The organism is Ancylobacter sp. VNQ12 (assembly GCF_049445835.1).
GTDB lineage: Bacteria > Pseudomonadota > Alphaproteobacteria > Rhizobiales > Xanthobacteraceae > Ancylobacter.
In genome coordinates this window covers 226144-276181 of the sequence record NZ_JBMSDU010000004.1, presented here as the reverse complement: position 1 = coordinate 276181, position 50038 = coordinate 226144, and the positions used below count along the sequence as shown (strand labels likewise).

At 66.6% G+C, this 50038-nt stretch carries 52 protein-coding genes and 3 pseudogenes (1 of these 55 cut by a window edge); 39 read left to right on the top strand and 16 right to left on the bottom strand.

What is annotated here, in order from left to right; translation table 11 throughout:
* Both ACO2RV_RS09150 and ybaK read left to right on the top strand, forming a co-directional pair.
* Nucleotides 1–123, top strand: a pseudogene (locus ACO2RV_RS09150) (electron transfer flavoprotein subunit alpha/FixB family protein); the annotation flags it as partial.
* A gap of 73 nt (nucleotides 124–196) precedes the next feature.
* On the top strand, nucleotides 197–670 hold the full coding sequence (gene ybaK / locus ACO2RV_RS09145) for a Cys-tRNA(Pro) deacylase (RefSeq protein WP_423292049.1): 474 nt from the start codon (nucleotides 197–199) through the stop codon (nucleotides 668–670).
* A 140-nt stretch (nucleotides 671–810) separates the two neighbouring features.
* Here the strand turns inward: ybaK and ACO2RV_RS09140 are convergent, their stop codons facing one another.
* From ACO2RV_RS09140 to ACO2RV_RS09125, 4 genes are read right to left on the bottom strand one after another with little or no spacing between them, the layout of a single operon-like run.
* Nucleotides 811–1587, bottom strand: coding sequence for a MetQ/NlpA family ABC transporter substrate-binding protein (locus tag ACO2RV_RS09140; RefSeq protein WP_423292047.1), 777 nt, complete (start codon nucleotides 1585–1587; stop codon nucleotides 811–813).
* Between the two features lie 26 nt (nucleotides 1588–1613).
* Entirely contained in the window at nucleotides 1614–2279 is a 666-nt protein-coding gene (locus ACO2RV_RS09135; protein ID WP_423292077.1) for a methionine ABC transporter permease, read from the bottom strand.
* A 4-nt stretch (nucleotides 2280–2283) separates the two neighbouring features.
* Nucleotides 2284–3465: a methionine ABC transporter ATP-binding protein gene (locus tag ACO2RV_RS09130; protein WP_423292075.1), complete on the bottom strand. Its 1182-nt coding sequence runs from the start codon at nucleotides 3463–3465 to the stop codon at nucleotides 2284–2286.
* 25 nt (nucleotides 3466–3490) lie between these two features.
* Complete coding sequence (locus tag ACO2RV_RS09125; RefSeq protein WP_423292045.1) at nucleotides 3491–3709, bottom strand: hypothetical protein; 219 nt, start codon at nucleotides 3707–3709, stop codon at nucleotides 3491–3493.
* Nucleotides 3710–4160: 451 nt separating this feature from the next.
* On the opposite strand from ACO2RV_RS09125, the gene ACO2RV_RS09120 reads away from it, so the two are divergent.
* Nucleotides 4161–4961: a MetQ/NlpA family ABC transporter substrate-binding protein gene (locus ACO2RV_RS09120; protein ID WP_423292043.1), complete on the top strand. Its 801-nt coding sequence runs from the start codon at nucleotides 4161–4163 to the stop codon at nucleotides 4959–4961.
* Between the two features lie 118 nt (nucleotides 4962–5079).
* Here the strand turns inward: ACO2RV_RS09120 and ACO2RV_RS09115 are convergent, their stop codons facing one another.
* Entirely contained in the window at nucleotides 5080–5826 is a 747-nt protein-coding gene (locus tag ACO2RV_RS09115; RefSeq protein ID WP_423292041.1) for a carbonic anhydrase, read from the bottom strand.
* Nucleotides 5827–6018: 192 nt separating this feature from the next.
* On the opposite strand from ACO2RV_RS09115, the gene ACO2RV_RS09110 reads away from it, so the two are divergent.
* From ACO2RV_RS09110 to ACO2RV_RS09070, 9 genes and pseudogenes are all read left to right on the top strand, one after another.
* A complete protein-coding gene (locus ACO2RV_RS09110) occupies nucleotides 6019–6921 on the top strand; it encodes a hypothetical protein (protein WP_423292039.1) in 903 nt (300 codons plus the stop codon).
* Between the two features lie 275 nt (nucleotides 6922–7196).
* Nucleotides 7197–7601 carry a c-type cytochrome gene (locus tag ACO2RV_RS09105; RefSeq protein WP_423292037.1) on the top strand — a complete coding sequence of 135 codons (405 nt, stop codon included), beginning with the start codon at nucleotides 7197–7199 and terminating at the stop codon, nucleotides 7599–7601.
* Between the two features lie 35 nt (nucleotides 7602–7636).
* On the top strand, nucleotides 7637–8593 hold the full coding sequence (locus tag ACO2RV_RS09100) for a quinoprotein relay system zinc metallohydrolase 2 (RefSeq protein WP_423292035.1): 957 nt from the start codon (nucleotides 7637–7639) through the stop codon (nucleotides 8591–8593).
* 378 nt (nucleotides 8594–8971) lie between these two features.
* A complete protein-coding gene (xoxF5, locus tag ACO2RV_RS09095; protein WP_423292033.1) occupies nucleotides 8972–10777 on the top strand; it encodes a lanthanide-dependent methanol dehydrogenase XoxF5 in 1806 nt (601 codons plus the stop codon).
* A gap of 213 nt (nucleotides 10778–10990) precedes the next feature.
* The gene (locus ACO2RV_RS09090) at nucleotides 10991–11587 is read left to right on the top strand and encodes a c-type cytochrome, methanol metabolism-related (RefSeq protein ID WP_423292031.1); all 597 of its coding nucleotides are present in this window, start codon (nucleotides 10991–10993) and stop codon (nucleotides 11585–11587) included.
* Nucleotides 11556–12452, top strand: a complete 897-nt coding sequence (locus tag ACO2RV_RS09085; protein WP_423292029.1) for a substrate-binding domain-containing protein — start codon at nucleotides 11556–11558, stop codon at nucleotides 12450–12452. The genes ACO2RV_RS09090 and ACO2RV_RS09085 overlap by 32 nt, the downstream gene beginning before the upstream one ends.
* A 78-nt stretch (nucleotides 12453–12530) precedes the next feature.
* Entirely contained in the window at nucleotides 12531–13067 is a 537-nt protein-coding gene (locus ACO2RV_RS09080) for a PQQ-dependent catabolism-associated CXXCW motif protein (protein WP_423292073.1), read from the top strand.
* A gap of 138 nt (nucleotides 13068–13205) precedes the next feature.
* Entirely contained in the window at nucleotides 13206–13484 is a 279-nt protein-coding gene (locus tag ACO2RV_RS09075) for a hypothetical protein (protein WP_423292027.1), read from the top strand.
* A gap of 39 nt (nucleotides 13485–13523) precedes the next feature.
* Nucleotides 13524–13793, top strand: a pseudogene (locus tag ACO2RV_RS09070) (HXXEE domain-containing protein); the annotation flags it as partial.
* 3 nt (nucleotides 13794–13796) lie between these two features.
* Here the strand turns inward: ACO2RV_RS09070 and ACO2RV_RS09065 are convergent.
* The 6 genes from ACO2RV_RS09065 to ACO2RV_RS09040 all read right to left on the bottom strand — a co-directional run bounded on the left by ACO2RV_RS09065 (nucleotide 13797) and on the right by ACO2RV_RS09040 (nucleotide 19262).
* A complete protein-coding gene (locus ACO2RV_RS09065) occupies nucleotides 13797–14417 on the bottom strand; it encodes a hypothetical protein (RefSeq protein ID WP_423292025.1) in 621 nt (206 codons plus the stop codon).
* Nucleotides 14418–14470: 53 nt separating this feature from the next.
* Nucleotides 14471–15259 carry an ABC transporter permease gene (locus ACO2RV_RS09060; protein WP_423292071.1) on the bottom strand — a complete coding sequence of 263 codons (789 nt, stop codon included), beginning with the start codon at nucleotides 15257–15259 and terminating at the stop codon, nucleotides 14471–14473.
* A gap of 328 nt (nucleotides 15260–15587) precedes the next feature.
* Nucleotides 15588–16352 (bottom strand): ABC transporter ATP-binding protein, encoded by a 765-nt coding sequence (locus tag ACO2RV_RS09055; protein WP_423292023.1) that lies wholly within the window; start codon nucleotides 16350–16352, stop codon nucleotides 15588–15590.
* 159 nt (nucleotides 16353–16511) lie between these two features.
* Nucleotides 16512–16937 carry a copper-binding protein gene (locus ACO2RV_RS09050; RefSeq protein WP_423292021.1) on the bottom strand — a complete coding sequence of 142 codons (426 nt, stop codon included), beginning with the start codon at nucleotides 16935–16937 and terminating at the stop codon, nucleotides 16512–16514.
* 43 nt (nucleotides 16938–16980) lie between these two features.
* Nucleotides 16981–17967, bottom strand: coding sequence for a PQQ-dependent catabolism-associated beta-propeller protein (locus ACO2RV_RS09045; RefSeq protein ID WP_423292019.1), 987 nt, complete (start codon nucleotides 17965–17967; stop codon nucleotides 16981–16983).
* 41 nt (nucleotides 17968–18008) lie between these two features.
* Nucleotides 18009–19262 carry an ABC transporter substrate-binding protein gene (locus ACO2RV_RS09040; RefSeq protein ID WP_423292017.1) on the bottom strand — a complete coding sequence of 418 codons (1254 nt, stop codon included), beginning with the start codon at nucleotides 19260–19262 and terminating at the stop codon, nucleotides 18009–18011.
* Nucleotides 19263–19519: 257 nt separating this feature from the next.
* On the opposite strand from ACO2RV_RS09040, the gene ACO2RV_RS09035 reads away from it, so the two are divergent.
* From ACO2RV_RS09035 to ACO2RV_RS09020, 4 genes are read left to right on the top strand one after another with little or no spacing between them, the layout of a single operon-like run.
* A complete protein-coding gene (locus ACO2RV_RS09035; RefSeq protein WP_423292015.1) occupies nucleotides 19520–20041 on the top strand; it encodes a DUF3280 domain-containing protein in 522 nt (173 codons plus the stop codon).
* Complete coding sequence (locus ACO2RV_RS09030) at nucleotides 20038–21021, top strand: ABC transporter substrate-binding protein (RefSeq protein ID WP_423292014.1); 984 nt, start codon at nucleotides 20038–20040, stop codon at nucleotides 21019–21021. Before ACO2RV_RS09035 ends, ACO2RV_RS09030 begins: the two co-directional genes overlap by 4 nt.
* A 7-nt stretch (nucleotides 21022–21028) precedes the next feature.
* Entirely contained in the window at nucleotides 21029–21778 is a 750-nt protein-coding gene (locus ACO2RV_RS09025) for an ABC transporter permease (protein WP_423292012.1), read from the top strand.
* Nucleotides 21775–22431, top strand: coding sequence for an ABC transporter ATP-binding protein (locus ACO2RV_RS09020; RefSeq protein WP_423292010.1), 657 nt, complete (start codon nucleotides 21775–21777; stop codon nucleotides 22429–22431). The genes ACO2RV_RS09025 and ACO2RV_RS09020 overlap by 4 nt, the downstream gene beginning before the upstream one ends.
* Before the next feature lie 246 nt (nucleotides 22432–22677).
* Here ACO2RV_RS09020 and fae read toward each other — a convergent pair whose 3' ends face one another.
* On the bottom strand, nucleotides 22678–23184 hold the full coding sequence (gene fae, locus ACO2RV_RS09015; protein ID WP_423292008.1) for a formaldehyde-activating enzyme: 507 nt from the start codon (nucleotides 23182–23184) through the stop codon (nucleotides 22678–22680).
* Nucleotides 23185–23678: 494 nt separating this feature from the next.
* On the opposite strand from fae, the gene ACO2RV_RS09010 reads away from it, so the two are divergent.
* The 9 genes and pseudogenes from ACO2RV_RS09010 to ACO2RV_RS08970 all read left to right on the top strand — a co-directional run bounded on the left by ACO2RV_RS09010 (nucleotide 23679) and on the right by ACO2RV_RS08970 (nucleotide 30930).
* Nucleotides 23679–23888, top strand: coding sequence for a hypothetical protein (locus ACO2RV_RS09010; protein WP_423292006.1), 210 nt, complete (start codon nucleotides 23679–23681; stop codon nucleotides 23886–23888).
* A 115-nt stretch (nucleotides 23889–24003) separates the two neighbouring features.
* The gene (locus ACO2RV_RS09005; protein ID WP_423292004.1) at nucleotides 24004–25626 is read left to right on the top strand and encodes a sensor histidine kinase; all 1623 of its coding nucleotides are present in this window, start codon (nucleotides 24004–24006) and stop codon (nucleotides 25624–25626) included.
* Complete coding sequence (locus ACO2RV_RS09000) at nucleotides 25623–26312, top strand: response regulator transcription factor (RefSeq protein ID WP_423292002.1); 690 nt, start codon at nucleotides 25623–25625, stop codon at nucleotides 26310–26312. Before ACO2RV_RS09005 ends, ACO2RV_RS09000 begins: the two co-directional genes overlap by 4 nt.
* Before the next feature lie 188 nt (nucleotides 26313–26500).
* Nucleotides 26501–26578 (top strand): pyrroloquinoline quinone precursor peptide PqqA, encoded by a 78-nt coding sequence (gene pqqA, locus ACO2RV_RS08995; RefSeq protein WP_144343266.1) that lies wholly within the window; start codon nucleotides 26501–26503, stop codon nucleotides 26576–26578.
* Nucleotides 26579–26637: 59 nt separating this feature from the next.
* The gene (pqqB, locus tag ACO2RV_RS08990) at nucleotides 26638–27555 is read left to right on the top strand and encodes a pyrroloquinoline quinone biosynthesis protein PqqB (protein ID WP_423292069.1); all 918 of its coding nucleotides are present in this window, start codon (nucleotides 26638–26640) and stop codon (nucleotides 27553–27555) included.
* Nucleotides 27552–28594, top strand: a pseudogene (pqqC, locus tag ACO2RV_RS08985) (pyrroloquinoline-quinone synthase PqqC). Before pqqB ends, pqqC begins: the two are co-directional and overlap by 4 nt.
* Before the next feature lie 17 nt (nucleotides 28595–28611).
* Nucleotides 28612–29733: a pyrroloquinoline quinone biosynthesis protein PqqE gene (pqqE, locus tag ACO2RV_RS08980; protein WP_423292067.1), complete on the top strand. Its 1122-nt coding sequence runs from the start codon at nucleotides 28612–28614 to the stop codon at nucleotides 29731–29733.
* Between the two features lie 23 nt (nucleotides 29734–29756).
* A complete protein-coding gene (locus tag ACO2RV_RS08975; RefSeq protein WP_423292000.1) occupies nucleotides 29757–30428 on the top strand; it encodes a hypothetical protein in 672 nt (223 codons plus the stop codon).
* 163 nt (nucleotides 30429–30591) lie between these two features.
* A complete protein-coding gene (locus ACO2RV_RS08970; protein WP_423292065.1) occupies nucleotides 30592–30930 on the top strand; it encodes a hypothetical protein in 339 nt (112 codons plus the stop codon).
* A 134-nt stretch (nucleotides 30931–31064) separates the two neighbouring features.
* On the opposite strand, the gene ACO2RV_RS08965 is transcribed toward ACO2RV_RS08970, so the two are convergent.
* On the bottom strand, nucleotides 31065–31886 hold the full coding sequence (locus tag ACO2RV_RS08965) for a quinoprotein dehydrogenase-associated SoxYZ-like carrier (RefSeq protein WP_423291998.1): 822 nt from the start codon (nucleotides 31884–31886) through the stop codon (nucleotides 31065–31067).
* 190 nt (nucleotides 31887–32076) lie between these two features.
* Here ACO2RV_RS08965 and ACO2RV_RS08960 point away from each other — a divergent pair, with 190 nt between their 5' ends.
* Genes ACO2RV_RS08960 through ACO2RV_RS08945 form a run of 4 tightly spaced genes read left to right on the top strand, consistent with a single transcriptional unit; the run spans nucleotide 32077 to nucleotide 36321 of the window.
* On the top strand, nucleotides 32077–33234 hold the full coding sequence (locus ACO2RV_RS08960; RefSeq protein ID WP_423291996.1) for a patatin-like phospholipase family protein: 1158 nt from the start codon (nucleotides 32077–32079) through the stop codon (nucleotides 33232–33234).
* A gap of 20 nt (nucleotides 33235–33254) precedes the next feature.
* Nucleotides 33255–34712 carry a GntP family permease gene (locus tag ACO2RV_RS08955; RefSeq protein WP_423291994.1) on the top strand — a complete coding sequence of 486 codons (1458 nt, stop codon included), beginning with the start codon at nucleotides 33255–33257 and terminating at the stop codon, nucleotides 34710–34712.
* Between the two features lie 33 nt (nucleotides 34713–34745).
* Nucleotides 34746–35951, top strand: coding sequence for a sodium/glutamate symporter (gltS, locus tag ACO2RV_RS08950; RefSeq protein WP_423291992.1), 1206 nt, complete (start codon nucleotides 34746–34748; stop codon nucleotides 35949–35951).
* 25 nt (nucleotides 35952–35976) lie between these two features.
* Nucleotides 35977–36321, top strand: a complete 345-nt coding sequence (locus ACO2RV_RS08945; protein WP_423291990.1) for a hypothetical protein — start codon at nucleotides 35977–35979, stop codon at nucleotides 36319–36321.
* A 24-nt stretch (nucleotides 36322–36345) separates the two neighbouring features.
* On the opposite strand, the gene ACO2RV_RS08940 is transcribed toward ACO2RV_RS08945, so the two are convergent.
* The 3 genes from ACO2RV_RS08940 to ACO2RV_RS08930 all read right to left on the bottom strand — a co-directional run bounded on the left by ACO2RV_RS08940 (nucleotide 36346) and on the right by ACO2RV_RS08930 (nucleotide 40351).
* Nucleotides 36346–37578 (bottom strand): alpha/beta hydrolase, encoded by a 1233-nt coding sequence (locus ACO2RV_RS08940; protein WP_423292063.1) that lies wholly within the window; start codon nucleotides 37576–37578, stop codon nucleotides 36346–36348.
* 196 nt (nucleotides 37579–37774) lie between these two features.
* On the bottom strand, nucleotides 37775–39292 hold the full coding sequence (locus tag ACO2RV_RS08935) for an alpha/beta fold hydrolase (protein ID WP_423291988.1): 1518 nt from the start codon (nucleotides 39290–39292) through the stop codon (nucleotides 37775–37777).
* 15 nt (nucleotides 39293–39307) lie between these two features.
* The gene (locus ACO2RV_RS08930; RefSeq protein ID WP_423291986.1) at nucleotides 39308–40351 is read right to left on the bottom strand and encodes an AI-2E family transporter; all 1044 of its coding nucleotides are present in this window, start codon (nucleotides 40349–40351) and stop codon (nucleotides 39308–39310) included.
* A 207-nt stretch (nucleotides 40352–40558) separates the two neighbouring features.
* Here ACO2RV_RS08930 and fgd point away from each other — a divergent pair, with 207 nt between their 5' ends.
* The 10 genes from fgd to ACO2RV_RS08880 all read left to right on the top strand — a co-directional run.
* On the top strand, nucleotides 40559–41566 hold the full coding sequence (gene fgd / locus ACO2RV_RS08925; protein WP_423291984.1) for a glucose-6-phosphate dehydrogenase (coenzyme-F420): 1008 nt from the start codon (nucleotides 40559–40561) through the stop codon (nucleotides 41564–41566).
* Nucleotides 41567–41577: 11 nt separating this feature from the next.
* On the top strand, nucleotides 41578–42330 hold the full coding sequence (cofE, locus tag ACO2RV_RS08920) for a coenzyme F420-0:L-glutamate ligase (protein ID WP_423291982.1): 753 nt from the start codon (nucleotides 41578–41580) through the stop codon (nucleotides 42328–42330).
* A complete protein-coding gene (gene cofD / locus ACO2RV_RS08915; RefSeq protein WP_423291980.1) occupies nucleotides 42327–43265 on the top strand; it encodes a 2-phospho-L-lactate transferase in 939 nt (312 codons plus the stop codon). The genes cofE and cofD overlap by 4 nt, the downstream gene beginning before the upstream one ends.
* Entirely contained in the window at nucleotides 43262–43960 is a 699-nt protein-coding gene (gene cofC / locus ACO2RV_RS08910) for a 2-phospho-L-lactate guanylyltransferase (protein ID WP_423291978.1), read from the top strand. The genes cofD and cofC overlap by 4 nt, the downstream gene beginning before the upstream one ends.
* A gap of 219 nt (nucleotides 43961–44179) precedes the next feature.
* On the top strand, nucleotides 44180–45280 hold the full coding sequence (locus tag ACO2RV_RS08905; protein WP_423291976.1) for an ABC transporter ATP-binding protein: 1101 nt from the start codon (nucleotides 44180–44182) through the stop codon (nucleotides 45278–45280).
* The gene (locus ACO2RV_RS08900) at nucleotides 45277–46431 is read left to right on the top strand and encodes an ABC transporter ATP-binding protein (protein WP_423291974.1); all 1155 of its coding nucleotides are present in this window, start codon (nucleotides 45277–45279) and stop codon (nucleotides 46429–46431) included. Before ACO2RV_RS08905 ends, ACO2RV_RS08900 begins: the two co-directional genes overlap by 4 nt.
* Nucleotides 46432–46467: 36 nt before the next feature.
* Nucleotides 46468–47868 (top strand): ABC transporter substrate-binding protein, encoded by a 1401-nt coding sequence (locus ACO2RV_RS08895; protein WP_423291972.1) that lies wholly within the window; start codon nucleotides 46468–46470, stop codon nucleotides 47866–47868.
* 176 nt (nucleotides 47869–48044) lie between these two features.
* On the top strand, nucleotides 48045–48968 hold the full coding sequence (locus ACO2RV_RS08890) for a carbohydrate ABC transporter permease (protein WP_423291970.1): 924 nt from the start codon (nucleotides 48045–48047) through the stop codon (nucleotides 48966–48968).
* Between the two features lie 164 nt (nucleotides 48969–49132).
* Entirely contained in the window at nucleotides 49133–49969 is an 837-nt protein-coding gene (locus ACO2RV_RS08885) for a carbohydrate ABC transporter permease (RefSeq protein WP_423291968.1), read from the top strand.
* A gap of 10 nt (nucleotides 49970–49979) precedes the next feature.
* Nucleotides 49980–50038: the start of an acetamidase/formamidase family protein gene (locus tag ACO2RV_RS08880; protein ID WP_423291966.1), read on the top strand. 913 nt of this gene lie beyond the right edge of the window; only the first 59 of its 972 coding nucleotides appear in the window; it begins with the start codon at nucleotides 49980–49982; its stop codon lies off the right edge, out of view.

The window sequence follows — 50038 nt, the reverse complement described above, 5'->3', positions numbered from 1 at the left end:
ATCGTGGCGGTGAACAAGGACGAGGAAGCGCCGATCTTCGCCGTCGCCGATTTCGGCCTGGTCGGCGACCTCTTCGCCCTCGCCCCCGAGATCACCACCGAAATTCAGAAGCAAAAACCCTGACGGGCCTCTCCTTGCGTTCCGCCTCCTGCCTCTCTTAGGAAGGGGGGCGGCGGAACGAGGCGAGGGGAGCGAGATGTCGAAGGTCACGCGGGCGACAAAGGCGCTGTCGGATGCCGGCATCGCCTTCACCGTCCACACCTATGACTACGATCCCAATGCCGACCGCATCGGCCTGCAGGCCGCCGAGGCGATCGGCGAGAGCCCGGCGCGCGTGCTGAAGACGCTGATGGCGCTGGTGGACGGCAAGCCGGTCTGCGTCATCGTGCCGTCCGACCACGAAGTGTCGATGAAGAAGCTCGCCAGTGCCTTCGGCGGCAAGTCGGCACAGATGATGAAGCCCACTGAGGCCGAGCGCATCACCGGCTACAAGGTCGGCGGCATCAGTCCGTTCGGGCAGATGCGCAAGGTGCCGTCCGCCATCGAGGCGCAGGCGGTCGAGCACGACCTCGTCTACATCAATGGCGGCCAGCGCGGCCTTCAGGTGCGGCTCAGCCCGCGCGAGGCGGCGGCGCTGCTGGGCGCGGCGGTCGCACCGCTGGTAGCGTGACATCCGAACTCCCTCTCCCCAGTGGGGGAGAGGGTTGGGGTGAGGGGGCTCGCCGCTCCGCAATCGCTAGAGCCCTCACCGGCCCGCTGCGCGGTCCACCTCTCCCCGGTGGGGAGGGGGAAGGCTTCAGGGAACCCTCTTCACCACGACGGCAGCACCGAGCCCTTGAACGTCTCCGCGATGAACGCCTTCACCTCCGGCGAGTGATAGGATTCCACCAGCGTCTTCACCCAGGGCTTGTTGGTGTCTCCGGCGCGCACGGCGATGAGGTTCACGTAAGGGCCCTTGGCGTTCTCACGCAGGATCGGGTCCTTCACCGGATCGAGACCGGCGGAGACGGCGTAATTGGTGTTGATCGCCGCCGCGTCGACATCGTCCAGCGCGCGCGGCGTCTGTGCGGCTTCCAGCTCAATGAATTTGAGTTTCTTCGGGTTCTCGACGATGTCGAGCGGGGTGGGTTTGAAGCCCACGCCCTCCTTCAGCTTGATCACCCCCTTGTCCTGCAGCAGCAGCGACCGCCCGCCATTGGTCGGGTCGTTCTGGATGGCGATGGTGGCGCCGTTCGGCAGCTGATCCCAGCTCTTCCACTTCTTCGAATAGACGCCGAGCGGGAAGTTCACGGTGAGCGCGACCGGCTCGATCCTGTAGCCGCGATCCTTCTTCTGGTTGTCGAGATAAGGCAGGTTCTGGAACGAATTCGCCTCGATCTCGCCGGCGTCGAGCGCCTGGTTCGGCACCACGTAATCGGAGAATTCGAGGATCTTGATATCGAGACCCTTGGCGGCGGCGACAGGCTTCACCGCCTCCAGGATCTGCGCATGCGGACCGGGCGTGGCCGCGATGCGAATGGTTTCGGCCGAGGCCGCGCCGGTCGCTGCGAGCAGTGCGAGGGCGCCAAGGAGAGTGCGGCTGAACATCGGAAATCTCCGGAGCTTCAGGGAAATCAGTGGCGGCGCAGGCGGCGGTTCACCCGCCGCGCCAGCGTTTCGCCCAGGGACTGGACGGCTTGAACGAGGACGATGAGGACGATGACGACGAGCAGCATCACCTCGGGCATGAAGCGCTGGTAACCGTAGCGGATGCCGAGATCGCCCAGCCCGCCGCCGCCGACCGCGCCGACCATGGCGGAGTTGGACAGCAGGCTGACGATGGCCAGCGTGACGCCGAGCACGAGGCCGGGCAGCGCTTCGGGGATCAGCACCTTGCGCACGATCTGCAACGGCGTCGCGCCCATGGCGAGCGAGGCTTCCACCAGCCCCTGGTCGACCTCGCGTATCGCGCCTTCGACGATGCGGGCGATGAAGGGCGTGGCGGCGAGCGACAGGGGCACGATGGCCGCCGTGGTGCCGATGGAGGTGCCGGCGATGAGGCGGGTGAAGGGGATGATGGCGACGACGAGGATGATGAACGGCGTCGAGCGCGTGGCATTCACCACCACGCCGAGCACACGGTTCACCGTCACCGCCTCGAACAGCTCCCCCTTGCCGCTGGTGGCGAGGAAAATGCCGAGCGGCAGGCCGGCGAGCGTGCCGATCAGCGCCGCCACGGCGACCATGTAGAGCGTTTCGAGCGTCGAATCGACGATCAGGTTCAGGATCGCGGGGGAGATGAGATCAGACAACATGGCCGACGACCTCCACGGTGACATCCTCTGTGGCGAGGGCAGCGGAGACGCCGCCGCTGCGCCACGCGCCGGTCGGCACGCCGACATAGAGCAGCGCGAAGGGGTGGGCGCCGATGCTGTCGATCTGGCCGCCCAGCAGCACGACGTCGATGCCGAGTTCGCGCCCCAGCCGGGTGACGACGGGCTGGTTCGCCGCCACGCCGGTGAGCGTGAGGCGCAGCACCGTCTGGCTGGCGCCGGCGGGGTCCTCGCGCAGGCGGCCGGCGAGCGAAGCGGGTACCTCGCGGCCGGGCAGGCTGCCGATGAAGGACTTCGCCGTCGCCGTGCGCGGATGGGCGAACACCTCGTGCACCGGGCCTTCCTCGATGATGCTGCCGGCCTCGATGACGCCGACGCGGTGACAGATCTCCTTGATCACTCCCATTTCGTGGGTGATCAGCATGATGGTGACGCCGAGCTGGGCGTTCACCTGCGCCAGCAGATCGAGGATGGAGCGGGTGGTCTCGGGATCGAGCGCGCTGGTCGCCTCGTCCGAGAGCAGCACTTTCGGATCGGTCGCCAGCGCCCGCGCGATGCCGACGCGCTGTTTCTGCCCGCCGGACAGTTCGATGGGATAGCGGTCCTTCTTGTCGGACAGGCCGACGAGATCGAGCAGGCCCAGCACCTTCTCGCGCAGCGCGGCGCGCGGCACGCCGATCAGCTCCAGCGGCAGCGCCACATTGGCGAAGGCGGTGCGCGAGGAGAGCAGGTTGAAGTGCTGGAAGATCATGCCGATCTTGCGCCGCTCCGCGCGCAGCGCAGCGTCGTCGAGCTGGTTGATGGTGATCCCGTCGACGATCACCCGGCCCTCGGTCGGCGGCTCCAGCCCGTTGATGGTGCGGATGAGCGTGGACTTGCCCGCGCCCGAACGGCCGATGATGCCGTAGATTTCGCCGCCCGGAATGCTGAGCGAGATCGATTTCAGCGCCGCGACCGCCGCATCGCTGCCGCGCGACGGGAAGGTCTTCGAGACGCTGTCGAGCACGATGGACGCGCCACCGCTGCCCGCCGCGCGATAGGATGCCGCGTCCCCTGCCGGAGCGTGGGCTCCGGTCGGGAACGCGCCGCCGGTTGAGGCCTGGCGGAGGAGGGGCGTGGAGACGCCCGAGGTGAGAATGTCCTGAAGCATGATGTCCAGCGTCGATGAGGCGAGGGGATCAGGCGGCGCGCCGCAGGGCCGGCGCACCGGCGCGCCCGGCGAGGCGATGGCGCTCGCGGTCGAGCTGGGCCCGCACCGTGCCGGGCGTCAACCGGTCGCGCCGCAGGATCAGGCCGACCAGCGGATCGGCGAAGATCTCGTCCAGCGTCGGCTCATTGGTGAATATCTCGTCGGAAAAGCGCGGCGCCTCAGCGCCCGCGAACAACACGGAGCTCATCTTGATGGTCCCAAATAGCCGGTACTCGCGCGAGAGCGCGGCCGGCAGTCTCAGCGATAAGGCGGAGAGATACGGCTCAGGGCCGTTTGGGGCATCGACAACACATGGTCATGGCTCAGCTCCTAAAGCTCATTGCCCGACCACGACGTCGCTCGTGGCGCTTTAGCATTGATGACGCGGTGCAAGCTGCCGGGTGTCAAATTCCGCGATCGGGGCGATGGGTACCGTCCGATAAGACTGACATTTATCAGCGGGACGTTAATTGTCAAGTGGGCTGGTAGATTATTCGCGGTCGGGTGCCCCCTAAGGGTGCTGCATGAAATGTGCGCAAGTTGCATAACAAATATGCATATCTAGTATTCCATAAATTCACTAGATTAATTTGTCGCCGCCCTCTGATGTAGGGCGACCGGCGCCGTGCGGCGCTTCGCAAATTCCGAGGAGAGACCCAATGTCCGTTCCCGCCCGCTGGCTCGGTGCCGCCCTTGGCGCGCTGATCGCCGCCGCCGCCGTGCTTCCTGCCCATGCCGCCGACAAGGTGAAGGTCGGCGTCATCGGCGGCGACGAGGAGGAGATCGCCGAGGTGGCGAAGAAGGTCGCCGCGAAGGACGGCCTCGACATCCAGATCGTCACCTTCTCCGATTACACGCTCCCGAACGAGGCGCTCTCGCGCGGCGACCTCGATGCCAATGCTTTCCAGCACAAGCCTTATCTCGACAGGCAGATCGCCGCCCGCGGCTACAAGATCGCCCCCGCCGGCTTCACCATCGTCGAGCCGATCGGCTTCTACTCGGTGAAGCTGAAAAATTTCAAGGATCTGCCCGAAGGCGCGCAGATCGGCATCCCGAACGATCCGTCCAATGGCGGCCGCGCGCTGAACCTGCTCGCGGCCAACGGCCTTATCACGCTGGCACCGGGCCGGGGCCTGCTGCCGACGGTGCTCGACGTGAAGGACAATCCGAAGAAGGTGAAATTCCACGAACTCGATGCCGCGCTGCTGCCCAAGCAGCTTCCCGACCTCGACGGTGCGGTGATCAATACCAACTACGCGCTCAACGCCAAGCTCGACCCGCGTAAGGACGCGCTGGCGCAGGAGAGCCGGACCAACAACCCCTACGGCAACTTCATCGCGGTGCGCGCCGGCGAAGAGACGAAGCCCGCCATCGTCAAGCTGGTGAAGGCCTATCAGTCCGATGAGGTGAAAGCCTTCCTCGACACCCGGTTCAAGGGCGCGATCCTGCCGGCGTGGTGAACCCCGGCAGTTATCGCCACCAAGCCTCCCGGTGGCCTCGGCTCCCGGGAGGTTTTTTGCGCACGGCGAACCTCGGGCTGCGGCGTGCAGAAGGGCCGCGCCGGGTGGTAACCGACTGTCAGACCAGCGCGACCTTGCCGGTCGCCAGATCATAGACGCCGCCGACGACCTTGAGTTTGCCGCTGGCGATGAACTCGGTGATGATCGGCGTGGATTTCTTGAGCTTGTCCACGTTGAACCGGACATTCTCGGTGATCGCCGTCGGCAGCGGGTTGTCCGGCTTCTCCTTGAGGGCGATCTCGGCCGCCGGCTTGATGTTGCTGATGAGTTCCGGGAGGTGGCCCGGCAGCGTGATGCCGTCCTTCACCACCTTGATGGCGGCATCGACGGCGCCGCAATTGGAGTGCCCCAGCACCACGATCAGCGGGACGCCGAGAAACTTGACGCCATATTCGAGGCTGGCAAGACCGTCCTGGTTGACGAAATTGCCGGCGACGCGGACGACGAACAACTCGCCCAACCCCTGATCGAAGGCAAGTTCGGGGGCGACGCGCGAATCCGCACAGCTCACCAAACCCGCGAACGGATATTGTGCCTGGGTGCGCGCCGCTCGGCCGGCAGAGAAATCCTGCACGCGGGGAGCGTTGGCGACATAGCGCGCATTGCCTTCGACCAGACGTTTCAGCGCCTCGTCGGGGCTGATGGCGTTGGGGGCGGGCATCGTCGAATCGGTCTGCGCGAATGCCGGCAGAGCGAAGCCGCCGAGAAATGCCATGGAAGCTGCGGCCCCGGCTCCTGCACTCAGGAAGCCACGGCGGGAAGGGGAGAGCTTGTGGTCGTCACATAGTCTGTTGGCGTCACACATGGCGTCCTCTCGCAATGCGCCGCAACCTCAACGGGTTCGGCGGGTTAAGGGAGGAGGAGCCGGGACATCCGCAACGAACCGCCGCCGGAGGCTCGACGCATCCCACGGTTGGTTCCCCAGCCCTTCCATATATGTAGTTCTACGAGGGAAGATTCGTTTCCGCAGCCCAAACTTTGCAGGTTTCGAACGCCCGTGCCGAGACGCAACCCGGAAACGCGTGACGCCGGTCCCACGGAGCGGGGCGCCGAGGTGCTGCCGGAGGCTTTCGTGCAGGCGGCGGGGCAGCTTCTGGCGCATGAACATTTCCGTCCCGCGCTGGCCCGCTACTGCCGGGACATGGCGCGGTCGCCGTCCGCCAACTGGCCGATCCTGAAGATGTTCGACCAGCTCGGGCGCTACGTCGTCTGTTACATGCTGATCCACAATTACTACGCCTGGCGGGACGCGGGCGGGGCGGCGCCCACGCTGTCGGCGTTGCAGGCACTTGTCGGCTCCAGTCCCCGCCACACCGCGGGGCTCGTTTCCGCGCTCAAGCTCGGCGGCTTCGTCGAGATCGAGAGCGATCCGGCGGATCGGCGGATCAAGCGGCTCCGGCCGGCCGCCGCGACGATCGCCGAGATCGGGCGATCACTGCTTCTCTTCGTGCGGGCGCTGGACGAAATCGAGGGCCGTCGGGACCGCGCCGTCCGGCTGGCGGCGCCGGATCGGCTCGGGTCGCTCATCCATCGGTCAGCGGCCCATGTGCTGGCCAACGGCACGCTCCTGCATGCCTTTCCCGGCGTGCTGCACTTCACCCGGCGCGATTGCGGCTATCCCCTGCTCACCGCGATCATGGCGGCTCACTATGCCCGGGATCTTGATGGCGAACCGGCCGAGCCGCTCTCCCGACGCGCCCTTGCGCAACGGTTTGGTGTCTCGCCGGCGCATATCGGCAATCTCTTCGCGGATGCGGAGGCGAATGGCTGGTTTGAGATCGACGGGGACGGGCGCGTGCGTCCGGCGTCGGCGTTTCGGTCCGAGTTCGAGCGCTGGGCGGCATGGCAGATGGTCCATGTCGGTACATTGTGCGCGGAAGCACGGATCGCCGCCGACTGACGAGGCCGCCCGACAATGGCAGCTCGCCCCGATCGGGTCGTCGCATGTGAAGGACATGTTCCATCGGAAAGCGCTGGCGCAACGGCGGAAGATGGCGTTCGGGCCCTGGCAATTCCACGTGTGTCGCCCGCGACGAAATGCAGCCGCGAATTCCGATATCGGGGACTGGACCTTTCTGCGCCTAGGATCATTCTAATTGCGGCGCTATGGTTTGCGCTGTAATTCAAGCGCCGCGCGTGACGGCGTGCTGAACTGAAACTGCCTGGAAGGACGCCATGAATCGCTTCGTTATTTCTGCCGCCCTGCTCGTGCTGGGCACTGCCGCTGCCTCGGCCCAGAGCCCGGCCGGCGATCCCGCCAAGGGCGCCAACGTCTTCAAGAAGTGCATGGCCTGCCACGCCATCGGCGAGGGCGCGAAGAACAAGGTCGGCCCCGAACTGAACGGCATCATCGGCCGCAAGATGGGCGCGGTCGAGGGCTTCAACTATTCCGACACGCTGAAAGAGCACAACGCCAAGGGCGACGTGTGGACCGCGGAGATTCTCAGCAAGTATCTCGAGAATCCGAAGGCCTTCATGCCCGGCGTCAAGATGGTGTTTGCCGGCCTGCCCAAGGAAACCGACCGCGCCGACCTTGAGGCTTATCTCGGAAGCTTCAACGCGGACGGCACCAAGAAGTAGCCTGCCGCTGCGGCGGCGGGTGGGGAGACCTCCTCATGGGCGCCGGTTTCCAGCTTGATCGACGAAGCCTTCTCGCGCTCGGCGCCACTGCGGCGTCGGGCGTTCTGGGCTGTGTCCCGCCGGTGTCGGCGGCAGACGAAGCGCTGCAGCTCGACGAGGTCGCGCCAGGCGTCCATGTCTTCCGCGCGCCCTACGAGTTGGTGGCGCCAGCCAACCAGGGCGCCATCGCCAACATGACGCTCATCGTCGGGCGCGAGGCGGTGGCGGTGGTGGACACCGGCAACAGCCGGTTGGCGGGCGCGCATATGCTGGCGGCGGTCCGCAAGGTGACGGATCGGCCGATCCGCTATGTCATCAATACCCACATGCATCCCGACCACACGCTGGGGAATGCGGCCTTCGAGGCCGCCGGGACGCGCTTTGTCGCGCATCACAAGATGCCGCGCGCTCTTTCGGTGCGGTCGGAGACCTATCTCGACCAGGCGAATCGGCTGTTGGGCCCGCTCGCGGAAGGCACGCGCATCGTGCTCCCGGACCTGCTCGTCCAGGACCGCATGGAACTGGACCTCGGCGACCGGAAACTGCTGCTCGAGGCGCATCCCACGGCGCATACGGACAACGACCTCACCGTTCGCGACGCGACGACGGGCACCTGGGTCCTGGGCGATCTGCTGTTTGTCGGCCATGTCCCGACGCTCGACGGAAACCTGCGCGGATGGCTCGCCCTGCTCGATCGGCTGGCGGCGGAGCCGGCGCCGCGCGTCGTTCCCGGCCATGGCCCGGCGAGCGTCGCATGGCCCGAATCAAGCCGTGCCGAGCGTGGCTATCTCGCAAGGCTCGCCGAGGACGTGCGGGCGCTTATCGCCCGTGGCGGTTCGATGGCGGAGGCTCCCGAGGTCGCCGCACAGGACCAGCGCGAGCGATGGGCGCTGTTCGCCGAGTTCAATCCGCGCAACGCCATCGCCGCCTATCATGAGCTTGAGTGGGAGTGATTGCTGCACCGCCGCAGAAAGCGAGCTGGCGCGATACAGTGGAATTCAAGAATTTCAGAGTTCAGCTGCTCTGGTATACGATATACCCTTTCGCACTTGCAGCAAAATCATAATAAGAGCCATGTTTCATAAGAGTTCTTATTGCGCGCCAAGGTAATTCGGATTAGCCTCCTTCATGTCTTCGGCTTCAACGGCTTTCGAGGGATACCTCGATCCGGTTCGTAGGCCAGCTTGGGGCAGGGGCCCCCGTGAAGTCCGGCTGCATCTCCCCCAGCCGGTCGTGACACGCTGCCGAAGATGGAAGTTCAGAACGGCAACAAGCCGCGACGGGCTGCCCGTGAGGGTTGGTCCCGGAGGATCGTTCAGGAGGAGAAAAGCATGCGCAAGGTTCTTGCGGCAGCATTGATTACTGCTGCGGCGGCCTATGCTTGGCCCGCAGTGGCCAATGACGGGCTCACCAAGATTATCAAAGACCCCAAGCAGTGGGGCATCCAGACCGGGGACTACGCCAACACCCGGTATTCCAAGCTCGACCAGGTCAATGCCGGCAATGTGGGCAAGCTCCAGGTCGCCTGGACTTTCTCGACCGGTGTTCTTCGTGGTCATGAGGGCGGCCCCCTCATCATCGGCGACGTGATGTACGTCCACACGCCGTTCCCGAACATCGTCTATGCGCTCGATCTGAACGATGACGGCAAGATCATCTGGAAGTACGAGCCCAAGCAGGACCCGAACGTCATCCCGGTGATGTGCTGCGATACCGTCAACCGCGGTCTCGCCTATTCCGACGGCACGATCTTCCTGCATCAGGCCGACACCACCCTCGTCGCGCTCGACGCCAAGACTGGCCAGAAGAAGTGGTCGGTGGTCAACGGCGACCCGAAGAAGGGCGAGACCAACACCGCCACCGTTCTGCCGGTGAAGGACAAGGTCATCGTCGGTATTTCGGGCGGCGAGTTCGGCGTGCGCTGCCATGTCACCGCCTACGACACCAAGACCGGCAAGCAGGTCTGGCGCGGCTATTCGATGGGCCCGGACAGCGATCTGCTGGTCGACCCGGAGAAGACCACGGCGCTTGGCAAGCCGGTCGGCAAGGACTCGTCGCTGAAGACCTGGGAAGGCGATCAGTGGAAGATCGGCGGCGGTTGTACCTGGGGCTGGTACTCCTACGATCCGGAGACCAACCTGGTCTATTACGGCTCGGGCAACCCCTCGACCTGGAACCCGGCCCAGCGCCCCGGCGACAACAAGTGGTCCATGACCATCTGGGCGCGTGACGCCGACACCGGCGTTGCCAAGTGGGTCTACCAGATGACCCCCCACGACGAGTGGGACTTCGACGGCGTGAACGAGATGATCCTCACGGATCAGCAGTTCAACGGCGCGCCGCGCAAGCTGCTGACCCACTTCGACCGCAACGGCTTCGGCTACACGCTTGACCGCGTGTCGGGCGAGCTGCTGGTTGCCGAGAAGTTCGATCCGGCGGTGAACTGGGCCACCAAGGTCGACATGGACAAGAACAGCCCGACCTTCGGTCGTCCGCTGGTCGTGGCCAAGTACTCGACCCAGGCGCAGGGCGAGGACGTGAACACCAAGGGCATCTGCCCGGCGGCGCTCGGCACCAAGGACCAGCAGCCGGCGGCCTTCTCGCCCAAGACCAACCTGTTCTACGTCCCCACCAACCACGTCTGCATGGACTACGAGCCGTTCCGCGTCAGCTACACCGCGGGCCAGCCCTATGTCGGTGCGACCCTCTCGATGTTCCCCGCGCCGAACAGCCATGGCGGCATGGGCAACTTCATCGCCTGGGACAACACCAAGGGTAAGATCGTCTGGTCGCTGCCCGAGCCGTTCTCGGTGTGGTCGGGTGCTCTCGCCACCGCCGGCGACGTGGTCTTCTACGGCACGCTGGAAGGCTACCTGAAGGCTGTCGACGCCAAGACGGGCAAGGAACTCTACAAGTTCAAGACCCCGTCGGGCATCATCGGCAACGTCACCACCTATGAGCACAAGGGCAAGCAGTACATCGCCATCCTGTCGGGTGTCGGTGGCTGGGCAGGCATCGGCCTCGCGGCCGGCCTGACCGACCCGAACGCCGGTCTCGGCGCGGTGGGTGGCTATGCGGCGCTCTCCAGCTACACCAATCTCGGTGGTCAGCTCACGGTGTTCGCGCTGCCGAACTGAGGCCATGACTGAGGGACGGACCCAAAGCTAAGGTTCCATCCTTTCTGAACGATACGAGGGGGCCTGGCCGCCGGTAAATCCGGTGCGCCGGGCCCCACCGTCTCAGGCCTCCGAGCCTTATGAGAATCTTAGAACAATCCCGAACCTCGCCGCCGCCACGTGCGCAGCGACCGGACGACGGCCCTCCGGGGGGCGCCTTCAGGAGACTGATACATGACGAATTTCTCTCGCGGATGGCTTGTTTCCGGCGCGCTGCCGGCATCCGCTCGCCGCTCGGCCTTCGCCCTCTCGGCTCTCATGGCGGTCACGATTGCCGCGCCAACCCTCGTGCATGCGCAGGATGCGACGGCGCCTGCGGCGGCGACCGAGGCCAAGGAAAAGGACGATCTCGGCAAGTACACGCTGCCCGACGGCGACCCGATCTACAACATCCAGGCCGATGGTACGCTCGATTGGTACACCTATAGCGGCTACCGCCGCTATCACGCCGAATGCCATGTCTGCCACGGCCCGGACGGCATGGGCTCCAGCTACGCGCCCGCGCTCGCCAACTCGCTCAAGACCATGACCTATGCGCAGTTCATGGAGATCGTCGTCAACGGCAAGCAGAACATCGGTGTCGGCACGGCCGACCAGGTGATGCCCGCCTTCGGCGAGAACAAGAACGTCATGTGCTACCTCGACGACATTTACGTCTATCTCAAGGCCCGCGCCGATGGCGCTCTCAGCCGCGAGCGGCCGAGCAAGCGCGAGGACAAGACGAAGGCGTACACCGCAAATGAAAATCAGTGCTTTGGACGGCCGAGCTGACGCGTTGCGTCGGCACTTCCGGCATCGGCAATTCCGGCATCGGACGGTGCGAGCCCTGGGGCTCGCGCTCGCTGGCCTTTGCCTCGCGCTTCCGGCGCGTGCCCAGGTCTCGGACCTCGTCGATCGCTCGACGCTGAGGGTATGTGCGGACCCCGCCAACATGCCCTTCACCAATGAGCAGGAAGAGGGGTTCGAGAACAAGATCGCCGCGCTGCTGGCAACGAAGCTCGGACTGACGCTGGACTACACCTGGTTTCCGCAGGCGACCGGCTTCTACCGCATGACGCTCGGCGCCAAGCGGTGCGACGTGGTGATGGGCTATGTCGCGGGCGGCGATCCCGTGCTCAACACCAACGCCTATTATCGCTCGGCCTGGGTGCTGATCACGCCCAAGGGTGGCGATCTGGCCGATGTCGATACGCTGGAGGATCCGCGTCTCAAGGGGCGGCGCATCGGGGTCGTCGCCGGCTCGCCGCCCGGCGACCTGCTGTCCCGGAACGGGCTGATGAGCATGGCGCGGCCTTATTCGTTGATGGTCGACCGCCGCTTCGAGAACCCGGCGGAAGCGATGATCACCGACATCAATGACGGCGAGATCGACGCCGGCATTCTGTGGGGCCCGATCGGCGGCTACTACGCGAAAGTCTCGGCCAAGCCGCTGTCGGTCATGCCGCTGGTGAAGGAGAAGGGCGATCCCTCGCTCGTCTACCGCATCACTTTCGGCATCCGTCCCGGCGAATTGAACTGGAAGCACCAGCTCAACGACTTCATCGAGAAGGAGCAGGGCGCGATCAACCGCATCCTGCTCGACTATGGCGTGCCGCTGCTTGATGCACATGATCGGCCGATCGAGCCGGCGCCCTAGCTGTCGCCGGCGTCAGCGAGCGAGGAGGAGATGAGCCTGGGTCCCGAACCGCCGCTGACCCGACTGGCCTGGCTCGGCATGGCGGGGCTCGCCCTGGTGCTGCTGGTGCTGTCGCCGGCCGTCGGCCAGCCGGCGCCGACCGTGCCGGAGCCGGACAGCTACCGCATGGACGCCTACCGCGCGCCGACACCGGCCACGCTCAAGGGCGCCACGGTGATCGACACCGCCGAGGCGGAGCGGCTGTGGCGCGCCAGGTCGGCGCTGTTCGTCGACGTGATGCCGCGCGATGTGAAGCCGGCGAACCTCCCGCCGGGCACGATCTGGCGCGACAAGAAGCGCGAGCATCTGCCGGGCAGCGCGTGGCTCCCCAATGTCGGCTATGGCGCGCTGAATGCCGAGACTGACGCCTATTTCCGTCGCGGGCTCGATGAGCTTTCGCAGGGCAGGCGGGACGCCGCCCTGGTGTTCTATTGCCAGACCGAATGCTGGATGTCCTGGAACGCCGCCAAGCGCGCGCTGGATTACGGCTACGCCAATGTCATCTGGTATCCCGGCGGCAGCGACGGCTGGGCGAAAGCCGGGCTGCCATTGGAAATCGCCACGCCGCGCGGGTGAGACGGTGTTCCATCGAGCGCGCTAGAGCATTTTCGAGCGAAGTGGAGTCCGGTTCGCGTGAAGAAAATGCGTCAGAACAACAATCTGGAGCGCTTTCGGTGAACGGAAGTTCATCGAAGGCGCTCTAGAATAAACGCCATGGCGATTCTCGCGCGCTTCAGGGATTGGCTTGCCGCATATTGGGTGGTCGCTGCCGGCTTCATGGCCGCGGCGCTCGTGGTGCTCGTGCCGGTGCTGTGGGCGCCGCTCGCTTTGCCGGTGCTGCTGATCTTCCTGCACAGCCCCGCCTACATGCTGCACCAGGTGGAGGAACACACGGGAGACCACTTTCGCAGCTTCGCCAACCGGGTGGTGTTCGGCGGGCGCGAGGCACTCACCACGACAAGCGTGCTGGTGATCAACATTCCCGTGGTCTAGGGGCTCAACCTTGGCGCGCTCTATGCGGCGAGCCTTGCCGGGCCGGGATACGCGCTTGTCGCGCCTTATGCGCTGCTGGTGAACGCCATCACCCACGTCGCTGCGGCGGTGCGGCTGCGCCGCTATAATCCCGGACTGATCTCCGCGTTGCTGGTGTTCGTGCCGCTCAGCCTCGTCACGCTCTGGATCATCGGCGCCGACGCCGGCGCCACGCTCGGCCAGCACCTTGCGGGGCTGGCCGGCGCGCTCGTGCTGCACGCGCTCATCATCCTGTACGTGGTGTTCAGGTTGTGGCGGCTGCGGCGCTGAGGCCTACTCCATCGCCTCCTGGATGGTGCGGGCGAGCGAGAAGGCACGCTGTTCCAGGATCACCGGGCTCTCGCACACCGCCGTGACCGCCTGGGTGCGGGTGTCATAGATGCGGGTGTCCCAGAGCAACTGCTTCTCGAGCTCGGCGGCCTTGGCCTTCGCCTCCGCCGTATCGGCGGCTTTCTTCGCCTTGGCGAATTCGAGGCTCTCGTCCTTGATGCGCTTGGATAATTCGATCTGGTGCTGCGAATAGCGCTCGATGCCGTTGATGATGCGCGAGCGGCGGGCGTTGATCTGATCGAACACGCCGGCAAACAGCAGCGTGAGGCGCTCCTTCTTGTCCGCCCCCATGGTGCCGGCGATCTCGGTGATCTTCTGGCTGGCGTCCTCGATCGGCGTGCGCTGGGCGACGAGCACCGGCACCAGTTCGGCGATCTGGCGATCGTTCTGCCAGTTCAGATTGTCGATGGCAGGGCCCGACCACATCTGGCCAGCAGCAAGAACGGGAACCTTGCGCTGGATGCAGGGCCACAGGCCACCGGTGGGCGCGGCCGCAAAGGCTGGCGCGGCACCGGCCAGCAGCAAAATCGGCAGGGCGAGGTGTAGGCTGCGGAACGTGGGCATAGGCTGATCCTCCGGGCGTCTGTTCTTCTGGCCTCTTCGGGCCATGCGGCGATTTATTTGGCGTCTTCTGGCCCGCCGCGGCGGGCCATCACTCCGGCGGAGGGATCATAAGCCAGTATCGAGGCGGCGAGGAAGACGAAGGCGCAAATGGCAACAATGAGGGCGGCGAGCGGCTCGAACTGGCCATAGAGCGCGAAGCGGATGAGTTCGACCGCATAGGTGAAGGGGTTGAGCGTGCAGATCCACCACAGCACCAGGCTGCTTTCCTGCACGCGCCACAGCGGGTAGAGCGCGGAGGAGGCGAAGAACATCGGAAAGATCACGAAGTTCATCACGCTGGCGAAATTCTCCATTTGCCGGAACACCGAGGACATCAGCAGTCCCATCGCCCCGAGCATAAGGCCGCTGAGCAGCAGGGCGGGCAGCACCGTGAAATAGCCGACCGGCGGCAGTTCGACCTCCCAGAACCAGGCGATGGCGAGGAAGGTGTAGACCTGCAGCAGCGAGACGCAGATGCCGGCGGTGAGCTTCGAGACCAGAAGAAACCAGCGGGGATAAGGGCTTACCAGCAGGATGCGCATCGAGCCCACTTCCCGATCATAGACCATGGAGAGCGAGGATTGCAGCCCGTTGAACAGCTGGATCATCGCCACCAGCCCCGGCGTCACATAGACCTCGTAGAGCACATAGGTGTCATATGGGGGGATGATCGAGACGCCGAGCACGGAGCGGAAGCCGGCGGCGAAGATGAACAGCCACACCAGCGGGCGCACCAGCGCCGACAGGAAGCGCCCGCGCTGGTTGAGGAAGCGCAGCGCCTCGCGCCAGCAGATGCCCGCCATGCAGACGAGGTAGCCGGAAAGCGGCAGGCGGAAGCGGGGAGGGGATGGATTCACGCAAGCCTCTCCCTGAGGACTTCACCTCTCCTCGGGGGGGAGAAGTCGCCGCGCAGGGGCGGGTAAGGGGGAGCGCTGATGGACGCCTCCCAATGACAAGCTTGCTGCGGATGACACCCACTCTCTTCCTCTCCCCGTTGGGGAGAGGTGGCCCGCGAAGCGGGTCGGTGAGGGGAGACACGGCTGCGGAGCGTCGAAGACCCCTCACCCCAGCCCTCTCCCCGTCGGGGAGAGGGAGAAGGAATGATCGGCAGGACTGTGTACGAGGCTTGCCTCATCCCACGCCTCCCGTCTCCGTCAGCTTCAGGAAGGCGTCGGAGATGTCGGTCGTGCCCGTCTGTGCCAGAACCTCGTCATGGCCGCCCTCGGCGCGGATGCGGCCCTGATGCAGCACGACGATGCGGTCGTCCGGGGCGATCTCCTCGATGATGTGGGTCGCCCACAACACGCCGATGCCCTCGCCAGCGACCAGTTGGCGCACCTGCGCCACCAGTGCGGCGCGGGAGCCGATGTCGAGGCCAACCGTCGGCTCGTCGAGCAGAAGGAGTTGCGGGCGGTGCATCAGCGCACGGGCGATCTCCACCCGGCGCATCTGGCCGCCGGAGAGGTTGCGCACCTTGTCGCCGCCGCGATCGGCAAGCCCCGCCTGCTCCAGTACCTCCTGCGCCCGCCGCCGCCCGGCACGGAAGCCGATGCCATGCAGCGTCGCGTGATAGACGAGGTTCTGCACGACACTGAGTTCGAGATCGAGGGTGCGGGCCTGGAACACCACGCCGAGCCGGCTAAGCGCCGCCGCCGGCTCGCGGCGCACATCGCGGCCGAGCACCGCGATGCGGCCGGTACGGTTGTCGTAGAGCCGGGTGATCAGCGAGAACAGCGTGGTCTTGCCCGCCCCGTTCGGCCCGAGCAGCGCGGTGAAGCTGCCGGCAGGTACGGTGAGGCTGACATCGTCGAGCGCCTTGCGCGCGCCGAAGGCATGCGTGACATGGGTCACGGCGAGGGCCGGAATCTCTGGCGCCGGGTTCGGCAGGGCCGTCATCGTCCATCCGGAGGCCAGTCCACCTGAGTGGACCAGATTCAATGGGTTGGAGCCTATTCTTTTCGCAAAGGTCATTCAACGTCTGCGGAACAGGCTCAAGGAAGTCCCCGGCACCGGGCCGGGGACGAAGTGTTCACGAGGGGAAGAGGACAGCAAGGCTCACTTGACGATGAATTCGCCCTTCATGCCGCGCTCCTCCATGCCCTTGCAATACCAGGCGTAGGTGCCCGGCTTGACCGGCACGAAGAAGATTTCCGCCTCGCCCTCTTCCTCGAACTCCAGTTCGGTGAGGGCCATGGCCTTGATCTCGGCGTCGCCGGCTTCGACCTTGCGCAGGAATATGTTGGTGAACAGGCCCGGCGACTGGAAGGCGCATTCCTTCTTGCCGGTGGAGGAAATCTCCAGCTGGTAGGACTTGCCGGTTTCCAGCTCATAGGTCTTCTGCGACACGCCATAGCCGGCGTCGCCGAGACCGAGCTTGAGACCCGGCAGCTCGATCGGCTTGGTCGTCAGGTCGCCCTTGGCGTGGACGACGCCCGCGAGAGCGAGGGTGGCGACCGTGACGACAGCGATATGCATCTTCATGGGTAATCCTCCGAATATCGTTTATTTGAAAGGTTTGACGTGCTCACGGCACGACCACGACGCCCCAGGGCAGGCGGCCGACGCCGACGGATTTGGTGACCTTCTCATCCGCGACATCGATGACGGAGATGTCGTTCGAGTTGCCGTTGGTGGAAATCAGGAATTTCTCGTCCGGGGTGAAGCCGAGCTGCCAGACGCGCTGGCCGACGAGCAGATATTTCTCGACCTCGAGCGTCTTGGCGTCGATCACGGCGACGCGGTTGGCCGGGCCGAGCGCGACGAACGCCTTCGAGCCGTCCTTGGTGATGCGCACGCCGACCGGCTGGATGGCGTCGTTGTTCACGCCGGGGATCTTGAACGAGATCTTCTTGACGATCTTCCACGTCGCCGGATCGATCACCGCGACCGTGCCACCGACCTCGGACGAGACCCAGAGCTGCTTGCCGTCCTTGGAGAATTCGGCGTAGCGCGGGCGGGAATCGACGAGGATGTTCTCGATGATGTCGTTGGTCGCCGTGTCCACCACATGGGCCATGTTGGTGGTCTCGGAGGTGTTCACCATGTACTTGCCGTCGGGGCTGATGCCCATGCCCTCCGGCTCGACGCCGACCGGAATCTCGGCGACGAGGTCGTTGTTCTCGACATTCACCACGGTGACCTGGTTGTCGTCCTCATTGGCGATGTAGAGCGGGTTGCCTGTAGGGTGCAGGACGAACAGTTCCGGGTCCGGACCCGAGCGCAGCGTCTTCACCAGCTTCAGCGTCGCGGCGTCATAGACCTCGACGCGGTTGTCGTCGGAGGCGCAGACATAGATCAGCTTGCCGTCCGGGCTGGCGGTGATCCCGCGCGGGCGCCGGCCGGTCTTGATGGTGTCGGTCACCTTCAGCGTACTCATGTCGACCACGCTCACCGTGTGGTCGCGTTCGTTCGACACGAAGGCGCGCGGGCTGGCCTGCGCCGGCAGCGCGTCCACCAGCAGCACCCCGGCAAGGGCAGCGAGACTGACGGACAGCGTGGTCTGGCGTTTCATCGGTTCCTCCTTCTTATCGTTTTCCTGGCAAGTAATTGGCTTTATTGGAATTTGCAGGTCGTTTCCGGCCTGTCGAAACCCAGCGTGTCGAGCGGCGAGCTCTGGTGCAGGAAGCCCTGCTGCGGCGAGAGCGTCACCGTATTGGTGGCGTGGGTGAGCAGGATCGGCTGGCGCAGCTGGTGGTCCCAGTCGCGGAAGCTCGCGGCCACGCCCTTGAACACCGGCAGGTCGTAATCGGGCGAGAGCATCTGCGCGCGCACCTTGGCGGGGTCGCTGGAGCGCGTCTTCAGGCTGGCCGAACCGACGGCGAACACGCCTTCCCACATCTGGAAGTCGAGCGGCTGCATCAGCCGCTTGGCCTGCTTGAAGAACCGGCTCTGCAATTGCGAGGCGCCCCAGTTCTCCATGGTCGGGTGCCAGGAGAGCGGCATCAGCCCCTGCGTGCCGGCGGTCGGGCGCGCCAGCCAGGTGTTGTAGGGCAGGATGTCGCCGAACTCGCCGAGTTCGTCGGCGATGATCAATATGTCGTACTCGCCGACCTGCGTGCCGCGCGGCACTTCCGACTGCGCGGTGGCACGCGCGTCCGGGCCGTAGTCCCAGGTCTTCTCGGCGACGATCTTGCCGCCGAACTTGGTCGCCGAGCGGCGCACGGCATCGGCGTAAAGCTTGTCCGCGTCGGTGCGCCCGACCATCAGGAACCAGTTGCGCCAGCGCTTGGTGACGAGGAACTGCGCCAGCGCGTCGGTCAGCATCGCCCGGTTCGGGGCGATGTGGAACACGTTGGCGCGGCAGTCCTGCTGCCGCAGCCGGTCGTCCGGCGCGCCGACATTGATGAGGATGACGTCGGTGCCCTTCAGCGCGTCGGCGATGCGAAGGAGCTGGGCGGCCGGCACGTCGAGCAGGATGAAGCGGTTGCCGGCATCGACGAGCTTCTGCGCAGCGGCGAGCGGATCGCCGTCGGTCGGCACGATTTCGGTCGTCAGCTTGTAGTCGAGCTTGAGGAAGCGGCCGCTGGTGAGGTTGTCGCGGATACCGAGCTGGGCGCCGGCGATGCCGAGATCGTCCGGCGGCATCTGCAACGGCGCGATCCATGGCGGCTGCTCGGGCAGCTGCCGCACCACGCCGATATTGAAGGTCTGCTCGGGGCCGATCGCCGCGGCCGGCTTCGCCGCCAGAGGAGGGGATGTCAACGCCGGCGAGCCCGAAGCCGGCGCGGTGCTGTCCTGCGCGGCGGCGGGAAGGGCGCAGGCAAATAGAAGGAGCGCCGTGCCGGCGGCGCCCGCGAACGATTTCATTGGCGTTTCCATCCTGCGGCCCGGTTTTGTCGGAACTTTTCTCGAATGCCGTGCCAAAACTCTAAGCAAATAAAAATCGGGGATCAACAAAATAGAAAACATAAGAAACTAATAAGGAAATATAAATAGAGGCTTCTCAGAAGAATACACGATGTATTGAAGTCGGGAACTTTTTCCCGACCGGTTGCTAGAACCAAACGCGGCGATATGATCAGAGAAACGGCGACGCAAGACGTCACCGAGGGAGGTCGCCTGAGATGAGCATCCTTGCGCGTGCCAGCGCAATCATACTGGCCGGCTTCTGCCTGCTTGGTTCTGCTGAAGCGGCGACGCGGGTCGTGGTGTTCGAGTTCGAGCTGTTCGACACCAGCGGCGAGGCGAGCCCCCGCGGCCCGAAGCCGGAGGAGGCACGACGGCTGGCACTGATCACCGCCGACATGCGCGCGCGCCTCGCCCAGGCGGGCTACGAGGTGGTCGACACCACGCCGAAGCAGGCGGAAATCACCGAGGCCCAGCCGCTCCGCAACTGCAACAGCTGCGAACTGGAGATCGCGCGCGCACTCGGGGCGCAGATCGAGGTCATCGGTCTGGTGCAGAAGGTGTCGAACCTCATCCTCAACATCAACTTCCAGATGCGCGACACCGCGACGGGGAGGGTGTTGCGCGCCGGCAGCGTCGATATCCGCAACAACACGGATGAAGCCTGGCAGCGCGGCATCTCCTATCTCGTGCGCAACCGCCTGCTCGATCCTCCGCTGACCGGAAAGGCCGCGCCATGACCACACGTCGCACATTGCTGGGGATGGCGATGGCGGGCCTGCTCGCCCGCCCCGGCTTCGCCCAGTCCCCGCCCTTGCCGGGGCTGCGCATCGGCACGCTGAAATTCGGCACGCTGAACTGGCTGCTGGAAACCATCCGCGCGGAGGGGCTCGACAGGCGCGAGAACGTGGCGATCGAGAGCGTCGACTTTGCCGGCGGGCAGGCGACGACGGTGGCGCTGCAGGCCGGCGACATCGACCTCATCGTCAGCGACTGGCTCTGGGCGATGCGCCGGCGCAACGATGGCGAGCCACTGCGCTTCGCGCCGTTCTCCACCGCGCTCGGCGCGCTGATGGTGGCGGCGGACGGTCCGGTGAAGACACTCGCCGACCTGAAGGGCCGCAAGCTGGGCGTCGCCGGCGGCGCGCTCGACAAAAGCTGGCTGCTCCTGCGTGCCTATGGCCGCAAGGAAATCGGCGTCGATCTCGCCGATATCGCCGAGCCGGTCTATGGCGCGGCACCGCTGGTCAGCGAGCAGCTGAAGCTCGGGCGCGTCGATGCGGTGCTGACCTTCTGGCCCTATGCCGCCCGGCTTGATGCCGGGGGATTCAAGCGACTGCTCGACATGAAGCAGGTCGCGGTCGGGCTCGGCATCGATCCGGTGCCGCCGCTGGTCGGCTATGTCTGGCGCAACGCCATCATGACCGAGAAGGGCGCCTCCATCGCCGCCTTCCTGCGCGCGGCGGCGGCGGCGAACCGGGTGCTTGCTGCCTCCGATGCGGCCTGGGAGCGCATCCGCCCGCTGATGCAGGCGGCCGACGACGCGGAATTCGTCAAGCTGCGCGACTATTACCGCGCCGGCATCCCCGGCAGCTTCGGCGAGGCGGAACGCCAATCCTGCGCCACGCTGTTCCAGGTGCTGGCGGGGCTTGGCGGGGCCGAGCTGGTCGGTGCCAATCCGAATTTCGACCGGGCGCTGTTCGGTCCGGTCGGGGAGTGAGCGCGGCTTGTCCACCTTCTCGCGCCTGCTGACGACCGCGACTTCGCTGCTCGCGCTGGTCCTCGTCTGGTATGTCGCCGCGCGGCTGATCGCCTCGCCGCTGCTGCCGGGGCCGGGCGCGGTGCTGGAGGCGATGGGCCGGGCGGCGGAGGGCGGCGCGCTCCAGCGCAATATTGCCATCACGCTGGCGCGGGTGGCGGCGAGCTTTTTCATCGCCATGCTGGTCGGCTCGGCGGTGGGCATATTGCTCGGGCGCGCACCGCGGCTGAACGACCTGTTCGGCCCGTGGGTGGTGGTGCTGCTCAACCTGCCGGCGCTGGTGATCATCATCCTCTGCTATGTCTGGTTCGGCCTCACCGAGGCGGCGGCGATCACCGCGGTGTCGATCAACAAGATCCCCAATGTGGCGGTGACCATGCGCGAGGGCGCGGCGGCGCTGTCGCGCGACCTCGACGAGATGGCGCGGGTCTACCGCTTCGGGCGCTGGAAGACGCTGCGCCATGTCACCCTGCCGCAGCTGGTGCCGTTCTTCGCCGCCAGCGCCCGCTCGGGCCTCGCGCTGACCTGGAAGATCGTGCTGGTGGTCGAACTGCTCGGGCGCTCCAACGGCGTCGGCTTCGAATTGCAGACGGCGTTCCAGATGTTCGACGTCGCGCTGGTGCTGGCCTATGCGCTGGCCTTCACCGTGGTGGTGCAGGCGATCGAGATCGGCATCATGCAGCCCTGGGAGCGCTGGGCCGGCGGGTGGCGGCGATGAGCGCGATCACCGTCGAGATTTCGGACAAGACCTACCCCGCGCAGCCGGGCTCGCCGGCACGGGAGATTTTTCACGGCTTTCGCCTCGATGTGGCAGGGGGCGAGTTCCTGGCGCTGCTCGGCCCCTCGGGCCTCGGCAAGACGACGCTGCTGAACATCGTCGCCGGGCTCGACGCCGATTATCGCGGCAGCGTGCGCTTCGAGCCGCCCCAGCCTCGCATCGCCTACGCCTTCCAGAATCCGCGTCTGCTGCCCTGGCGCAGCGTGCTCGACAATGTCGCGCTGGTGCTGCCAGCGGGCGAAGCGGGCCGGGCGGCGGCGCTCAACATGCTGCGCGAGGTGGAACTTGGCGAGTACGCGGGTGCCTTTCCCGAGCGACTGTCGCTTGGCCAGCAGCGGCGGGTGGCGCTGGCCCGCGCCTTCGCCGTCGAGCCAGACATCTTGCTGATGGACGAGCCCTTCACCTCGCTGGACGAGGCGACCGCGAGCCGGCTCAGGGATCTGCTGCGGCGGCTGCTGGCGCGCCGGCCGGCAACGGTGATGTTCGTCACCCATGACAGCCGCGAGGCGGCGGAACTGGCGAGCCGCATCGTGCGGCTGGAGGGGACGCCGGTGCACGTCGCGAGCGATGAGCGCGGGGAGCCTCAGGCGTAGGCCGTCCGTCCGGGAGGACGTTTGCTGCGCGCATCCCACAATGAAAAAGCCCGGAGCACGAGGCTCCGGGCTTCGGGAAGTCGGCGTCTCGGTGATCGGGCGGCTTGCGCCGCCGTCTCCGTCGCGAAAGCGAGGGGCTAAGGGCCCTCACTTATCGAGAAATATCGCCGCCAACCGCTGGAGCAGGCCCTTCGGATACTGACGGGCCGCGGGCGGTGGTGTTGTCTGCCCAGGGTTGCTTCCGATCTAAGCGGCGAACGGATGCTTGGCGGCGCCGGCCTTCGCGAGCACTTCCTTGATCGAGGGCTCGCCGTCGACGGCGCGCTTGAGCGCCTGCTTGGTGGCCTCGTAGTTGAACTGCTGGATCTTGGCGTCGTCAGCGGCTTCCCAGTGGATGAACACGCCGACCGAGATGAACAGGTCGTCGGCTTCCGCCTCGGGGATCACGCCTTCGGCGACGCTGTCCACGACCGCCTTGGCGACCGCATACTGCGCAGGGCCGAACATCTGGACCGCCTGGCGGGCGTCCTTGATGGTGACCTTGTTGAACAGGATGGTGTTCGGCTTGGCGAGCAGGTTCGGGGTCACCACCGCGAGCAGCGAGGTGAAGCCGTCCTTGTTGTTCGTCAGCGCATTGAGGAACGCGCTTTCCGCCGCGGAGCCACGCGGTCCGATGATGAGATCGATATGCGCTACTTCGTTGCCGTCACCGACGAGCGACTCACCAATCAGTACCTTGTTGATCTTGGCCATCTAAATCCTCCCAGAACGGGGTTTCATGAAAAAGGAACGGGGCGTTCCTCTCTAATGTCCCGGCTATCTTTGTTGCAGCGTTTGGGGACACCAAACCGGTTGGCCCGATAGCGCGACCAGACACGTTACGGGCGAGAGACTAGGCTCGCTTCGCCTTTAACTGCAAGGGATTCTTCGCCATCGATCTGGCTTGCCAACGCTTTCGCGGCCGGCGCGCCAAAAGGCCGCTGCCTGTGGCGGGCGGATGCGGAAGAACGTGGCATGATGAACTGTTAGGCAGTTGGTGGTGGGGCTCGCCCTGATGCGCGGCGACCTCTAAGATATTGCAGCCGGAGGTTGACCGCCCATGCGGTCGCGCACAAGCTGGCACCAAATTTGCTGCGTTGCAGCATCTTCTTGGGGAAGGAGATCCAAGTCGGCTGGACCGACGTACAAGACCGGGACGAGGAGGCAACCGCGGGAGACGCTTTGGTCGCACGCCAAAGGGAGCATTCATGGAACTCATTCTCTCTATCTGCCTTGTTGCCAGCCCCGGCACCTGCCGGGAGGAGGCGCTGTCGGTCAGCGTCGAGAAGCTGCAGGTGCCCATGCAGTGCCTGATGACGGCCATGCCCACCATTGCGGAGTGGAGCGAGACCCACCCGAAATGGAAGGTGCTGAAATGGCGGTGTGCCTCTCCGGGCGTCGCCGGCCGGGACATTTAGCCGCCGCTTTTGCCTGAACTGTCCCGCCGCTCTGCTGCGTCGCAGCGTGCGCGCGGGTGCGGTCCATGGGATCATTCCCGCGGGGGCCTTCGGCCGCCGTTTTCGGGAAGACTGGATGGGGCGCGTTTCTTTCTCTTCGCTCAGGGCGCGCATGGCGCTTCTGCTGGCGGTCGCGGTGCTGGTCACGGCGGCGTCGGCGGTATTGATCGTCGTCGTGCTCGGCAAAGCCAATGGTGAGCTCGACCGGCTGGTGTCGGCGCAGAACCGGCTCGAACTTCTGTCGGGCATGTCCGGGCGCATCGGCGATTATGCGATGGTCGCCCTGCAGTCGGCCCAGCAGCCGGGCGAGCGCGCGCGCGCTGCGCTCAAGACCGCGCGCCAGGGCACGCTGGCCGGGTTCCACCTGTTCGAGAACACGCTCGGCATCGATGTCGAGCGCTCGCAGGACGAGGAACAGAGCACGCTGCTCGCCGCGCGCAGCCGCACCGTGGCGCGTCTTCGCGCGCAGTTCGAGGTGCTCGACCGGCAGGTCGAGGCGGCGCTGCTCCAGCCCGATCCCACCATGGCGATACGGGTGGCGCTCGACGTGTTCGCCGCCGGCTTCGGCGCGCCGCTCAGCCAGGCGATGGAGGAGGAGCGCGCCGCCGCGCGCGCCGCGCAGTCTGCAATGCACGATCTGCGGGAGCAGGCGATCCGCTGGGGGCTCGCCGGCGTGGCGATGGCCGCGCTGGTCGCCATACTTCTGTACCAGCTGCTCGGCCGCTCGCTGATCCGCCGGGTGACGGATGTCGCCCGCGCCGCCTCGGCCATCTCGCAGGGGCGTTCCGATACCCGCCTCACCGTCGAGGGGCATGATGAACTCAGCCTCGCCATGGCGCGCTTCAACCGCATGGCGGCGCATCTGGCGCGGCGCGAGGGGCGGCTCATCGCCGACCAGAGGCACCTCCAGGAGATCGTCGACGCCCGCACCGCCGAGCTGCGCGCCGCCAATACGCGGCTGGAGAGCGTCGATCTCGCCCGCCGGCGCTTCTTCACCGATGTCAGCCACGAGCTGCGCACGCCGCTGACCGTCATCCTCGGCGAGGCCGAGATCACCCTGCGCGGCGGACGGGCCAGCGAAGATGATTTGCGTGCCGCGCTGATGGTCATCCAGAACCGCGCCCGCAAGCTGCACCGGCGGGTGGAGGACCTGCTGCGCATCGCCCGCTCGGAAAGCGGCCAGATCGAGCTGGAGCGCTCGCTGTTCCTGGTTCCCGAGCTGCTCGACGAGGTGCGCGAGAGCATGCTGCCGGTCGCCCGCGCGGCAGGGCTCGCCATCGAGGTGGCCTGCGCCTCGCCCGACCTCGCGCTGGAGGCTGACCGCGACTGGCTGCGCCAGACCATCGACGGCCTGGTAGGCAACGCGGTCCGCCATTCCACGCCGAACACCGCGGTGCGGATCGAGGCGCAGCGCGAGGGGGCGGACGTCGTGCTGCGCGTGCGCGACCATGGTTCGGGCATTCCCGCCGACGATCTGCCGCATGTGTTCGAGCGCTTCTGGCGCGGCGCGGGCGGCTCGCGCGAGGGAACCGGCTTCGGCATCGGGCTGGCCCTTGCCAAATGGATCGTCGACCGGCATGGCGGTCGGATAGACATAACAAGCAGTACCGGGGAGGGGAGAGGCGAGGAGTCCGGCACCTGTGTGGCGCTGCGCTTTCCCGCCCCGATCCCGGACATCACCGTGGAGGCGGCGCAATGACGATTCTCATCGTGGAGGACGATCCCGACATCGGCTCCCTGCTCCGGCGCGGCTTCGCGTCCGAGAGCTACCAGGTCGAGCTGGTCGGGGATGGCGACGAGGCGCTGCGCGCCGCCAATGGCAAGGCGCTGGAAGCCATCATCCTCGATGTGATGCTGCCCGGCCGGTCCGGTATCGAGGTGTGCAAGGCGCTGCGGGCCGGCGGGCAGACGGCGCCGATCATCATGCTGTCAGCCCGCTCCAGCGTGAACGAGCGCACCGAGGGGCTGCTCGCCGGTGCCGACGACTACATCGTCAAGCCCTTCGCCTTCGAGGAATTGCTGGCGCGGGTGAAGGTGCAGGCCCTGCGCCGCAGCAACGGGGATGGCGAGCCGCGCGTGCTGGATGTCGGGCCGGTGTCGCTGGATCTCGACACGCGGCAGGCGCAGCTCTCCGGTACGCGCGTGCGCCTGACCGAGCGCGAGGTGGAACTGCTGGCGCTGCTGATGCGCCATGCCGGGGAGCCGCTGGCGCGCGCCGACATCTTCGCCGCGCTGTGGGCCGGTCATGGCGGGGCGTCGCTGAATGTTGTGGACGTCTATGTCGGCTATCTCCGCCACAAGCTCGCCGAGGCGACGCCGGAGGGCGGTCACCTCATCGTGACGGTGCGCGGGCGCGGCTTCATGTTCGAACCGGCGCCGGCGTGAAGGCTTGCTTCTGAAAAGGTCAAGCTTAGCGCTGGCATAATGTACGCCACCGAATATGTGATCATGCTTTGCTTGACGGGCGTAGAGATAAACTCCACATTACTGATGCGGGAAAAGTTCCGCATAATCAACGGCTTCTTATGAGCTTCTTATGAAGTAAATGGAAGCGGAAAATCGAGGAGGAAGTTATGGCCTGGACCACTCCGCGTATCGTCGAAGTCTGCGTCGGCATGGAAGTCAACGCCTATTATCCGGCTGACTTCTGAGCCGTGAGAAGTAGGCAGGAGCGGAAGCGGCGCTAGAAATGCTCAACTCCGCCTCCCGCCTGCGTCTCGTTGTGCTCGGCTCGGCAGCCGGAGGGGGATTCCCCCAATGGAACTGCCGATGTCCGGTTTGCACCCTCGCCTGGGACAATGATCCCCGTGTCCGTCGTCGGACTCAGACCTCCGTCGCGGTCAGCGCGGATGGCGAGCGGTGGGCATTGGTGAACTGCGCACCGGAAATCCTGTCGCAGATTCAAGCTGTGCCGGCACTGCATCCGCGAGGAGGCCGCCGGCAGTCGCCGGTGGCCTCCGTGCTGCTGACCAATGCCGACATCGACCATGTCGCCGGCCTGCTCAGCCTGCGCGAGGCGCAGCCTTTCCGGCTCTTCGCCACATCCGGCATTCATGACGTGCTGCGCGCGAACAGCGTGTTCGACGTTCTGGCGGATACGATCGTCGAGCGCCGGCCTGTCGCGCTGGGAACCTCCTTCGAACTGGTGGAGGGCGTGAGCGCTACCATCTTCCCGGTGCCGGGCAAGATCGCGCTCTATCTCGAAACGCGCGAGGAGGCCGATACCGGCGGGTTGGTGACCGACCGCGAGGGCGAGCAGACCATCGGCGTCGAACTCACGGCGGGCGGCGCCCGCGTGCTGTTCATCCCCGGCTGCGCCACCATGACCAATGCGCTGCGCGACCGGTTGCAGGGCGCCGACGCGGTGTTCTTCGACGGCACGCTGTGGCGCGACGACGAGATGGCGCTGGCCGGCGTCGGCAGCAAGACCGGCCGCCGCATGGGCCATATGAGCATGTCGGGCGGGGAAGGGTCGCTGGCGGCGCTCGCCGGGCTCGATATCGGCCGACGCATCTACGTGCACATCAATAATACAAACCCGGTGCTGATCGATGGCTCGCCCGAGCGCGTCGCGGCAAACCGGGCCGGGTGGGAAATCGCCGAAGACGGGATGGAGATCGTACTATGACCACGCTGCTGTCGCCCGATGAACTGGAGGCGCGCCTGCGCGATGTCGGCAAGCGCCGCTATCACAACCTCCACCCGTTCCATCGCCTGCTGCATGACGGCAAGCTCGATTTCGGCCAGGTGCAGGCCTGGGCGCTGAACCGCTACTACTACCAGGCGATGATCCCGGTGAAGGATTCCTCGATCCTCGCCCGCATGGACGAGCCGGAACTGCGCCGCGCCTGGCGCCAGCGCATCATCGACCATGACGGCAACCATGAAGGCGAGGGCGGCATCGCCCGCTGGCTGAAGCTGACCGACGGGGTCCACCTCGATCGCGACTATGTCACCTCGCTGCGCGGCCTCCTGCCGGCCACCCGCTTCGCGGTGGACGCCTATGTGCATTTCGTGCGCGAGAAGACCCTCTTGGAGGCCATCGCCTCCTCGCTCACCGAAATGTTTTCCCCCGGCATCATCGGCGAGCGTGTCGCCGGCATGCTGAAGAACTATGATTTCGTCTCCAAGGAGACGCTGGCCTATTTCGAGAACCGGTTGACCGAGGCGCCGCGCGATGCCGACTTCGCGCTGGACTATGTGAAGCGCAACGCCCGCACGCCGGAACAGCAGGACGCGGCAATCCGCGCGCTGGAGTTCAAGTGCGACGTGCTCTGGGTGCAGCTCGACGCGCTCTATTTCGCCTATGTCGACCCGAAGATGGCCTATCCCGGAGCCTTCGTGCCGAAGGGAACGCAATGACCGCACTTCTCGCCACCGGCATCCCCAAGCTCGCGCGCGGCGTGCGCCTGCGCCACGACGAGGCGCGCGGGCAATGGGTGCTGCTGGCGCCCGAGCGGGTGCTCAATCCCGATCCGGTGGCGGTGGAGATTCTGAAGAAGGTGGACGGCGTGCGTTCCATCGACGCCATCGTCGACGAACTGGCGACCACCTTCGTCGTCGAGCGCGCGCGTGTCGCCACCGATGTCGACGCTTTTCTCGGCGGCCTGGCCGAGAAGGGCATGATCGAGGTTACGGCGCCGATCATCGGGGACGCGGCATCATGAACGTGGTCGCCCAGCCTCTGAGCCCGCCGCTGGCCCGTCCGGCCCCGCCCGCGCCCTATGGCATGCTGGCGGAACTGACCCATCGCTGCCCGCTGCAATGCCCCTATTGCTCGAACCCGGTCGATCTCGACCGCCGCAATGTCGAATTGGATACGCAGACCTGGCTGCGTGTCTTCTCGGAGGCTGCCAAGCTCGGCGTGCTTCAGGTGCACCTGTCCGGCGGCGAGCCCACCGCGCGGCGCGACCTGGAGGAGATGATCCGCCACTGCGTCGAGGTCGGGCTGTACACCAACCTCATCACCGCCGGTGTCGGCGTCACCCCGGAGCGGCTGGCGGCGATTTCCGAGGCCGGGATCGACCACGTCCAGCTTTCCTTCCAGGGCGCGAGCGTGGAAGTGACCGACAAGGTGTCGAACTTCCGCGGCGCGCATGAGCGCAAGCTCGCCGTCGCCCGCGAGGTGCGGCGCCTCGGCCTGCCGCTCACCATCAATTCGGTGGTGCACCGGGCCAATATCCACCAGATCCCGGATTTCATCGAGCTGGCGCTCAGCCTCGACGCCAAGCGCATCGAGATCGCCCATTCGCAATATTATGGCTGGGCGCTGCGCAACCGCGGCGCGCTGATGCCGACCCGCGATCAGGTGTTCTGGGCGCTCGACGTGGTGGAGGAAGCCCGCGTGCGGCTGAAAGGCCGGCTCACCATCGACGCGGTGGTGCCGGACTATTACGCCAAATACCCCAAGCCGTGCATGAATGGCTGGGGCCGGCAGTCGCTCAACGTCACGCCATCCGGCAAGGTGCTGCCGTGCCACGCGGCCGAGACCATTCCCAACCTCGATTTCTGGAACGTGCGCGAGCACTCGCTCGAGGATGTGTGGCTGAACGCGCCGTCCTTCAACGCCTTTCGCGGCACCGACTGGATGCCGGACCTGTGCAAGAGCTGCGAGCGCAAGGAGAAGGACTGGGGCGGCTGCCGCTGCCAGGCGATGGCGATCGCCGGCGACGCCGCCGCCACCGATCCGGCCTGCCACAAGTCGCCGCTGCACGCGCATCTGCTGGCCCTCGCCGAGGCGGATGCCGCCACTGACGAGGTTCCCTACGACTACCGGCGCTATGCGGTGCCGGACCGGGCGATTTGAGATCAAGATCAGGAGTATCGCCCATGCTGCGCGTGGCGAGTTTCGTTGCCGCCGTCCTGTTGTCCACGGTCGCCCTCGCGGCACCCTCGGCAACCGAGCTTTTCTTCGACACCGCCTATCTGCCGCAATTGGCGCCGGGCACCACGCTGAACTACGCCTACAAGCACGTCACCAGCGAGGAGAAGCTCGGCGAGAGCTTCGACGAGACGCTGGCGATGAAGGTCGAGGCCGAGCCGAGCGATCCGGCCAAGCGCGTGGCCGATGTGGAGATCCATCGCGGCGACCGTATCGGCGAGGCGGGGCCCTTCCCGACACAGAACGGCAATCCGATCGCGCTGGTGCTGCTGGAGCGCGACGTGCGCGAGCTGGCGCAGCTCAGCAAGGGCAGCCCGTTCTATTTGCGCAACCGCGTGCGCGAGCATCTGGCGACCAGCACGGTGGAGCCGACGCGCTTCTCCTTCAATGGCAAGGAGGTGGAGGGCTGGAAGATGACCATGCGGCCCTTCGCCGAGGACCCGAACAAAGACAAGTTGCTGGAGCTTGCCGCCCGCAGCTACGAGTTCATCTTCTCGAATGACGTGCCGGGCGGGCTCTATGCCGTCCGCGTCGTCACCCCCGCCAAGGATGGCGCGTCGAACATCATCGAGACCAGCCTCACGCTGACCGGCGCCACCGCGCCCGGCGCGGCGAAATAGGCGGCACAGGACACGTCGACCAGGACAGGCCGCACGCAGAAGCGGTGAAGGAGGAAATCCCATGGCTCAACACAGGCACAGGCTTGCCGGGGTGTTGCTGGCGCTGGTCGTCGGCACCGGCGCGGCGGCCGCGCAGGATGCGGGGACGGGCGCGTCCTCGACCATGGCTCCGGTGGCCGCCGGCGTCAGCAGGCCGGCCCCGGTCGCGCCCGATGCCGGGCTGGTGAACGATTACCCGACGGTGGCGCGGGCCGACTATGTGTTCGGCTGCATGGCGGCGAACGGACAGACACGGCAGGCGCTGGAGAAGTGCTCCTGCTCCATCGACACCATCGCCACCATCCTGCCCTACCACAAGTACGAGGAGGCCGAGACCATCCTCAGCATGGGACAGGTGGCCGGTCAGGCTGCCGAAGTGTTCCGCTCGACCGCCATGTTCCGTGACATGGTGGCGGACCTGCGCCGCGCGCAGGCCGAGGCCGAGGTGACGTGCTTCTATTGAGGCCCTTCCCTCACAATCCGTCATCCCGGCCGTAGCGCCGCAGGCGCGCAGAGCCGGGATCGTCTGCCGGAATGTCACGCGATCCCGGATCGCGCCTGCGGCGCGTCCGGGATGACGATAGATAGGGGGTGTACTCACCCCGCCGGCTTCAGCGCACCCTCGAACTTGCGCCCGTCGGTGTCGGCGGCATCGACATGGATCGGCTTGCCGCTCGGTTCGTAGGAGAACTGGATCGCCGGATCCTCGCTCAGCGAGATGCCGCCCTCCATCGAGAACACCAGCTCGTCGCCCTGCTTCACCTCGATGGCGTCGACGAATTTCGCCGGGATATAGGCCCGCGTGATCTGGTCCATCTGCAATCCGGAATAGTTCGGGTGCCGGATCATCAGCTGGATCTGCGAGACGCGGTTCGCCTTGGTGGCATCGCCCATCTGCCCGTCATTGACCAGGCGCAGCTTCATCTGGCCGATATTGTTGAGCGCGGCTTCCTCGTCCTTCATCGCCGGCGCCGAGCAGCCGCCGGAAGCCTTCACGAAGCGCGCGCCCATGTGCAACTCGCCGTCAGAGAGTTCGGCGATGGCGCGGACATAGGAGTAGCTGTTCACCCGCAGCCGCGTGCCGAGCGTCACATCGTGCCGCGCGCCGCCGAAGGTGAAGGTGGCGGCGACGGGGGCGGGGTTCTCGTCGACGATCAGCGTCAGCTTGCGGATCGTGCGGGCATCGCCCTCCGGCAGCAGCACCTCGACCGACACCGGCGTCATGGCGGCGTCCTCGGCGCGGGTGGGGGCGGTGAGTTGGATGAGCGGGCTTGCCTCGCGGATGGCGCGCTCGCCGAACACGTCCGGCTTGAGTGCGTTCCAGCTGGCGTCGGCGCCCGGTTCCTGCGCGGCGGCGGCGGTGACCGCAAGTGCGGAGAACAGGGCAATCGCGAAAATCAGGCGAATGCGGCGATGCATGACAACCTCCCGGGCTCCGTCGGGTCGTTCTTTGCCCGGCGATTGGTGGCATCATACGCCTTTCCCAAGTGGAATTGCAGCCACGAAGACGCGAGCCCGTTCGCCCAAGGCATTAGGGCAATCCCGCTGTCATTCTTCGACGCTAGGGTGCTATCGTGCCGATCGGTTTCACGGTGACGGGCGGAGCGCAATGTCCAGCAGCACCACGGCCAAGCCGCCGGCCAAGCCACCGGCCAGATCACGCAAGGGCACGCCCAAGGCGACTGATGCGGCAGCCACCGGGGCGGAGCCCTCGGCGCCGGCCAAGGCTTCGGCTTCGGCTTCGGCTCCGTTGCGCGCGCCCGTATTGATCGACCTCGCCTTGCAGGGCGGCGGCTCGCACGGCGCCTTTACCTGGGGGGTGCTGGACCGTTTCCTTGAGGAGCCGTGGCTGCAGATCGACGGCGTTTCCGGCACCTCGGCCGGCGCGATGAACGCGGCGGTGATGAGTTTCGGCTATGCCAAGGGCGGCGCCGAGGAGGCGCGCACGGCGCTGGCCAGATTCTGGACCAAGGTGTCCGAGGCGGCGCGCTTCAGCCCGTTCCAGCGCGGCCCGATGGACAAGCTGCTCGGGCGCTGGACGCTCGACAATTCGCCGCTGTTCGTCGCCATGGACCTGATGTCGCGGCTGGTCTCGCCCTATGACCTCAATCCCGGCGGCGGCAATCCGCTGCAATCCATTCTGGAAGAGGTGATCGACTTCGATCTGGTGAAGACCTCGCCGATCAAGCTGTTCATCACCGCCACCAGCGTGCGCACCGGCCGGGGCAAGGTGTTCCGCAATGCCGACCTCTCGCCCGATGTGCTGCTCGCCTCCGCCTGCCTGCCGACGCTGTTCCAGGCGGTGGAGATCGATGGCGAGCCCTATTGGGACGGCGGCTATTCGGGCAACCCGACCATGACGCCGCTGGTGCGCGAGCTGGATTCGGACGACACCATCCTGATCCCGATCAACCCGGTGGAGCGCGAGGGTACGCCGAGCAACGCCCGCGAAATCCTCAACCGGCTGAACGAAGTCTCCTTCAACGCCGTACTGCTGAAGGAGCTGCGCATGATGGCGCTGATGCGCAAGGTCGCCGACCCCGGCGACACCGAGGGCGCGCAATGGGCCAAGATGCGCATCCACATGGTGCCCAACAATGTGATGGGAACGCTGGGCTATTCCTCCAAGCTCAATGCCGAGTGGGACTTCCTCAGCATGCTGCGCGACGAGGGGCGCGCCTCCGCGCAAGCCTTCCTCGACGCGCATGGCGACGACCTCGGCAAGCGCTCGACGCTCGACATTGACCAGCTTATCGACGGCATCTGACAGGGAGCCCTGAGCACGCCATGGGTCTCATCGGCATTCTGGTCGGCCTCGGCCTTCTCGTCGCTCTCGCCTTTCGCGGCTGGAGCGTGCTGCTGCTGGCGCCGATCGCCGCGCTGATCGCCGCGGCCTTCGCCGGCGAGCCGCTGCTGGCGCACTGGACGCAGACCTTCATGGGCAGCGCCGCGCGCTTCGTCGCCCAGTTCTTCCCGCTGTTCCTGCTCGGCGCGCTGTTCGGCAAGATCATGGACGACAGCGGCTCGGTGACGGCCATTGCCGACTTCATGACCGGGAAGCTCGGCGCCCGGCGCGCCATGCTGGCCGTGGTGCTGGCCGGCGCCCTCGTCACCTATGGCGGCGTCAGCCTGTTCGTCGCCTTCTTCGTCATCGCGCCGATGGGCCTCGCGCTGTTCCGCGCCGCTGGCATCCCGCGCCGGCTGATGCCCGCCGCCATTGCGCTCGGCACCTCGACCTTCACCATGTCGGCGCTGCCCGGCACCCCCTCGATCCAGAACGCGATCCCGATGCCGTTCTTCGGCACCACGCCCTTTGCCGCGCCCGGCCTTGGCATCGTCGCCTCGGCGATCATGCTCGCCTTCGGCCTGTGGTGGCTGGGGCGCGCCGAGGGCAAGGCCCGGCTGGCCGGCGAGGGCTTCGGCCCCGAGGACGCAGCTGCCCCGGTGGATGCCGCCGCCGAGGATCCAATCGTGCGCGAGCGCGCCACCACGGCTCACGAGTTCGACCCGGCCGAAATCCACAACGGCATGCACGCCTTCAGCGCGCCGCCCATCGCGCTGGCGGCGCTGCCGCTGGTGGTCGTGGTGGTGGTGAACCTTTTGATGTCGCTGGTGGTGCTGCCGCGGCTCGACGTCTCCTACCTCGCCGAGGAGCGCTGGGGGCCGACCACGCTGTCGGCCGTCGGTGGCGTATGGTCGGTGGCGGTGGCGCTGACGGCCGCGATCGTTACCGCGCTCGCCATCAACTGGCGGCGGCTGCCGGGGCTGCGTGCCACCATGGATGCCGGCGCCAACGCTTCGGTACTTCCGGTGTTCAGCGTGGCGAGCCTTGTGGGCTTCGGTGCGGTGGTCGCGGCGCTGCCGGCCTTCGAGCTGGTGCGCGAATGGGTGCTCGGCATCGAGGGCGGGCCGCTGGTCTCACTCGCGCTCGCCACCAACGTGCTGGCCGCGCTGACCGGCTCGGCCTCGGGCGGCCTCACCATCGCTCTCGACGCGCTGGGGCCGACCTATATGAAGATCGCCGCCGAGACCGGGCTCGATCCCGCGCTCATGCACCGCGTGGCGGTGATCGGCTCCGGCACGCTGGACAGCTTGCCGCATAACGGTGCGGTGGTGACATTGCTCGCGGTCTGCGGCACAACGCATCGCGAAAGCTATCTCGACATCGTCATGGTCGGAATTGTCGGCGCCATTCTCGCGCTGGTGGCGGTCATCCTGCTCGGCTCGTTCGTCGGGTCGTTCTGACCTGACGGGCCGGGCGGATAGGCAGGGGGAACGATGACGAGCATCCAGACGCCGGGTCTGCTGACCTTCACCATCGCCATTCTGGTGTTCTTCGCCGGGGCGGGCATCAACCGCGCGATCCCCGCGCTGCGGACGTTCAACATCCCCGAGGCGGTGACCGGTGGCTTGCTGGCGGCGCTGGTCACGCTCATCGCCCATCGCTTCTTCAATATCGAGATCAGTTTCGCGCTGGAAGCGCGCGACATGCTGCTGCTGTATTTCTTCACCGGCATCGGCCTCAACGCCCGGCTGGACGACCTGGTCTCCGGCGGGCGGCCGCTGCTGGTGCTGCTGATCCTCACCGTGGTCTATCTTGTCCTGCAGAACCTCATCGCGGCGGGCAGCGTCGCGCTGCTGGACCTGCCGGAGGGGCTGACGGTGTTTCTCGGCTCGGCCTCGCTGATCGGCGGGCACGGCACCACCATCGCCTGGGCGCCGCTCATCGCCGAGCGCTTCCATGTGGCGAACGCGATGGAAGTCGGCATCGCCGTGGCGACGCTCGGTCTCGTGGTGGCCAGCCTCGTCGGCGGGCCGATCGCGCGCCATCTCATCACCCGCTACGATCTGAAGGGTCCGAAGGTCGAGGTCGCCGTGGTCGGCCTGCCGCAGAGGGGCGAGGACAGTGCGCGTGACGATGTCAGCCATGTCAGCCTGCTGCGCACCGTGCTGGTGCTGAACGCGGCCATCCTGATCGGTTACATCGTCGACGAATTGCTGGGGGACGTGGCGTTGAAGCTGCCGCTATTCGTGGTCTGCCTGCTGGTTGCCATCGTGCTGACCAACACCGTGCCGCGCCTGCTGCCGCGCCTCATCTGGCCGACCCGCACGCGCGCTCTGGCGCTGGTGTCCGACCTGTCGCTGAACATCTTCCTTGCCATGTCGCTGATGAGCATGCAGCTGTGGACGCTGGGCGGGCTCGGCACCTCGCTGGTGGTCGTCCTGGCGGTGCAGACGGTCGCGGCGGTGGCCTACATCATTTTCGTCGTCTTTCCCGCCATGGGGAAGAACTACGAGGCGGCGGTGCTCTCGTCCGGCTTCACCGGCATCAGTCTGGGCGCGACGCCGACGGCGATCGCCAACATGACGGCGGTGACCAAGGCGCATGGTGCCGCGCCGCGCGCCTTCATCATTCTGCCGCTCGTCTCCGCCTTCTTCATCGACATCATCAATGCGGCGGTCATCGGCTATCTCGCCCGCTGACCGTCCACGCTGCAAGGAAGTCCCGATGATCTCCCGACGTTCGCTGTTCAAGGGCCTCGCGGCCGCCGCTCTGGCCGCTCCGCTTGGGGTGGCCCTGGTGACGAGCGCCGACGCCCAATGGGGCGCCCCGCCGCCGCCCGCCGGCCCTCCGGGTGCGCCGCCCCGGCCGCGTCGCGAGCCGCGCCCGGCTCCGCGCCGGGGCTACACCTGGATTCCCGGCCACTGGGCCTGGGCGGGCCGCCGTGGCTGGGTGTGGACGCCGGGCCACTGGGAAGAGAACCGTCGCGGCTTCAATTATGTCGGCCCGCGCTGGGTGCTGCGCCGCGGCCAGTGGGTGTTCGAGCCGGGTCGCTGGGTCCGCGCTTGGTAAGGACCGACCGCCTGTCCCGCCGCCTCAGTCGGCGGCGGGATCCTGCGCGTTCTCGCTCACCGTGCGGCCGAACTGCTGCACCTGCCCCTGATAGGTCTGCCGCGTTGCCGGGTCGATGACCGCGATCGGCGCGCTGATCACGAGGCCGGCGGCGCCGCCGACAGTCTGGCCGACGCCCATGGCCGCGACGCCGATGCGATCGCCCAGGCTGATATCCGAATCCGTCACCGTCTGGCCGTTGACCAGCCGCTGGCCGATCGCCTGCACCACTTCGGGCGAGGAGGCGAAGCGGCCATGGTTGAGCGAGTCGCCCGAGCGCATGGCGGTGAGGTCGATCACCACGATGCCGGACTTCTCCAGCTCGGCATAATAGCGCTGCGGGTCGATCTGCCCCAGCCGGTCGACGCCGCCGGCGATGCGGCGCGAGACCTGCAAGGCACGGTCGTCGCTGGAGACGAACAAAGTGAAGCGGGCCTTGGGGCTTTCCAGCGCGCGCCATTGCGTGGCGAACACGTCGACATCGACATCCGGCGAGGCGAGGATCACGTTGGAGATCTTGGCCGGCAGCGTGCCGCGCCGGATCGCCATCTGCCGCAGCCCCTCCATGGCGAGCCACGCGCCCATAGAATGCGCCATGATGGTCACATCCTTCACGCGCGGATCCCTGGAAATCTGCCAGACGGTTTCCTCGAAGGCGTCGCGCGAGAAGATGGTGCTCTCGCGGTCGAACAGATAGTCGAACACGCGGGCGCGCGAAGGCCAGGTGAACAACACCGGGGCGGCATCGGCGCCGGAATCATGCACGATCTGCGCAAAGCGGTAGACCGCGTCCTCAAAGCGGTTGTTGAAGCCGTGCACGAAGATCAGCACGCGCCCGCTCGGGGTAAGGTGGCTGTCGAGCCACTTCTTGGCGGCCTGCTCGCCGTCCAGGGGATCGACATTGACCGTGGCGAAGTCGGTCTCCGGATTGGCCGGCAGCCGGCGCGGCCACTGCACCTGGCCGATCTGGTGGCGGTCGTCCGGCGGGATCGAGATGGTGAAGGCGGTCAGCGATACCTTGGTGCCGCGCTCGCCGGTGAACAGCACGTTCGGGTCGGCTGCGGGCGCACGGGTGGTCGCCACCAGCATGTTGACCTTGGAGGCGCCCTCGGCGGTCTGCGCGACCGGGCCGAGCACGCCGACCGGACGCCCGGCACAGGCGGCGAGGAGACCGCCGACAAGCGCGATCGCTGCCAGCCGAACCCACGGACGCGGCATTGACGGCTGTCGCATCGACCATCCCGAGCGGACCGCTCGGGTCTGACTTGCTGCGGACGCCACTACGCTACTCCGGATTGTTGCAGCCCGTCTTTCCGCCACGGTTACAGCCAGCCCGCGGCGGGCTCAAGCCTTGGCGTGCTTCCGGCAGGGGGCGCGGGTAGCGAATTCCCGCCGCCGTTGCCGTTCGGCACCGTCACGGCAACGGCGCTGCGGCCGGCGCGGCGGTGGGCTCGGCGGCGGTCGGTGCCGCAGCCGGGGAGATGTCGGCCTCGATACGCTGCTGCATGTAGGGGAAGAACGGGTTGGACGACATCCGCACCAGCGCGTCGAGATTGACGATCAGCGCGCCGCGCTCGCCGCGAATGGCCATGGCGCCGAGTTGCAGGCCGAAATCGTCCTTCGGGTCGGGATCGTAGCCATAGAGCCCGTCGCTCGCCGGGAAGGGCAGGGCGACATGCGACAGCGAATAGACGTCGCGCGGGTAGAACAGGCCGAGCGGGCGCTGGGTCTCCTCGCTCTGCCCCGCAGCGACGCTGCGCTCCAGCACCTCGTCGCTGCCGGTCTCGTTGGTGACGATGGTGGTGCGGAAATTGCGCGGCGCGGCGGGCAGCATGCGCTGTAGCGCGGCGTAGGTGGTGGCGCGCAGGAGCGGGCCGAGCTTGGTGTTGCGGTTGATGTCGAACAGCACCAGCTCGCTGCCATTGTCCGGCAGCAGCGCATAGAAGGCGGTGATGATCGCCCGCGTCGAGACGGTGAAGTCCATCACCGACTGGAAGGTCAGCGCCGGCGGCAGGCGACCAATGTCGCCGAGGCCCGCGCGGCGCGAGATCGATTCCTGCAACGCCACCGTCAGCCGGTGCGACTGGCGTGCGCCATTGACCGGAAACGAGTTGTACTTGAACGGATTGAACTCCGGCAGCACGGACAGCCACGCCGCCTTGGCGAAGGCCGGCAGGAAGGCGGGCAGGCCGGCGAGGCCGGCAAAGCGCGCGAAGCTGGTGATGCCGATCATCGGCGAGATCAGGATCAGCCGGTCGACGCGCGGCTGGGCCGGATCGTCCAGCGCGTCGAGCGCGTATTTCAGCGCCAGCGCGCCGCCATTGGAGAAGCCGACAATGTGCACCTGCCCGGTCGGCCCGGCGCGGCGCCGTGCCTCGCGCACGGCAAGCCTTGTGGCGGCGAGCCAGTCTTCCCATTCGACGTCGGTCAGCCCGGCCGGCACGGTGCCGTGGCCCGGCAGGCGGGGGGCGACGACCGCGAAGCCGGCGGCCTGATAGTCCTGCGCGATGTGGCGCAGGCTGTAGGGCGAATCCGTCAGCCCGTGCAGCATCACCACTGCGCCCCGGCTCTCGCCCTGCGGGTCGAGCGTGTAGGAGCGGTTCCAGTCCTGCGCGAAGCGGGGCGGGTAGACCACGCTGCCGGAGAAATAGCGATTGGACGGAACCCGCTCCTCATCGTCGAGCTTCTGCACCACCTCGGCCTGCACCTCCCTAAAGATGCGGTCCTCGGCGGCGAGATAGCTCGCCCAGTCGGCCTCATCGAGTTCGGAGATGCTCAGCTCGTGCGGCACAAAGGTGTGCCAGGGCTCCAGCGGCGCCCCGCTCTGGGAGAAGTAGATGCGGGTGCCGATGAAGGTGACGAACACCAGCAGCACGGCCGAAATGGCCAGCCACATGAGCAGCTTGAGCCTGCGCAGCATCGTTCTCAGCATGGCCATCGCCTTCCCTCAGTCCTTCGCCGGCGCCTGGCCCGACAGCAGGCGCGCCACCCAGCGGCTGCTATCGTGCTGGTCGCAGACCACCAGCGCGGCGATAACCAGCGGCACGCCGATGAACGCCCCCGGCAGGCCCCACATGAAGGCCCAGAAGAACACCGACAGCAGCACGATGAAGGGCGACATCGCCAGCGCCTTGCCGGCGATGCGCGGCTCGATGTAGCTGCCGGAGAAGAACTGGATGACGTTCATGCCGGCGAAGACGGCGACCGCCATCTGCCAGGATTCGAACTGAACCACGGCGAACAGCGTCGGCAGCAGCGTCGCCACCAGCGGGCCGATGAACGGGATGTAGTTCATCACGAAGGCGATGACGCCCCAGGCGAAGGCGAGGTCCAGCCCCGCCGTGGCGGCGAAGGCCCAGATCGCAAGGCCGGTGAAGAAGCTCATCGCCGTTCGCACCACCATGTAGCGGCGGAACTTGCGCGCGATCTCCTCGCTCGCCCGCAGCAGCGAGTGGCCCGCTTCGCCTGCCTCCGCCCCGGCCAGCTTGCGCCGCATGACGTCGACCTCCAGGAGGCCGAGCATGACGAAGATCGCGGTGACGACGGAGAAGCCCAGCATGCCGTTCACCCGTGCCGCCACGCCCTGGAAGAAGCGGATCAGCCAGCCGACATTGAAGGTCTCGACGAAGGTGCCGGCGGCGTAGAGGCCGTGGCCCTCCAGCCAGCCTGCGCCCTGCATGTACAGCGTCTGGAAGCGGGCGGCGTTGGCGATCAGCCATTGCGCGGCGCGCCCGAAGCCCCAGACGGTGAGCGAGACGAGACCCAGCAGCACCACGATGGTGACGGCGAGGGTGATGAACAGGGCCAGCAATTGCGGCAGGACGCGCTGCAGTGACTTCTGCAGCGGCCAGACCAGCGCCATGATGAACAGGGCAAAGGCGACCGGGGCAAAGATGCCGCTGGCCAGCTGCAGCGCCGCAGCCGCCAGAATGGCGGTCGTAATGCCGATCATTACCGCCACCCCGCGCTGCCCCATCACACGCTGCTCCATGCCGATTGCCATCCCTGCGCCAAACCGAAGCTTTGCCGGATAAGGCTTCGCATCGATGGCGGCAAGCCAACTTACGTTGCGTGCGGGGGGAGAATTCCCCATCTCGGCTTTCGTGAGAGGTTAGAGTGCTGCAATAAAATGATAATTCATCATATTGTGCTGCACATATATCTCATTCTATCCTCCTCGCCTCGGTAGGGGAGTTCCATGGTGCTCAGGCTCGGCTACAAGGCTTCGGCGGAACAGTTCGACTCGCGCGCCTTGCTCGGTTTCGCCGTCGAGGCGGAGAAGCGCGGCTTCGATTCTGTCTTCATCAGCGATCATTTCCAGCCCTGGCGGCACACCGGCGGGCACGCGCCGGCGGCGTTTCCCTGGCTCGGCGCGGTGGGCGCTTCGACCTCGCGCATTATCATGGGCACCAGCGTGCTCACCCCGACTTTCCGCCATCACCCTTCCATGGTGGCGCAGGCCTTCGGCACGCTCGGCCAGCTTTTCCCCGGCCGGGTGATCCTCGGCGTCGGCTCCGGCGAGTCGCTCAACGAGGTGCCGGCGACAGGTGCGCCGTGGCCGGAGATGAAGGAGCGCTTCGCCCGCCTGCGCGAGGCGGTGCGGCTCATCAGGCTGCTCTGGAGCGAGGAGCGCGTCAGCTTCGAGGGCGAGTTCTACCGCACCGAGGCCGCCACCATCTATGACCGGCCGGAAGCGCCGGTGCCGATCTATGTCGCCGGGGCCGGGCCCATGGTGGCCAAATTCGCCGGCCGCGCCGGCGACGGCTTCATCTGCACCTCGGGCAAGCCGTGGGAGCTCTACAGCGAGACGCTCCTGCCGAATGTCGCCGCCGGGCTTGAAGCTGCGGACCGTCCGTCCGACAGTTACGACCGCATGATCGAGATGAAGGTCTCCTTCGACACCGACAAGGCCCGCGCGTTGCAGGATACGCGGTACTGGGGCGCGCTCGCGCTGTCGCCGGAGGAGAAGATGTCGGTGGAGGACCCGCGGGAGATGGAAAAGCTCGCCGACGCGCTGCCGCTGGAGAGGGCGGCCAAGCGCTGGATCGTCTCCAGCGACCCGGACGAGCATGTCGAGCGCATCCGCCCCTATGTGGAACTCGGCTTCAATCACCTCGTCTTCCACGCGCCAGGCGAGGACCAGGCGCGGTTCCTGCGGCTTTATTCCGAGAGCGTGCTGCCGCGCCTGCGCGCCGCTTTCGGCTGAGGCCGCGCGGCGTGTCGGGACGGATCGAACTGATCGCGCTGGAAGGGTTACCGCTTGTTGCGCCGGGGGACGACCTCGCCGTGCTGATCGGCGAGGCGCTGGCGCGCAGCAGCCTTGCCCTGCGCGACGGCGACGTGCTGGTGCTGGCGCAGAAGATCGTCTCCAAGGCCGAGGGGCGGCGGGTTGCGCTCGCGGACGTCGAGCCTTCGGAGGAGGCGAGGGCGTTCGCGGTGCAAGTGGGCAAGGAGCCGCGTCTCGTTGAACTCATCCTGCGCGAGAGCGCGCGCGTCGTGCGGGCAAGGCCGAATGTGCTGATCGTCGAGCACCGGCTGGGGCTGATCATGGCCAATGCCGGCATCGACCAGTCCAACGTCGAACCCGGCTACGCGCTGCTGCTGCCCGAGAACCCCGATGCCAGTGCTGCGCGGCTGCGCGCGCGCCTCGCCCCCGAGGGCATGCGCTTCGGCGTCGTCATCAATGACAGTTTCGGCCGACCCTGGCGGCGGGGCACGACAGGCGTCGCCATCGGCGCGGCGGGGCTGCCGGCGCTGGTCGACCGGCGCGGCGAGGCGGATCTGTTCGGCCGGCCGCTGCAGGTGACGATGATCGCGCTCGCCGACGAGATCGCCGCGAGCGCCTCGCTGCTGATGGGGCCAGCGGCGGAAGGCATACCTGCCGTATTGGTGCGGGGGCTCGACTGGACGGCACCGGGAAGCCCGGCGAGCACACTTATCCGTCCCGCGAACGAGGACCTTTTCCGATGAAGACCGGCAAGGTGGTCGCGCTGTCGGGCGGCATTGGCGGGGCCAAGCTGGCGCTTGGGCTCGACCGCGTGCTGGCGCCCGGCCAGCTCACCATCATCGCCAATACCGGGGATGATTTCCGCCATCTCGGCCTGCATATCTCGCCGGATATAGACACGCTGCTCTACACGCTGGCGGGGCTCGACGACCCCGTGCGCGGCTGGGGGCGGCGGGACGAGACGTGGAATTTCATGCAGGCGCTCGGGCAGATCGGCGGCGAGACCTGGTTCCAGCTCGGCGATGGAGACCTCGCCATTCATGTCGAGCGCACGCGCCGGCTTGCCGGCGGCGAGACGCTCAGCGAGGTGACGGACGGCCTGCGCCGGCGGCTCGGCATCGCGTCCGCCATCGTGCCGATGAGCGACGATCCGGTCCGCACCCGCGTCGAGACCGATGAGGGGTGGCTGGATTTCCAGCATTATTTCGTGCGCCGCCGCTGCGAGCCGCGCGTGCGCGCGCTTGAATTCGCCGGCGCCGCGACAGCGAGGCTCGCAGCTAACGCATTGGCGGCGCTCAGCGATCCGGCACTGGCGGCGATCATCATCTGCCCGTCCAATCCCTATCTCAGCGTCGATCCCATTCGCGCCGTGCCGGGCCTGCGGGAAGCGCTGCACGCGGCTTCCGCCCCGGTGATCGCGGTTTCGCCGATCATCGCCGGGCAGGCAGTGAAGGGGCCGACCGCCAAGATGATGGCGGAGCTTGGCCTGATGCCGTCGGCGGCGACGGTGGCGGAGCACTATGCCGGGCTGATCGACGTCTTCGTGGTCGATGAGGCGGATGCCGAGACCGGGGTCGGGGGCGCCGAGAAGCGGGTGGGGCCGACCCTCATGCGCAATCTCGACGACAAGATCGGCCTCGCCCGCCTCGTTCTCGGCGTCACGGGATGGACGGTGTGAGCGGGCTTCCCCGCGATATTCTCGCCCGCGATATCGTCGCTGTCGTGCCGGTGAAGGATTTCTCGCTGGCCAAGCAGCGACTCGCCGGGGCGTTCCCGCCCGCGTTCCGGCGCCAGCTCGCCGGCGCCATGCTGCGCGACGTGCTGGCGGCGCTGCGTGCCGCCGAAGGGCTGGCCGGAATCGTGGTGGTCACCGCCGATCCCGAGGCCGGACTGCTGGCGCGCGAGCATGGCGCGCGGCTGCTGTTCGAGAAGGAGGTGCGCGGCCTCAATGCGGCGGTGACGGAAGCTGCCGCACGCCTTGCCGCCGAGCAGCGCGGCGGCGTGCTGGTGCTTCCCTCCGACATCCCTGCCGCCACCCCGGGGGAGATCGGCCGCCTGCTGGCCGCGCATGGCAAGGGCAGGGCGGTGAGCCTGGTGCGCGCCCATGACGGGCAGGGCACCAACGCACTCGTCGCCACGCCACCCGATGCGCTCGGCTTCGCCTATGGCCCGTCGAGCTTCGAAGCGCATCTGGCCAATGCCGCCGCGCTGGGCATCGTGCCGCGCGCCCATGACGCCGGGGCATTTTCCCGGCTGGCGCTCGATGTCGACACGCCCGAGGACGTGGCGCGGCTCGGGCTGCTGGGGGCCGCGTCGCATACCCGTCGCCTGCTGGAGGGCGCCGGCCTGCTTCCCGCCGGATCAGCCGGCTGAGCCGCGCGGTGTCCTTGCGCGCGGCTAAATATCGAGGCTGGCGCGGCGTCGCAGGCCGTCGCTCACGTTCGCGGCAGGCCGCCGCCGAACGGCCACTTATTTAAGCAGCAGCATAACAGCAAAACGGTATCAAGGCACCAGAGATATAGAGTGTCTATACACCAGCACACTTTGGCACAGAACTTGGATTGATCATCGGCATAGCTACCGGAGTGCCCGATGTCGTCCATCGCTTTCGAGTCCGTCTTCAAGCGTTACGGTGAGGTCGATGCCGTCAGGCAGCTCGACCTGGCCTGCGACGCCGGGGAGATGCTTGCCCTGCTCGGTCCGTCCGGCTGCGGCAAGTCGACCACGCTGAAGATGGCGGCGGGCATCGAGAGCGTCAGCGAGGGCGAGATCTGGTTCGGTGAGCGTCCGGTTTCCCGCCTCGCGCCGGGCGAGCGCAACATTGCCATGGTGTTCGAGGACTACGCGCTCTACCCGCAGATGACGGTGTGGGAGAACGTCGCCTTCCCGCTGAAGGTACGCGGCATCACCGGCCAGCCGGCAGCCGAGCGCATCGGCGAGGTGCTGCAACTGCTCGGCCTGCGCCAGATGGCGGATCAGGGCGTGAAGGGCCTGTCCGGCGGCGCCCAGCAGCGCGTGGCCATCGGGCGGGCGCTGGTGCGCGACCCGGAAGTCATCCTGTTCGACGAGCCTCTGTCGCATCTCGACGCCGACCAGAAGGTGCAGCTGCGCGCCGAGATCAAGCGGCTGCAGAAGCTGCGGCAGGTGACCTCCATCCTCGTCACCCACGACCAGACCGAGGCTATCGCCATGGCCGACCGCGTGGCGGTGATGAACCATGGCGTGTTGCAGCAGGTCGGTGCGCCGCAGGAGCTTTACGAGCGCCCGGCGAACCTGTTCGTCGCCAATTTCATCGGCGAGCCGCCGATGAACCTGATGACGGCGGAGTTCGCGGAGGCTGGGCGCATCATGGGGGCCGGCTGGTCGGCCGTGCTCGATCCGGCGCGATTGCCGGCGCTGACTGCGGGCAGCGGCGCCGTGGTTGCCGGCATCCGCCCGGAGAACATCGCTGTCCGCGCGCCCGACAAGGCGGGTGAGGCGCGCGGCACCATTGTCTATCGCGAGCCACGCGGCGATGCCGACGTGCTGACCGTCGCGCTGGAGGCTCCTGGCGGTGCGGTGGGCAAGCTGGTGGCCGAAATCGCCGGGCCCTCGCACTGGCGCGCGGGCGACCGCGTCGCGCTCGGCATCGATGTCACCAAGCTGCTGGTGTTCGACGCCGAGAGCGGCCGCAACCGGGAGGCGCTGCAATGAGCGCGTCCGCCATGCCGGGCCTGTCGGCGCGCGGCATCTCCAAGAGTTTTGCCAAGGGCAAAGGCGAGGTCGTCGCCGCGTTGCATGAGGTCGGCATCGAGGTGGCGCCGGGCGAACTGCTCGCCATCACCGGCCCCTCGGGCGCCGGCAAGTCCACGCTGTGCCGCATCCTCGCCGGGCTGGAGCGGCCGGATGCCGGCACCGTCACGCTCGGCGGGCGCGATCTCGCCGGCGTGCCGCCGCAGCAGCGCCGCGTGGCGCTGATGTTCGAATCCTATGCGCTCTACCCGCACCTCACCGTGCGCGGCAACGCCTTGTCGCCGCTGCTGGCGCCCGGCGGCCGGCTCGACCCGGCGGCGGCAAACACGCGGGTCGACGAGGTGCTGGAACTGCTGGAAATCCGCCATCTCGGCGAGCGCCTGCCGGGTGCGCTCTCCGGCGGGCAGAAGCAGCGCGTGGCGCTGGCACGGATGCTGGTGCAGACGCCCGACCTCTATCTGCTCGACGAGCCGATCTCCCATCTCGACGCCAAGCTGCGCCACAAGCTGCGTGGCGAAATCCGTCGCCGGCTCGCCGGCCAGAGCGCGCCGAGCGTCTGGTCGACGCCGGACGGCATGGAGGCGCTCTCTGTCGGCGACCGGGTGGTGGTGATCGACCAGGGCCGCGTCGAGCAGGTCGGTACGCCGGAGGAAATCTGGCAGCGCCCGGCCAGCGCGCGCGTGGCCAGGCTGCTCGGCGACCCGCCGATGAACCTCGTGGAGGGCAAGCTGAGGAGCGAGGGCGGCACGCTCTATTTCGCCCGTCGCGACATTCGGCTCGCCTTGCCGCCGGTGCTGTCGTTCGCCGCTGCCGGCATGCCGGGCGAGGACATCATCCTCGGCGTGCGGCCAGCCGATATCGGCTTCGCGCCGCCCGATGCGCCGGGCGCGGTCGGGGCCGAGATCTATTCCAACGAGCCCTTCGGCAAGCACGCCATCGTCACGCTCGATCTCGGGGCGCTGCTCGCCAAGGCCAAGACCACAATGGCCACCGCTTCCGCCCTCAGCGAGGGCGCGAACGAAGGCATCGGCCGCAAGGTCGGACTGCTTTTCCCGCACGATGGGCTCACGCTTTTCGACGGGACCACGGGCCGCGCGCTGCCCGGCAACTGAAGAAGCCGCTGACGACAAAAACAGAGGGAAAGAGCGATGAAGAGCAGGTTCTGGTGTTTCGCCGCCGCCTTGGCGGCCTCGACGGGGCTGATGGCCGCCGTCGTGCCGGCGCAGGCGGACGACACGTCCTTCTACGCCGAGGCGGCAAAGCCCTATAAGGGCACGACCATCCGCGTGCTCGACGAGATCACGCCGCTGCAGGAGACGCTGTCCAAGATCGTGCCGGATTTCGAGAAGGAAACCGGCATCAAGGTCGAGTGGGAGCTGCTCAACCATTTCGAGGTGATCAACAAGGGCCAGGCCGACATGCTGTCCGGCCGTGGCTACTATGACGCGATCATGCTGCACGGCTTCCAGCTCGGCCCGATGATCTCGGCCGGCGTCATCCGCCCGCTGAACGACCTCACCTCGAACCCGAAGCTGGCCAATCCCGGCCTCGACACGGCGGACTTCATCCAGAACCCGTTCAAGACCGCCGCCTTCGTCGGCGACAAGCAGTATTCCTTCATCAACTGGAACTACAATCAGGTCTATTGGGCGCGCGCCGACCTGCTGAACAACCCGGAAGAGAAGGCCGCGTTCAAGGCCAAGTACGGCTATGAGCTGGCGCCGGCGACCACCATCGAGCAGATGCGCGACATCGCCGAGTTCTTCACCCGCAAGAAGGGCGCGACGCTCGCCGGCAAGCCGCTTGAAAGCGATTTCTACGGCATCGTGCTCGAAGGCATCAAGGGTGGCTCGACCTTCCCGACGCTGTGGAACAACTTCATCAAGAACTATGGCGGCAACCTGATCGACGCCGACGGCAAGCCGAATTTCGACACGCCGCAGACCGTCGCGGCGCTGAAGATGTGGCACGAGCTGTGGAAGTTCGCCCCGCCCGGCATCGCCGAATACTCGCTGGTCGATGTGCCGACCGTGATGGGCAATGGCATCGCCGCGCAGTCCATCGCCTGGTCGGACTTCGTGCTCGGCATCGACAAGAAGGGCGTGTCGCCCTACGCGGGCCAGTTCGTCTACGGCCCGATCCCGATCAAGGCCGGCTCGAAGGAGCGCTACGCCGAGGCCGAGCCGTCGGTGACGGTGATCAGCGCCGCCTCCAAGAGCCCCGAGGCGACCTTCATCTTCCTGGAATGGCTGGCCGACAAGAAGCAGCAGGACAAGCTCATCGCGCTGGGCGAGGGCGGCGTGCCGATCCGCGAATCCTCCTGGGCGCTGCCGGCGATCACCGGCGCGGCCAACAAGACGCTCTACACTGCGATGAAGTCGACCCTCGACGTCGCCGAGGCCAAGCCGAAGATGCCGAAGTTCTACGAGATCTACGACGTCATGAGCGGCGTCGCGCAGGAGGTCGGCCTCGGCAAGATCACGCCGGAAGAGGGCGCCAAGAAGGGCCAGGCGGAACTCGTCAAGCTCTGCACCAAGTGCCTGCTGTGACCTGACTTTCTTCTCCCTCTCCCCGTGGGGGAGAGGGATGGGGTGAGGGGTCTTCTTTCGTGTCCGACCGTTCGCCCCTCACCCTAACCCTCTCCCCAATGGGGAGAGGGAATGAAAGGCGGCCTCACCCCGACGGGGAGAGGGAATAAGTGCAAGAACGAGCGGTGGAATCTTCTATGACGAGTGCCAGCGAGACAATGGAGACCCCGGCGCGCGACGCGCCCTTGCCGCGTGAGCGGTTCTGGTATCCCTATCTGCTCATCGCCCCGTCGATGATCATGCTGGTCGTGGTCTCGCTGGTGCCGTTCATCTACACGATCTATCTGAGCTTCCACGCCGCCAAGTTCGGCCGCGTCACCGACTTCGTCGGCTTCGACAATTACGCGGTGCTGCTCACGGATGCCCGCTTCTGGAACTCCATCGGCGTGGCGGCCACCTTCGTCGTCATCGCTGTGCCGATCGAGTTCATGCTCGGGCTCGCCGGCGCACTGGTGCTGAACCAGAATGTGCGCGGGCGCTCGCTGCTGATCCCGTTGCTGTTCATGCCGACCATGATGGCGCCCATCGTCGTCGGCCTCTTATGGAAGATCATGCTCGCGGGGTCGTGGGGCTTCCTGTCCTACAACGTGCTGGAGCGCTTCGACATTCTGCCCGGCACCTCGGTGTTCGCCTCGCCCGACTACGCGCTCTACGCGCTGATCTTCGTCGACATCTGGCAGTGGACACCCTTCATGATGCTGGCCTTCTTCGCCGGCCTGCAGGCGCTGCCGCTCGGGCCTTATCGCGCCGCCGCGGTGGACGGGGCCAACAGCTTGCAGATGTTCTTCCACATTACCCTGCCGATGATGACGCCGCTGCTCGCGGTCATCGGCCTCTTGCGCTTCATCGACGCCTTCAAGGTGTTCGACACGATCTACATCCTGACCGGCGGTGGGCCGGGCATCTCCACCGAGACGCCGTCCATCCTCGCCAACAAGATGACCTTCGAGTTCTGGAACATCGGCGAGGCCTCGGCGCTGGCCGTGCTGGTGTGGATCGCCTTCTTCGCCTTCTGCTCGATCTTCTACCAGATCGCCAAGAAGAAGCTGAACGCCTTCTGAGGACTTACTTTCTTCCCTCTCCCCAATGGGGAGAGGTGGCCCGCGCAGCGGGTCGGTGAGGGGATTTCGCGCTTGCGGAGCGTGGAAGGCCCCTCACCCCAACCCTCTCCCCGACGGGGAGAGGGAGTCGGAAATCAGGCTCTCTGAACGGGAGAGGAGTAAACATGGCCGCAGCCGCCGACCGCCCCGAAGGTTCCAAGGGCTATTTCTGGACCAGCGTGACCGTCGTCTACGCCCTCATCGTGCTGTTTCCGATCTACTGGATGGCGTCGATGATGGTGAAGCCGAACGACGCCATGTTCGCGCGCCCGACGCAGTTCCTGTTCACCCCGACGCTCGAGCATTTCGAATATGTGCTGGCGCAGGGCTTCCACTGGTACCTGCTGACTTCGTTCCTGCTCTGCACCGTCTCGACCGCGCTGGTGGTGATCATCGGCACGCCGGCGGCCTATGCCTTCGCGCGCTTCGAGATGCGAGCCAAGGACGACCTGTTCCTGTTCATCCTCGGCTCGCGCATGGCCCCGCCCGTGTGCCTCGTCATCCCGTTCTACCTGATCTTCGCCAAGGTCGGGCTGCTCGACACCTTTCTCGGGCTCACGCTGGCCTACATGACGTTCAACCTTTCCTTCTACATCTGGGTGCTGCGCTCCTTCTGCCGCGACCTGCCGGTGGAATTGGAGGAGGCGGCGGCGCTGGAGGGCTGGTCGCGTCCGCAGATCTTCCGCCGCGTGGTGTTTCCGCTCTTGCGCAACGGCATCGTGGCGACTGCCGTGCTGTGCTTCATCTTCGCGTGGAACGAATTCCTGTTCGCCTTCATGCTCGGCGGCAAGGCGGTGCAGACGCTGCCGGTCTCCATCCCGAAGCTCATCACCTCGCAGGGCGTCCGCTGGGGCGAGATGGCGGTGGTCGGCATGACCGCGCTGCTCCCCGTGCTCGCCGTGGTCTTCGTCTTGCAGCGGCACATCGTGCGCGGGCTGACGCTCGGCGCGGTCAAGGGGTGAGGAGGTTCTGATGGCGGAACACTATCTGCCGGCACAGCCCGGCACGGTGAACTGGGGCCAGTGGGATGC

Bases quoted from the DNA above. Each gene is read 5' to 3' on its own strand.
- ybaK (WP_423292049.1), top strand. From the start codon at position 197: ATGTCGAAGGTCACGCGGGCGACAAAGGCGCTGTCGGATGCCGGCATC.
- ACO2RV_RS09140 (WP_423292047.1), bottom strand. From the start codon at position 1,587: ATGTTCAGCCGCACTCTCCTTGGCGCCCTCGCACTGCTCGCAGCGACC.
- ACO2RV_RS09125 (WP_423292045.1), bottom strand. From the start codon at position 3,709: ATGAGCTCCGTGTTGTTCGCGGGCGCTGAGGCGCCGCGCTTTTCCGAC.
- ACO2RV_RS09120 (WP_423292043.1), top strand. From the start codon at position 4,161: ATGTCCGTTCCCGCCCGCTGGCTCGGTGCCGCCCTTGGCGCGCTGATC.
- ACO2RV_RS09115 (WP_423292041.1), bottom strand. From the start codon at position 5,826: ATGTGTGACGCCAACAGACTATGTGACGACCACAAGCTCTCCCCTTCC.
- ACO2RV_RS09105 (WP_423292037.1), top strand. From the start codon at position 7,197: ATGAATCGCTTCGTTATTTCTGCCGCCCTGCTCGTGCTGGGCACTGCC.
- ACO2RV_RS09100 (WP_423292035.1), top strand. From the start codon at position 7,637: ATGGGCGCCGGTTTCCAGCTTGATCGACGAAGCCTTCTCGCGCTCGGC.
- xoxF5 (WP_423292033.1), top strand. From the start codon at position 8,972: ATGCGCAAGGTTCTTGCGGCAGCATTGATTACTGCTGCGGCGGCCTAT.
- ACO2RV_RS09090 (WP_423292031.1), top strand. From the start codon at position 10,991: ATGACGAATTTCTCTCGCGGATGGCTTGTTTCCGGCGCGCTGCCGGCA.
- ACO2RV_RS09085 (WP_423292029.1), top strand. From the start codon at position 11,556: ATGAAAATCAGTGCTTTGGACGGCCGAGCTGACGCGTTGCGTCGGCAC.
- ACO2RV_RS09080 (WP_423292073.1), top strand. From the start codon at position 12,531: ATGGCGGGGCTCGCCCTGGTGCTGCTGGTGCTGTCGCCGGCCGTCGGC.
- ACO2RV_RS09075 (WP_423292027.1), top strand. From the start codon at position 13,206: ATGGCGATTCTCGCGCGCTTCAGGGATTGGCTTGCCGCATATTGGGTG.
- ACO2RV_RS09065 (WP_423292025.1), bottom strand. From the start codon at position 14,417: ATGCCCACGTTCCGCAGCCTACACCTCGCCCTGCCGATTTTGCTGCTG.
- ACO2RV_RS09060 (WP_423292071.1), bottom strand. From the start codon at position 15,259: ATGGCGGGCATCTGCTGGCGCGAGGCGCTGCGCTTCCTCAACCAGCGC.
- ACO2RV_RS09055 (WP_423292023.1), bottom strand. From the start codon at position 16,352: ATGACGGCCCTGCCGAACCCGGCGCCAGAGATTCCGGCCCTCGCCGTG.
- ACO2RV_RS09050 (WP_423292021.1), bottom strand. From the start codon at position 16,937: ATGAAGATGCATATCGCTGTCGTCACGGTCGCCACCCTCGCTCTCGCG.
- ACO2RV_RS09045 (WP_423292019.1), bottom strand. From the start codon at position 17,967: ATGAAACGCCAGACCACGCTGTCCGTCAGTCTCGCTGCCCTTGCCGGG.
- ACO2RV_RS09040 (WP_423292017.1), bottom strand. From the start codon at position 19,262: ATGAAATCGTTCGCGGGCGCCGCCGGCACGGCGCTCCTTCTATTTGCC.
- ACO2RV_RS09035 (WP_423292015.1), top strand. From the start codon at position 19,520: ATGAGCATCCTTGCGCGTGCCAGCGCAATCATACTGGCCGGCTTCTGC.
- ACO2RV_RS09030 (WP_423292014.1), top strand. From the start codon at position 20,038: ATGACCACACGTCGCACATTGCTGGGGATGGCGATGGCGGGCCTGCTC.
- ACO2RV_RS09020 (WP_423292010.1), top strand. From the start codon at position 21,775: ATGAGCGCGATCACCGTCGAGATTTCGGACAAGACCTACCCCGCGCAG.
- fae (WP_423292008.1), bottom strand. From the start codon at position 23,184: ATGGCCAAGATCAACAAGGTACTGATTGGTGAGTCGCTCGTCGGTGAC.
- ACO2RV_RS09010 (WP_423292006.1), top strand. From the start codon at position 23,679: ATGGAACTCATTCTCTCTATCTGCCTTGTTGCCAGCCCCGGCACCTGC.
- ACO2RV_RS09005 (WP_423292004.1), top strand. From the start codon at position 24,004: ATGGGGCGCGTTTCTTTCTCTTCGCTCAGGGCGCGCATGGCGCTTCTG.
- ACO2RV_RS09000 (WP_423292002.1), top strand. From the start codon at position 25,623: ATGACGATTCTCATCGTGGAGGACGATCCCGACATCGGCTCCCTGCTC.
- pqqA (WP_144343266.1), top strand. From the start codon at position 26,501: ATGGCCTGGACCACTCCGCGTATCGTCGAAGTCTGCGTCGGCATGGAA.
- ACO2RV_RS08975 (WP_423292000.1), top strand. From the start codon at position 29,757: ATGCTGCGCGTGGCGAGTTTCGTTGCCGCCGTCCTGTTGTCCACGGTC.
- ACO2RV_RS08970 (WP_423292065.1), top strand. From the start codon at position 30,592: ATGGCTCCGGTGGCCGCCGGCGTCAGCAGGCCGGCCCCGGTCGCGCCC.
- ACO2RV_RS08965 (WP_423291998.1), bottom strand. From the start codon at position 31,886: ATGCATCGCCGCATTCGCCTGATTTTCGCGATTGCCCTGTTCTCCGCA.
- ACO2RV_RS08960 (WP_423291996.1), top strand. From the start codon at position 32,077: ATGTCCAGCAGCACCACGGCCAAGCCGCCGGCCAAGCCACCGGCCAGA.
- ACO2RV_RS08955 (WP_423291994.1), top strand. From the start codon at position 33,255: ATGGGTCTCATCGGCATTCTGGTCGGCCTCGGCCTTCTCGTCGCTCTC.
- gltS (WP_423291992.1), top strand. From the start codon at position 34,746: ATGACGAGCATCCAGACGCCGGGTCTGCTGACCTTCACCATCGCCATT.
- ACO2RV_RS08945 (WP_423291990.1), top strand. From the start codon at position 35,977: ATGATCTCCCGACGTTCGCTGTTCAAGGGCCTCGCGGCCGCCGCTCTG.
- ACO2RV_RS08940 (WP_423292063.1), bottom strand. From the start codon at position 37,578: ATGCCGCGTCCGTGGGTTCGGCTGGCAGCGATCGCGCTTGTCGGCGGT.
- ACO2RV_RS08935 (WP_423291988.1), bottom strand. From the start codon at position 39,292: ATGCTGAGAACGATGCTGCGCAGGCTCAAGCTGCTCATGTGGCTGGCC.
- ACO2RV_RS08930 (WP_423291986.1), bottom strand. From the start codon at position 40,351: ATGGAGCAGCGTGTGATGGGGCAGCGCGGGGTGGCGGTAATGATCGGC.
- fgd (WP_423291984.1), top strand. From the start codon at position 40,559: ATGGTGCTCAGGCTCGGCTACAAGGCTTCGGCGGAACAGTTCGACTCG.
- cofD (WP_423291980.1), top strand. From the start codon at position 42,327: ATGAAGACCGGCAAGGTGGTCGCGCTGTCGGGCGGCATTGGCGGGGCC.
- ACO2RV_RS08905 (WP_423291976.1), top strand. From the start codon at position 44,180: ATGTCGTCCATCGCTTTCGAGTCCGTCTTCAAGCGTTACGGTGAGGTC.
- ACO2RV_RS08900 (WP_423291974.1), top strand. From the start codon at position 45,277: ATGAGCGCGTCCGCCATGCCGGGCCTGTCGGCGCGCGGCATCTCCAAG.
- ACO2RV_RS08895 (WP_423291972.1), top strand. From the start codon at position 46,468: ATGAAGAGCAGGTTCTGGTGTTTCGCCGCCGCCTTGGCGGCCTCGACG.
- ACO2RV_RS08890 (WP_423291970.1), top strand. From the start codon at position 48,045: ATGACGAGTGCCAGCGAGACAATGGAGACCCCGGCGCGCGACGCGCCC.
- ACO2RV_RS08885 (WP_423291968.1), top strand. From the start codon at position 49,133: ATGGCCGCAGCCGCCGACCGCCCCGAAGGTTCCAAGGGCTATTTCTGG.